Origin of the sequence: Pseudarthrobacter sp. NIBRBAC000502770, from assembly GCF_006517815.1 — a bacterium.
Lineage (GTDB): Bacteria > Actinomycetota > Actinomycetes > Actinomycetales > Micrococcaceae > Arthrobacter > Arthrobacter niigatensis.
In genome coordinates this window covers 4303443-4357636 of sequence record NZ_CP041198.1, presented here as the reverse complement: position 1 = coordinate 4357636, position 54194 = coordinate 4303443, and the positions used below count along the sequence as shown (strand labels likewise).

The window sequence follows — 54194 nt, the reverse complement described above, 5'->3', positions numbered from 1 at the left end:
CCGGCCAGCGCTCGGACCACTCGGGCTTGACCTTGAACTTGACGACAATAAAGATCACTGGGATTTTCCTTCCGCGGCGAGACTGCGTGCCCCTTCAATGTACCGGGAAGTAACGTAGCGCTGCGCCGCGCGGGTCACCAGTCCGCCGGCGGCGTAGAACCAGTTGGCGGGCCTGCTGAAGGCCTGGATCCGCAGCCACACCTCCGCCTGGCCGTCGATCCCCACTTCAAAGGATTCCTCCCCGCGGGCAGGGTGGCCGGGCAAAGTGCCATAGCCGAAACCGGCGGACTGCGGGATGCCGCCTGGCACCGGATCATGGACCCACACGACCTGGCAGGGTGCCGGCAGGCGGAAGGGCCCGACGCCGAATCCGCTCACCACGTGTGCCCCCGGCACGGCCCGGGGCGAGTCGGCCCGGACCCGGAGCCCCGCCCGCCGCTGCAGTTCCCAGGCGAGGATGCCGTCCGCCACGCGCCGGTAGGTATCCAGCCCGGTGCCCAGGCGGACCTCCTGCAGGACACGGTCGTATCCTTCGGGGGCACTCCCTTCTTCGGTGCTTCCCACTCCCGGGTATTCGAGCCGGGCAGTTGCCTTGTCAGTCACTGCTGCCTGCCTTCCCGAGGCGTGCCCACCCCAGTTGCTCCTGCTGCTTCCGGCTCAAGCCTGCCACCACCAGGTCGTACGAGTCCTCCACCATGTCCCGGACCATCCCGTCCGGCAGCGATCCGTCAAGGCGGACACCGTTCCAGTGGGTCTTGTTCATGTGCCACGCGCCGGTAATCGCCGGATGCACTGCCCGCAGCTGCACGGCAAGGGCCGGTTCGCACTTCAGGTTCACGTAGAAGTCGTCCTCGTCCATGGATGACAGGGCAAACAGCTTCGCCTCGTGGCGGGCGCCCCCGGCGATGCGGGACCGCACTTTGAAGACCGACGTTTCCGGTCCGAACGGAAAATCCTCGTAGGCGCCGGGAAACGAAAGGCAGATTGTCCGCAGCGCGTTGGGGTCCATGAAGGAAGCCTATAAAGCAGGCGGGTACGGTGCTAGTCTGCGAGGATGTCACGCGACCAGGGAGCCATTCCTGTTCTGGATCTGAGTTCCGCACGGCAGCCCTACGGATCCTTCAGCCCGGAATTCATCGAGCAGCTGCGGCATGCCACCCATGACGTGGGCTTCTTCCAAATCACCGGCTACGGCGGGCGACCCGGCCAGGCTGAAGAGTTGCTGGACCTTGTGCGGCAGTTCTTCAACCTTCCCCTTGCCGAGCGGATGAAGCTGGACAACCGCCTGTCCCCGCACTTCCGCGGCTACACCCGCATGGGCACCGAAGTGACCCAGGGCCGGGCGGACGCGCGGGAGCAGATCGACTACTCCCCCGAGCGCGAACCGGTGCCGGACTTCCCGGAGGACCAGCCCTACTGGCTGCTGCAGGGGCCAAACCTCTGGCCCGACGAAGCGTTCCCCCCACTCAAGCCCGCCGCCATGGAATGGGCTGACCTCATGTCAGAGGTAGGGATGGAACTGCTGCGGGCCATCGCGGTTTCGCTCCAGTTGCCGGAGGACTACTTTGATGAACCCTTCCGGGACACCCCGGCGTGGATGGGCAAGCTGGTGCACTACGTGGGTGGTGTCGTGGAAGAAGCCGGCGACCAGGGCGTCGGCTCCCACGCCGATTACGGGTTCGTGACGCTCCTGCTGCAGGACGGCGTAGGCGGCCTTGAGGTCCTGCCGCCCGGTACCAGCGAATGGCTGCCGGTGGAGCCCCTGCCGGGTGCGCTGGTGGTGAACCTGGGTGAGATGCTGGAAGTGGCCACCGAGGGTTACCTGGCGGCCACCATCCACCGTGTCCAGGCCCCACCGCCGGGCGTGGACCGCTACTCGGTGCCGTTCTTCTGGTCACCACGGCTGGACGCTGTCATCGAGCCCGTTCCCCTTGCGCCTGGACTGAAAGCGGCGGCCCGCGGCATCACGGACGATCCCGCCAACCCGCTGCTGGCATCCTTCGGCCTGAACATGCTGAAGGGGCGCATGCGCGCGCACCCGGACGTTACCGAGCGGCATTATCCGGAATTGCTGAAGCAGCCGGGGGAGCCCTAAAGCCCGTATTTCCAGGCAACCTGGGCGGGGCAGGCGTTCATCACCACATCGAGGCCGGCCGCCTTGGCGCGCTCCGCCGCCGCTTCGTCAATAACGCCCAGTTGCAGCCACACAGCCTTGGCACCCACAGCAATAGCCTGGTCAACCACGCTGCCCACCTTCTGTGAATTCACAAAGCAATCCACGACGTCGATGGGCCGCTTTTCCGCCGGAATGTCCGCCAGGGTGCGGTACCCCGGTTCGCCGTGGACCGGATCCCCTGGCAGGTTGACGGGGATGATGTCCATGCCCAGCCGGTCGCGGATCAACAGCGAAACATCATAGGCTGAGCGCCACTCATTGGTGGTCAGGCCCACAATGGCCCATCGGCCCTTGGTTCGCATAAGCCGTTCAATGACTGCAGGATCGTTCGTGTGGCCCATGGGTTCAGACTACGCTCCCTGCCCGAAGTCACAGCGCGTCGAATAAGAGAATGATTCACGGCACTAGTGGACGTCATGAACGAATATTACGCGGCGGACGCAAGGGTTTGCTCCTGCCGATTCACTGGAGTGTAGTGGTCTTTGACCATCCCGAGCGGCCGAGAGACCTGGATCGATGACGCCGCAGCAATCCTGGTCGCCGGACGGCCCCCAATGCCGCGGCGATAGCAAAGACCGCAGCCGCGGGTACCTGGAGCTGACCGCTCCGGAGGGCTGCCTCCACAGGGTGCTACCGCCAGGACCGATGGAGTGAAACGATGGGCGTGAGCACCACCGAAACGATGCACCTGAACGCGGGAGTGCACCCGGACAACGTTGCCTTCTGGGAACAGCAGGCGCTGCGCCTGGACTGGGATACCCCGTGGCACACGGCGCACCGCTGGAATCCGGCGGACCCTGAAGCCGGCCGCGGACCGGAAATCACCTGGTTTGAAGGCGGACGGCTCAACGTGGCAGCCAACTGCGTGGACCGCCACGTCGCGGCCGGCCGCGGAAACAAGGTGGCCCTCCACTTCGAAGGCGAGCCGGGCGACCGAAGATCCATCACGTACGCCGAACTCCAACGAGAGGTGGCCAAGGCCGCCAATGCCCTCCTGGCCCTGGGCATCACCAAGGGCGACCGCGTGGTCATCTACCTCCCGGTCATCCCCGAGACCGTCATCATCACGCTCGCCGTGGCCCGGATCGGCGCCATCCACTCCCTGGTGTTTGGTGGTTTTTCCGCCGAAGCACTGAAGTTCCGGGTGGAGGACACGGGTGCCAAGCTCCTGGTCACCACGGACGGCCAGTTCCGCCGCGGCGTGGCCGTTCCCGTGAAGGACAACGCGGACGCAGCCGTCGCCGGGGACAATGCCATCGAACACGTCCTGGTGGTCAACCGCACCACCCCTGCCGGCCAACTCACAACCGTGCCCATGACGGAAGGCCGCGACGTCTGGTGGCATGACGCCGTCGGGAGCTCCCCGGACGTCCACGAACCGGAGGCGTTCGACGCCGAGACGCCGCTGTTCATCATGTACACGTCCGGGACCACCGGGAAGCCCAAGGGCCTGGTGCACACCTCCGGCGGCTACCTGACGCAGGCGTCGTGGAGTTTCGAGCACCTGTTCAGCAACCCGGACCCCGCGCTCCGGGACCGCGACGTGCACTGGTGCACGGCCGATCTCGCCTGGGTTACGGCGCACACTTACGAGATCTACGGGCCGCTGTCCAACGGCGCCACGCAGGTCATCTTCGAGGGCACCCCGAACACGCCACACCCGGGCCGGCATTTCGAAATCATCGAACGCTACGGCGTGACGCAGTACTACACCGCGCCCACGCTGGTCAGGTCCCTTATGGGCTGGTTCCCGGACGGCGTGCCGGACACCTATGACCTGTCCTCCATCCGCCTGCTCGGCACCGTGGGCGAAGCGGTCAACCCGGAGGCCTGGCGCTGGCTGCGGCAGAACGTGGGCGCCGGCACCGCACCCGTGGTGGACACGTGGTGGCAGTCCGAAACCGGCGCCACCATCCTCTCCCCCGCGCCCACGGACACCAGTTTCAAGCCCGGCTGCGCCGCACGCCCGCTGCCGGGGGTAAGCACCAGGATCGTGGACGACGGCGGCAATAACGTGGCCCCGGGCGTCCAGGGAAACATCGTGGTTGACTCCCCCGGGCCCGCCATTGCCCGCACCGTCTGGGGAAACCCACGGCGCTACTTCGATTCCTACTGGAGCAAGTACGCGGACCGGGGCTGGTTCCTGGCCGGCGACGGCGCCAAGTACGATGCCGACGGTGACATTTGGATCCTGGGCCGCGTGGATGACACCCTGAACGTCTCCGGACACCTGCTCTCCACCATCGAGATCGAATCCGCCCTGGTATCGCACCCGGACGTCGTGGAGGCCGGCGTCTGCCCGGTAGCGGATCCGAAGACCGGCCACGCCGTGGTTGCCTTCGTCGTCCTGAAGGCCGGGGCCCCGGCCGACTGCCTCGACGAGCTCCGGAACCACGTCGCCAAGGAGATCGGCCCCATCGCCAAGCCGCGCGACGTCGTCGTGGTTCCCGATGTTCCCAAGACCCGCAGCGGCAAAATCATGCGCCGGCTGCTCACCCAACTGTTCGAAGGAACAACCCTGGGCGACACCACCTCACTCCAGAACGAACCGGCCATCGCCGGCATTCAGGACGTCCTGCGCCAGCGGGCCCTAACGAAGGAAGAATCATGACAGACATCAGCAGCGTCGCACGTCTCTCCGAGCCCCTCAAGTTCGCCTACTGGGTGCCCAACGTTTCCGGCGGCCTGGTGGTATCCACCATCGAGCAGCGCACCGGCTGGGACTTTGACTACAACAAGAAGCTGGCGCGCATCGCCGAGGAATCCGGCTTCGAATACGCCCTGACCCAGACCCGGTACGCCGCCTCCTACGGCGCGGACAAGCAGCACGAGGCCACCTCGTTCAGCCTTGCACTGCTGGCCGCCACGGAGCGACTGAAGGTCATCGCCGCAGTCCACCCGGGAATGTGGCACCCCGGCGTGCTGGCGAAGTACATCATCACAGCCGACCACATCTCCAACGGCCGCGCCGCCGTGAACATCGTCTCCGGCTGGCTGAAGAGCGAGTTCACCAACTTCGGCCTGGAGTGGCTGGAGCACGACGAGCGCTACGTCCGCACCGAGGAATTCATCAACGTCCTGCGCGGGTTGTGGACCGAAAAGGAGTACAGCCAGTCCGGCAAGTACTACAACATCACCGATTTCACCCTGAACCCCGCCCCTGTGGACGTCCCGGGCCGCGCCCACCCGGAGATCTTCTTCGGCGGAAACTCGACGGCGGCCCAGGCCACCGCGGGCCGCGTGGCGGACTGGTACTTCTCCAACGGCAAAGACCTCGAGGGTTTCAAGGACAACATCGCCGGAGTGGTGGCCGCTGCCGGCGAAACCGGCCGCGGCGCCGGAGGCCCGCTGGCCGCTCCCCGATTCGGCCTCAACGGGTTCGTCATCGCCCGCGACTCCGAAAAGGAAGCCCGGGACACCCTGCGCGAGATCGTGGAAAAAGCGCACAAACCCGCCGTCCAGGGCTTCCGCGACGCCGTGCAGGAAGCCGGCGCCTCCACCAAGGACGGCAAGGGCATGTGGGCTGACTCCACCTTCGAGGACCTGGTCCAGTACAACGACGGGTTCAAGACCCAGCTCATCGGCACCCCCGAGCAGATTGCCGGGCGCATCGTGGAGTACAAGAAGATCGGCGTGAACCTGTTCCTCACGGGCTACCTGCACTTCCAGGAGGAGGTGGCGGCGTTCGGACGCGACATCCTCCCGATCGTGCGCGAACTGGAGGCCGACCTGGCGCGGAAGAACGGCACCGAATTGGACCTGTCCGGAACCCCGGTTGCCGCCGAAGCGGTGGCTGTCTGATGGCTGAACGCGCCTTCGGTTTCCGCACCCGCGCCCTGCACGCCGGGGGCACCCCCGACGCCGAGCACGGCGCCCGCGCCGTACCCATCTACCAGACCACGTCCTTCGTCTTCAAGGACACCAACGACGCCGCCAACCTGTTCGCCCTCCAGAAGTACGGCAACATCTACTCCCGCATCGGCAACCCCACGGTCGCGGCGTTCGAGGAGCGCATCGCATCCCTCGAAGGCGGCATCGGCGCAGTGGCCACGTCCTCGGGCATGGCCGCTGAGTTCATCACGTTCGCCGCCCTCACCCAGGCCGGCGACCACATCGTGGCAGCCTCCCAGCTGTATGGCGGCACCGTGACCCAGCTCGATGTCACCCTTCGCCGGTTCGGCGTCGACACCACCTTCGTCACCGGGACCGACCCTGCAGACTACGCCGCGGCGGTCCGGGACAACACCAAGGCCATCTTCGTGGAGGTGGTGGCCAACCCGTCGTCGGAGGTCCAGGACCTGGCGGGGCTGGCCAAGGTGGCACGCGACGCCGGCATCCCCCTGGTGGTCGACGCCACCTTGAGCACGCCGTACCTGGTGCGGCCCATCGAGCACGGCGCCGACATCGTGATCCATTCCGCCACGAAGTTCCTGGGCGGCCACGGCACCACCCTGGGCGGCGTGGTGGTGGAAAGCGGCCGCTTCAACTGGGGCAACGGCAAGTTCCCCACCATGACCGAGCCCGTGGCTTCCTACGGCAACGTCTCCTGGTGGGGCAACTTCGGCGAGTACGGCTTCCTCACCAAGCTGCGCAGCGAGCAGCTGCGCGACATCGGCCCGGCGCTGTCGCCGCAGTCCGCGTTCCAGCTGCTCCAAGGCGTTGAGACACTGCCGCAGCGGCTCGACGAGCACCTGAAGAACGCCCGGGCCGTGGCCGAGTGGCTGGCAAACGATGACCGGGTGGCCTATGTCAACTACTCCGGCCTGCCCTCCCACCCGCACTTCGAGCGGGCCAAGAAGTACCTGCCGCTGGGCCCCGGATCAGTCTTCTCCTTCGGGGTGAAGGGTGGGCGCGCCGCGGGGCAGAAGTTCATCGAATCCCTGCAGCTGGCTTCCCACCTGGCCAACGTGGGTGACTCCCGCACCCTGGTGATCCACCCCGGCTCCACCACCCACCAGCAGCTCAGTGCGGCACAGCTGGAATCCGCGGGCGTGCCGGAGGACCTGGTCCGCATCTCGGTGGGCCTTGAGGACATCGAGGACATCCTGTGGGACCTGGACCAGGCACTCGCCGAAGCCTCCAACGCCGCGGCCCGGGACGCCATTGTGGTCGAAGAACCCGCAGACGCCTGCACGATCGGAGCAAACGCATGAGCACCGCCGAACGCACCTGGTCCGGCCCGTCAGCACCGGAGCGGCTGGCGTTGCTCCGGCAGGCGAAATCCATCGCCATTGTCGGGGCTTCCGACAAACCGTCGCGGGCCAGCTACTTCGTGGCCACGTACCTGCTCTCCTCCACCCGCTACAAGGTGTACTTCGTGAACCCGGTGGTGAAGGAGATCCTGGGCCAGCCCACGTTTGCATCCCTGGCGGACCTGCCGGAAAGCCCGGACATCGTTGACGTGTTCCGCAAGCACGACGACCTTCCCGGCGTCCTTGACGAGGCAGTGGCCGCCGGCGCCAAAACACTCTGGCTGCAGCTGGGCTCCTGGCATGAAGGCGTCGCGGCAGGCGCGGAAGCCGCAGGGCTCAACGTGGTGATGGACCGCTGCGTGAAGATCGAGCACGCGCGCTTCCACGGCGGCCTCCACCTGGCCGGTTTCGATACCGGCGTGATTTCCTCCAAACGCCAGGTCATCGCCTGACCGCCGCTGAAGAAAACAACAGCGGGTCCGTTTAACGGGCCCGCTGTTGCCGTCTTTCGGCTATTTCGCCGGAGACGTGGGCCGGGGGCCGTTTCCCTGCCCCGTGCCCTGGGAACCTGCCTGGCCCTGGACCACTCCGGCAGTGGGTTTCGCTGGCCCGCCGGCCGCACCCGCCGCTGCGGGCGCATTATCCGGCGCGGGTGTGCCCGCCTTCCCCTGGTTCGCGGCGGCCGGTCCTGCCGGCTCTTCCGCCGCAGTTCCTTGGTTCTCCGTGCCGCGGCCAGCTCCGTCGCCCTGCGTGGCCGGCCCTGCCCCCGCAGGCAGACACATCCTGCCGGCTGCTTCGTGATTGACGGGACCGGCGCAGAGCGGCGTGCCAGTGTGCGCATGCCCTGTGTGCCGGGAAGTTCCGGCCTGGTCCGGCAGGAGGCGGGAGGCGAGGTTGGCCGCGTCGGTGGCCCCGCCCGCTGCGGCCTCCGGGCCGGCGGCGGCAAGTTCCCCATCGGAAGCCACCCTGGGAGCACGGTAGCCGTAGCCGGCGGCCGACGGCTCGCTCACCGAACTGTTCCAAGGCGACAAATCCGCCAGCAGCTGCTCCACGGGGCTGTTCCCGGGAGGTGCTGAGCTGGCGGCTACCCCGCCAACTCCCAGCCCCATGCCGGCCACCAGCACCAGCCCCAGCGTGGTGGGGCGGTGCCTGCGACGGCGGCGGCGCGCCAGCTCATCGGCGGGCGGTCCATCGTCCTGGTCAGCTTCGCGTTCTCCAGGCTGCCTGCCTGCGGCATCGAGTGCGCCGGCAGGTACGGGGGCCTCCCCCCGGGCCGGCCCGCCAGCCGTGAGCAGTGCAGCGAGCTCCCCGGTGGGCTCGGGCGTGGGAAGGGACGCGAGGGCACCCAGCGAATGGAGGGCGCCGCGAAGGTCCGCGTCCTGTTCGAAGCCGACATCCAGCAGCATGTCATCGACGAGGGCGGCAAGGTTATCCGGGGCAGGCGTCATGGCGCGAGGTACTCCTTCACTGCGGCAAGTTCCCGGAGTTTCAGCAATGCGCGCCGCTGAAGCTGCTTGACCGAACCAGCGCTCTTTTCCATGGTCTCCGCCGTCTGTTCCACCGTGAGGCCACCCACCAGGCGCAGCGACAGGACGTCCCGCTGGTCCCGGGGCAGCCCGTCCAACATCCTGAGGACTTCCCGGGGTGCGATGCGCTGCAGTGCTTCCTTCTCCGCCGACATGTCCTCGCGCCGGTCCAGCTCGGGCTCGAAGGGCAGCTTGGCCGGAGTACGGCTCTGGCGGCGGTGGTCATCCACCATCCGGGCGTGGGCAACAGAGAAGATGAAGGTCCGCAGCCCGGACTCCCCTCCGCGCACGGTACCGAGCCGTGGCAACACGGACAGGAACACTTCCTGCATGGCGGCCTCCGGATCCTCGACTCCCCGGGCCGTGAGATAGCCCAGAACCTGTGATGCATACGCCTTATAGACCAGGCTGAAGGCAGCGGTCCCGGACTCTGGCCGGTCCGGAGCCTCGTCTGTCTGTGCATCGGTCACTGACGTGGTGCTTTCCGTCAAGAAGGGCGGTGGCAAGGCAAGCGTTCAGTACATCCGGAACGCTGCGCCTAGTCTACCCTCCAGTAACCGCGCAGCCAGAAGCGCCTCGGCCCGCGGCCAGCGACGGGCGCAGCCTGGCAGCCACCCTTGCGGAAAGACAAAAGAGCCGGTCTGGAACGTGATGGGGGACAGGTTCCAGACCGGCGCTTCATAGAGGTAATCGCTCCGGCCGCCCGGAGGGTTACGCCTTCTTCAAAAAAAGTTGGAAATCATTTTCAGCGGGTAGCTGTCCTGGTCCACCGGGGCACAATGGCGTGCCGGCGGGGTGCCCCTGCCGGCACGAAGGCGTGCGCCAGGGCGGGCGTGCGCTCCTCGCTGCATACAGGTACGACGGCGGCGGGCAGCTCCACCGGGATGGCGGCCGCAGCTGCAGCGGGTACAGGCGCGGAACGGGAGACGGCCCCCGCGGGACAGAGATCGGTGACCAGGCCGGTTCCGGCACATTCGCGAACCGCGGCTATCCCGGCCACCACGGCGGCTTTGTCCTCGAACGGGCCCGAGACGGCGATCACGGCCCCGTCCGGAGCCAGGAGCCGGAACCTGAAGAACGAATCAGCGTCGATGAATGCTTCAAATTTTCCGGCCATGACGATCCTTCCTTGGGCACCAGGTGGTACAGACGAGTCTGGCGGCGGCACCGGAAGCCTCACAAGACCGTGCGCGTTAAGCCTGTGTAAATTCGCTTTCCGGCTGCCAAAAACAAGCGGCAGGCCACCTGCGAAGGTGGCCTGCCGCCGTCGTAGTCCCCACCCGCTCCCCAGCCCCGCAAACGCGGCCAGGGAACCCCGCGGGCGTGGGCCCACAAAATCTAGTCCTTGATGAGGTCGTTCACCACGATGGTCTGGTCCCGGTCCGGGCCAACGCCGATGGCGGAGAACCGGGTTCCGGAAAGCTTTTCCAGGGCCAGCACGTAGTTGCGCGCGTTCTCCGGAAGGTCTGCCAGCGTCCGGGCTCCGGTGATGTCCTCGGTCCAGCCGTCGAAGTACTCGAAGATGGGCTTCGCGTGGTGGAACTCGGTCTGCGTCATGGGCATTTCGTCGTGCCGGACACCGTCCACGTCGTAGGCGACACATACCGGAATCTGCTCGATGCCGGTGAGCACGTCCAGCTTGGTGACGAAGTAGTCAGTGAAGCCGTTTACGCGGGAGGCGTGCCGCGCCAGGACCGCATCGTACCAGCCACAGCGGCGCGGGCGTCCGGTGTTGACGCCAAATTCGCCGCCGGTCTTCTGCAGGTACATGCCCATCTCATCGAAGAGTTCCGTGGGGAATGGGCCGGCACCAACGCGGGTGGTGTAGGCCTTGATGATGCCGATGGAGCGGGAGATCCGGGTAGGGCCGATGCCGGAGCCCACGGAGGCGCCGCCGGCGGTGGGGTTGGAGGAGGTCACGAACGGGTAGGTGCCGTGGTCCACGTCCAGGAAGGTTGCCTGGCCGCCCTCCATCAGGACTACCTTGCCCTCATCCAGCGCGGAGTTCAGGACCAGGGTGCTGTCGATGACCAGCGGGCGGAGCCGCTCGGCGAAGGACAGGAAGTACTCCACGATCTCGTCCACCACCACACCGCGGCGGTTGTAGACCTTGACCAGGAGTTCGTTCTTCTGCCGCAGCGAGCCTTCCACCTTCTGGCGGAGGATCGATTCGTCAAAGACATCCTGGACGCGGATGCCCAGCCGGGCAACCTTGTCCATGTAGGCAGGGCCGATGCCGCGGCCGGTGGTGCCAATGGCCCGGCTGCCCAGGAAGCGTTCGGTTACCTTGTCCAGCACCTGGTGGTACGGCGCCACCAGGTGGGCGTTGGCGGAGACCCGCAGCTTTGAGGTGTCGGCGCCACGCGCCTGGAGTCCGTCGATTTCCTGGAAGAGGGCCTCCAGGTTCACCACGCAGCCGTTGCCGATGATGGGAACGGCGTTGGGGCTGAGAATGCCGGCCGGCAGAAGCTTGAGTTCGTACTTTTCACCGCCTACGACGACGGTGTGCCCGGCGTTGTTGCCGCCGTTGGGCTTGACGACGTAGTCAACACGGCCGCCCAGCAGGTCGGTGGCCTTGCCTTTTCCTTCGTCGCCCCACTGGGCTCCTACGATCACAATTGCTGGCATGGGATCCTCCCCCATTCGTTCGGGCTGCCCGGGCCCGGCCACCAGGTGGCAGGCCGATGCAGCGCCGTTCATGAGAATGCCCCGAACAGACCGGCCTTCGCACAGCCGCAGCACGGCGCAGCGAAGCAAGAGTTCCGGGGCTCTTACCACCCAAGTTTAGCCGATAGGGCACTTCGTCCACTGTTGTGGCCCGCCGCGGCCGTTTCTGCCAAAAGGCCGCGGCGGGCGGTGCCGCCTATTCGTCCTCAGCCTCCCCGGCGGGGCGGGACGTCTGTTCGGCGAGTGTGTTCCAGAAGGAGGTGTCGGCGTCGGCAATGGACCCGTCCGCGATGGCTGCGGCCGTGGAGGTCAGCGTGGTGACAGTCTGCTTGATCAGGTAGCCGTTGCTGCGCTGCCCGAGAGCATAGCCGTCCAGGTAGTGGTCCGACATGCCGCGCATCTCGAAGAGCAGGGTGGCGATGCCGTACTCCACGGAGATGCCGTTTCGGCTGATGGTTTCGGCGCTGCCGCCCTGGTACTTGCCCAGGTGTCCCCAGCCGGTGGAGTCGACGTTGTTGAAGACCACGGCGCCAAGCTGCTTTGATTTTTCGACGACGGCGGGGTCGGCGTTGGGGGTGGTGGGGTACAGGATGGAGCCGGATACCAGCTTGCCGTCACGCTCGGCCCGGGTGCCCTGGTGGTGCAGGTCGATCATGTAGTCGATCCGGTACTTGCGCATGACGTTGTTGTGCAGCGCCTGGGTCTCCGGCTGGACCTTGGCCACATGGTCGCGGTTCAGGTCCACGCCCTCGGCGTTGTAGCGGGTGAGGTTGCGGTCCCCCTTGGCAAGGTAGTTTTCCAGGGAGAAGTTCACGTCCCCCATGGCCCCGTCCGCATTGAGCATGGGCACCACCAGAATGTTCACGCCTTTGAGGATGTCAGCGGATTTACCGGCCCCCAGGTGCTTGATGAACTCCATGGCGCCCTCGGTGGTGAGCTGCTCGTTGCCGTGCTGCTGGGTCAGGTACAGAATGGTGGGCTTGGCGGGGTCCGAAATGTACTTGACCAGGTGGATGTCGCGCCCCTTGACCGTTTGCCCGATGACCTCCAGCTCCATTGCCGGCTGGCGGGCGTCCTGGTCCTTCAGGAACGAGACCATCTGTTCGTACGTGGCGAGCTTGGAGGTGGTGATCTGGCCGTTGCCGTCGTAATTGGGGCCTTCGCCCACAGCGTGTGCCAGCGGGGCGGGACCCGCGACGACGGCCAGCGCCAGGGCTCCGGAGGCGGCGAGGGTCCTGAAATTTGCCAGGGATTTCTTCACAGTGCGTTACCTCTTTCGAGTGCATCGGGGCGCCACCGGCCAGCTCCGTTGCGGCGGTGGCATGTGACCTCAGCCAACCAAGCTTAACGAAACCTGTCAACAAGCTGGACAAAGTCTGTAAGTATGCTGCTGCCCGCCGGGCAAGGGCAGGGAAGCAGCCGGGCAGCGGGCCGCGACATAAAGCGGCACGGACTTGCCCCAAGGTGGGTCTCTCGATTTAGTGAGAGTGAACCATCCGGAGCGGCCGAGAGACCTGGCTCGATGACGCCGCAGCAACCACGGTCCAGCAGGATTCCTGCCGGACCGAAGGTGCTACTGCCAGGACCGATGGAAAGGAAGATTCCAGCATGCCCCTGAACACCGACCACATCCGCGTCACCCACGCCGGATCGTTGCCCCGCACCCCGGAACTCATCGCGGCCAATGCCGCCAAGGAAACCGACGGCGTCACCCCTGAATTCCTGGACCTCCTGGAAACCTCCGTGGTGGACGTGGTCCGGCGCCAGAAGGACCTCGGGATCGACATTCCCAACGACGGCGAATACGGGCACACGATGGCCAACTCCGTGGACTATGGCGCCTGGTGGAACTACTCCTTCGCACGGCTGGGCGGCCTGGAGCCAACCAATGTGGACCGCTGGGCCGATGCCCAGGTGCACCGCTCCTCCCCCGGCAACATTGTCCTGACCTCCTTCCCCGACAGGCGCGACCGGCAGGCGTTCAACGAGGCCTACAACGACCCGTCCTCGGGCATCCTGTCCCACCGCAAGAGCGTGACCCAGCCCAAGATCGCCGGACCCCTGACCTACACGGGCCAGGACCTGGTGGCATCGGACATCAAGAACCTGAAGACCGGCCTCGCCGCCGCCGGGTTGTCGGACGGCTTCGTGGCATCCCTCTCTCCCGGCTCGTGCGCCCGCGTGGCCAACGAGTACTACAAGTCCGATGAGGAACTTGTCTACGCCTGTGCCGATGCCATGCGGGAGGAATACAAGGCCATCGTCGACGCCGGCCTCACCGTGCAGCTCGACGATCCGTCCCTGGCCGAGAGCTGGGACCAGATCAATCCCGAGCCCAGCCTGGAGGACTACCTGAAGTTCATCCAGCTGCGCGTCGAGGCCACCAACTGGGCCCTCCGGGACCTGCCCCAGGAACAGATCCGGCTGCATGTCTGCTGGGGTTCCTGGCACGGCCCGCACACCACGGACATCCCTTTCGCCGACATCATCGGCTCGGTGCTGCAGGTCAACGCGGGCGCATACTCCTTCGAGGCAGCCAACGTCCGCCACGAACACGAATGGCGTGTATGGGAGGACACCAAGCTCCCCGAGGGCAAGGTCATCATCCCGGGCGTCGTGTCGCATGCCACCAACGTGGTGGAACACCCCGACCTGGTGGCTGACCGCATTGTCCGCTTTGCCGACGTCGTGGGCCGCGAAAATGTCATTGCCTCCACCGACTGCGGCCTGGGCGGCAGGGTGCACCCACAGATCGCCTTCGCCAAGCTGGAGGCCCTCGGCGAGGGTGCTCGCCGCGCCACCAACCGCCTCTGGTAGTCCGTCGTACCGCTGCGCCGGCTGTGCCTTCCATCACCGGAAGGGGCGGCCGGCGTTTCGTTTCCCCGGGCTTGGTAAACTGGCAGAGGCCGACCAGGAATCGGCCCACCCCAACTAACCGCCGTTGATGATCCGCGCCGCCGCGCGCCCATTTTCACCGGTGGAAGCAATATCAATCCCCGCAGGAGAACCAGCACTTCATGACAGCCCTGGCCCCAGAAACATTCCACGAACAGCTCATGAGCCGCCGCTACGAACCCAGCGTTGCCGCCGTCAATGGACTGTGTGATTCCCTGCAGGAGGCCAAGCCCGGAACCGTGGTGCCCTATGTGGACCCGATGCACGACGTTGAGGAATGCCGCATCATCAGCCTGTTCTCCAACATCGGCGAGGCGGACCCGTCCGGGTTCATCACTGCCGGGGACCAGGACGCCGCGACCCGAATGCTGGGGCTCCAGTGGAAGCTGGGGTTGCGCCCCGAGTTCGTGATGCCGTGGAACGTCCACCCCTGGCACGTCCCCGGCGAAGTCAACGGCAAGTTCACTCCGGACCAGATCCAGGCCGGCCTGAAGCCGCTGCTGAAGTTCCTCGCCCTGGTCCCCCGCGCCTCCGTGATCGTTGCGCACGGCACTGAAGCCAACCGCCTGGCTAACCTCCTGCTGAAGACGGAGGTGCCCCTGCTCTGGCGCCGCGGCCTGAAGACCTACAAGGTCCGGTCGCTGAGCGGCCGCGCCTTCGCCGGTTCCCCGGCGCGCCAGGAGGAATACCTCGAGGACATGCGCGCGGCCTACGCCGATGCCATGGCCCGCACAGGCATCGCCAAGCCATAAACGAACGAACGACCACGGGTGGTTTCCTTTCCAGGAAAGGTAACCACCCGTCGTCGCGCTTTAATCCAAGCTTGCTACTTCGCCTCGATGGCTGCCTTCGCTGTGGGGTCCGAGTCGTTGAGGAACTTTTCGATCCGCTCCGGCTCGTCGGCCTCGCCGATGGCGGAGGACGCCCGGCCCAGGGAGTAGAGGGCACGCAGGAATCCACGGTTCGGCTCGTGCTCCCACGGGATGGGGCCTACGCCGCGCCACCCGTTGCGGCGAAGCGCGTCCAGTCCGCGGTGGTAGCCCACCCGGGCGTAGGCGTAGGAGTCGATGGTGCGCCCCTCGGCCCACGCTTCCTCAGCCAGGATCGCCCACAAGAGTGAGGACGTGGGGTGCCTTTCCACCAGGTCCAGGGCCTCGTGCCCGGCCTCCAGCTGCCCGTTCACCTCGGTTTCGGCAGGCAGGAGCGTGGGCTCCGGCCCCATCAGGTTGCGGCGGAACTCGTCCGACATCTAGAAGGTCTTTCCGGCCGAACCGAGCTGCTTGGTGGCTTCCACCACGCGGGCTGCCAGGCCGGCTTCGGCGGAGGCGCCCCAGACGCGGGGGTCGTAGGTCTTCTTGTTGCCCACTTCGCCGTCGACCTTCAGGACGCCGTCGTAGTTCTTGAACATGTGGTCCGCTACCGGACGCGTGTAGGCGTACTGGGTGTCGGTGTCGATGTTCATCTTGATCACGCCGTAGGAAACGGCGTCGGCGATTTCCTGGTCGGAGGAGCCGGAGCCGCCGTGGAACACGAGGTCGAACGGATTGTCCTTGCCGATCTTGGCACCCACCTGGGCCTGGATGTCCTTGAGGATCTCCGGGCGCAGCTTGACGCCGCCGGGCTTGTAGACGCCGTGCACGTTGCCGAAGGTCAGGGCGGTGATGTAGCGGCCGTTTTCGCCGGCGCCCAGGGCGTCGATGGTGGCGAGGGCGTCCTCGACCGTGGTGTAGAGCTTGTCGTTGATGGCGTTCTCGACGCCGTCTTCCTCGCCGCCGACGGTGCCGATCTCCACCTCGAGGATCATCTTGGCTGCGGCGGTGCGGGCCAGCAGGTCGCGGGCGATCTTCAGGTTCTCCTGCAGGGTCTCGGCGGAACCGTCCCACATGTGCGAGTTGAAGAGCGGGTTCCGGCCGGCCTTGACCTCGGCCTCGGAAGCTTCCAGCAGCGGCAGGACAAAGCCGTCCAGCTTGTCTTTGGGGCAGTGGTCCGTGTGCAGGGCGATGTTCACACCGTAGTTCTTGGCCACTTCGCGGGCGAAGGCAGCGAAGCCCAGGGAACCGGCAACCATGTCCTTGGTGGAGGCGCCGGACCAGTAGGCGGCACCGCCGGTGGAAACCTGCACGATGCCGTCGGACTCTGCCTCGGCGAAGCCGCGGAGCGCTGCGTTCAGCGTCTGCGAGGACGTGACGTTGACGGCGGGGAAGGCAAATCCGCCCGCCTTCGCGCGGTCGATCATCTCGGCGTAGATCTCTGGGGTTGCAATGGGCATGCTGGCTCCTCTGCTGAGTTTCGTCTGTGGGTGGATGACCCTCAAGTAGACCGCTTACGGCTTGGCACCATCCTAGCCATTCCCCGGCGGCCCGGGTGTTTCGGGTCACGGGTTGGTAATACTCACACGCGCTGGTTGAAGACGTGCCGGCGGATCCAGGCGTGCATGGCGATGGCCGCGGCGGATGCGGCGTTGATCGAACGGGTGGAGCCGAACTGCTCGATGGAAAGGGTGGCGGCAGCGGCCTGATGGACTTCCGGGGTCAGGCCCGGGCCCTCCTGCCCGAACACCAGCACGCAGTCGCGCGGCAGCTCGTAGGTCTCCAGGGGCACAGAGTCCGGGAAAATGTCGATGCCGATGATCGCGAGCCCCTCCCCCTGCGCCCACTGGACAAAATCCTCCACCGTGGGGTGGTGGCGGACGTGCTGGTAGCGGTCGGTGACCATGGCTCCGCGCCGGTTCCACCGCCGTCGTCCGATGATGTGCACCTCTTTGGCGAGGAAGGCGTTGGCGGTGCGCACCACTGTTCCGATGTTGAGGTCGTGCTGCCAGTTTTCGATGGCCACGTGGAAGTTGTGCCGCCGCGAATCCAGCTCTGCCACGATCGCCTCATGCTTCCAGTAGCGGTATTTGTCCAGCACATTGCGCCGGTCACCGTCGGCCAGGAGGTCGGGGTCCCAATGGTCGCCTTCGGGCAGTTCCCCCTCCCAGGGCCCGACGCCGACCTCCGCCTTTGCGGGTTCGGCCTCCCCGGGCTGGTGGTCGGGTTCGTCTGTCATGCCGGGCATTTGGTTCACCCTTCAACACTAGACTGGACTCTTCGGGCAACCATCACAGGCGGAGGCAGGCATGGCAGAAGCAGACGAGGTAACAGGCAACCCTTCGGTGTACCGCAGCGGCCAGGAGATCGAGTGCTGGCTGACGGACATGGATGGCGTCCTGGTGCACGAAAACCAGCCCATTCCCGGCGCGGCCGAGCTGATCCAGCGCTGGGTGGATACGTCCAAGCGGTTCCTGGTGCTGACCAACAACTCCATCTTCACCCCGCGCGACCTTGCCGCCCGCCTGCGTTCCTCCGGCCTGGAAATTCCGGAGGAAAACATCTGGACTTCGGCGCTGGCCACGGCGCAGTTCCTCAAGGACCAGGTGCGGGGCTCAGAGTCCGGCAACCGCGCCTACACGATCGGTGAGGCGGGGCTCACGACGGCGCTGCATGAGGCCGGCTTCATCCTCACCGACCAGAACCCGGACTTCGTGGTGCTTGGCGAGACGCGCACGTACTCCTTCGAGGCCATCACCATGGCCATCCGCCTGATCCTCGCCGGTGCCCGGTTCATTGCCACCAACCCGGACGCAACCGGCCCTTCCAAGGACGGTCCCATGCCGGCGACGGGTGCCATCGCGGCCCTGATTACCAAGGCCACCGGCCGCGAACCGTACATTGTGGGCAAGCCGAACCCCATGATGTTCCGGTCTGCGATGAACCAGATCGACGCACACTCAGAGACCACCGCCATGATCGGTGACCGGATGGACACGGACATCATTGCCGGCATGGAGGCCGGCCTGCACACCGTCCTTGTCCTCAGCGGCATCACGCACAAGGACGACATCGCCGCGTACCCGTTCCGGCCCAACCAGGTGCTCAACTCCGTGGCGGACCTGAAGAACCAGATCTAGGACTAGAAGATGCTGACCCTGGATCCGCCCCGGGGCAGCGGGAAGTACTCGTCCAGGAGTCCCGTGACCAGGGGCCGGTAGACCTGCGGGTTCCAGCCCGGGCTGGCGTGGGCGGGTACCGCCCCGGTGGTCTGGAGGTTGCTTGAGACCATGTTGTCCTTGTACACCACGGCCCAGGTTTCGGACGCCGTCTCGTAGTCCACGGTGGCGTCCTTCGGGTTGCCCAGGTAGGCCATTTTGGCGGTGCCGAGCTGCCCGGCGAACTGCCTTCCTTCGAAGTGGTAGATGTAGGCGGACTCCGTCTGGACCAGCACGTTGGACGGGGCGATCGGTGAGAGCTGCTCCAGTGTCTGGTTAAGGATCTGCCGCCAGCTCCGTTCGTCCTTGTGGATGATCCGCTCCCCCAGTTCATACCCGCCGCGGAGGGTCGAGGGAAACCTGACGCCGCTCTCGTAGAGGAACACCACGCCGTCGAACCAGCTTTGGTCCAGGACGTCGTGGGCGCTGTTCGGGCTGGAGTCCAGGAGGATGAACTGCACCTGGATGCCTGCCACGGCAAGGAGCCGGGCGGCCACCTGGGTGGCCAGCATGCCGCCGAAGCTGTGGCCGTAGAAGAACAGTTTGGTGATCTTTTCCACCGCGACGTACTCAGCAATCGCGCGGACGACTTCGGTGACGTCGAGGCCCAGGTTGGAATATCCGACGGCGGCGAGCCGGGCACGCTTGTTCAGGGCCCCCCGGAGCGCGTTCAGGATCCATTGCGCCTCTTCCCAGCTGGTTTTGTACCCGGGGAACAGGAACCAGCAGGCGTCCGGGTAATAGGCGTCGGCGAAGTCATCGGCAACGGCCAGGATCCGGGTGGTCCGGCGCTGAGACTGCACCTCACGGGTCACCAGCATGTCGGCGGCCAGCAGTCCGGACGCGCCGGCCCCGGCAAGGAATGAACGCCGTGAGAAGCGTTTTAGGGCAGCGGCTTCGGCCAGCAGCCGGGCGTCGGAGACCCCACGCCGGCTCTGCGGATGGACCTCCCCCTCATACGGCACAGTCCTACCGTAAGCCCAGCCAAACGCGGCACCGCAATGAACGCGTGTAAACGTTCGGTGACGCCGGGGTCAGCTGGCGGCCTGGCCTTCGGTAGCCGGGAAGGGTGCCTGCGGTTCCTGCTGGCGGCGAAGGATTTCCAGCCCGATGTCGTTGTAGCGGCCCAGCAGGTCGGCGCCGTCGGGTGCCTCCGGGTTGTCCAGCAGGGCAAAGGCGGAGTCGCTGGCGAGCAGGAGTTCCTGGTCTGTGTATTCGGTCAGCGGACGGCCGTACAGCTCTTCGATCCACATCACCGGCAGTTGGGGGAATTCGCCTGCGAAGTCGCCGCCGGGAAAAAGCTCCCTGACGTCGTCGTCCATGAGTAGCGGGCGCCGGCTGGACGCTTCACCTGGCGCCCAGTCGTGGGCCGCCGGCGTGAGCTGAAGGGACACCCCGGCGGACGGGACGCCCAGCAGGAGCTTGGTGTCCATGGCGTTCAGGTCACAGCGCAGCCCGGCCAGGGCGGAGGATTCGACAAGTTCCGCCTGTGAGAGGTCGACGCAGATGCGGCAGCGGATGCCCATCCTCCGGACACGGCGGATGATGTGGACCAGTTCAGCACGGGATTCGTGGTGAAGGGCTCCCCGGACTTCAATCCGGACGATGTCCGCCGGGACATCGAGGTTAACGAGTGCGTCTAGCGCGCGGTCCATAGGTACTCCAAAAGAGGTTCTATGGCCGACGGCTCAACCTCCGCAAGCCTAACCCTCCCCGGGGCCACGGCACAACCTGCCGCTCAGGCCCGCGGACCCTGGCTGACTTTGCCGGGCTCCTGGTAGTGGGTACGCGCACCGGAGCCGCCCACCGAATCCACCAGCGACTTGGCGATGTCCCGAAGTTTGGTATTGCTGTTGCTGGACGCCTCGGTAAGGATTTCGACGGCGGCTTCCTGGCTGCACCGGTTCTGCGCCATGACGATGCCGATGGCGATGTCGATGATGGTCCGCGATTCCAGCGTGGCCCGGAGATTGGATGCACTGTCGGCGTGCAGCGAGAACCTGACAGCGAGCCGCAGGGCTTCGGAGATCTCCCGGGTGAAGTCCCGTGCCCTGTCCGCGGCGGGGCCGTCAAACTTGTGCGGGGCGTCGGAGTAGAGGTTCAGTGCGGCCTTGGCCTCCCCTGCAGGTTGAACGGCAGGGAAAGCACCGAGCGCAATCCGTGGGAGGCAACCGCAGACGCGTAGTCCGGACCCCAGCGGTCCTCCTGCAAAAGGTCGGGGACGTGGACTTCGCGCTCTTCCTTTGCCGCGGTCAGGCAGGGACCCTGGGCCAGGGAGTACTGGATTTCATCCACTTCCCGCGCAGTCTCGCTGCTCCAGCCAATGGTGGCTGCCTTGCGGTCGCGGAGCAGTGTGATGCCGCACAGGGCATCGTCGCCGTCGCCTGCCATCTGGTGCGCGGAGAAGCGAGCCAGTTCATTAAGGAAGTCCTCGAAATCAGCGCTTTCCAGGATGAGGTTCTGGACCTGGTCGGTTGCGCTCAAAGGCTGTTGTGGGGGGAGCAAGATGCATGGTCTCCAAGCAACTGAAAAGTGTTAACGCACATCATAAATCAGCGCCGATGCCCGCTCCAAGCGCATCGGCCAGTCCAAAGCCGGCAAGCTGCCCGGCTCCCAGTTCGGTCAGGACAACGGAGCGGGGATGCGATCCGCGCTTGAGCCACCCGGACGACAGTGCGTGCCCGGTGAAAAGATCCGGCAGCAAGCCGGCCGCATGGTCTAAGCGCTCGGTCCAGTCAAGGCAAGGCCGCACGAGCGGGCGTGGCGGCTTGGTCGGCAGGCGCAAGCCAATCGATTCCGCCCAGGCAAAACCCTGCGAGGTTAGTTCCCAGCCGGAGGAGACGAATCCCTCACTCTGCCACAGGACACACAGGTTGACACCCAATACCCCGGCCAGATGCTGGTAGCAGGTTCGGGCGTGCTGCAATTCATGCTGATGCCTGCGCCCGCGGTACGTCGATGGAAACTCCGGCCCCGACGAAGGACTGAGACGGACCAGTGCTTCCACTGCATCCGCAACACTTTGGTTCTTCAGCCGCACATACCGGTGCCGGCCCTGGCGCACTTCGTCCAGCAGGCCTACATCAACGAGGTGGTTCAAATGCGTGGTGGCTGTGCCTTTGCTGATCCCCGCGCAGCCCGCAAGTTCCGTCGCTGTCCAGGCGCGGGCATCCATGAGGGCGACCAGGATCCGGGCCCGCGACGGTTCCCCCATGGCCTTGGCCATCATGGCAAGGTCCTCCGCCCAATACGCTGTCATGTATCCATCCTGCCCGGGGAATCGTTTGTCCGTCCTCAAACCTTCCGGCAGGAACGATGGACCCATGTTCACAACCATCTCCCCCAGCGTCCACTACTTCGGCTCCCTGGTGGCCCTGCTGACAACCGGCAACCCGGATGGCACCACCAACATCACGCCCATATCCTCTGCCTGGTCGCTGGGGGACCACTACGTCCTGGGCCTCAGCTCCCATCATCAGGGCTACCGCAACCTGATCCGCACCAAGGAAGTGGTGCTCAATTTGCCGGAGGACTCCATGGCACCCGCAATTGAACGGATTTCCATGACCACCGGCAGCGAACCGGTCCCGGCAGTGAAGGCCGGCGACTACCGCACGGCGCACGACAAGTGGGCCTTGGCAGGATGGGACCCGATGCCTGGCGTGGAGGTCGCTCCCAACCGCATTGCGCAATGCCCGGTCCACATCGAGGCGGCCCTGGTCAACTCGTGGTGCTTGGAGGACGACCTCCACGCAGTCCAGGTGCGCGTCCAGCAGGTGCATGTCCGCGATGACCTGGCGCTCGATCCATCCCGGGTGGACGTGCGAACCTGGCAGCCCATGTTCTATACGTTCCGCCACTATTTTGGAAAAGGAAGCCATCTCGGCCAAAACGTGAGGGCGGAGCAGAAGCTCACTGCCCAAACCAGCGGCCCGTCCGGCCTCCGGGGCTAAGCCAGCCCCAGTTCGTCCTTGCCGAACGCGAACAGGTAGGGGACGCCGGTTTCGGCTTCGATCTTCTCCTTGGCGCCGGTGTCGCGGTCCACGATCACGGCCACCGCCACGACGTTGCCGCCCGCTTTCCGGACGCCTTCCACCGCGGTCAGTGCGGAACCGCCAGTGGTGGACGTGTCCTCCAGGACCAGCACTTTGCGGCCCTCAACGGAGGGGCCCTCCACCTGGCGGCCCATGCCGTAGGACTTCTGGGCCTTCCGGACCACGAACGCGTCCACGGTCCGGCCGGCGTCGACGGCCGCGTGCATGACCGCGGTGCCCACGGGGTCGGCGCCCATGGTGAGGCCTCCGGCGCACTCGAAGTCGATGCCGGCGTCGTCTGCCAGGGCCAGCATGACCTGCCCCACCAGCTTGGACGCTTCATGGTGCAGGGTGATGCGGCGCAGGTCGATGTAGTAATCGGCCTCGGCTCCGCTGGAGAGGATCACCTTGCCGCGGACCACGGCGAGTTCCTTGATCAGTTCGAGCAGTCGGGCGCGGGCAGCCGCGGTGTCTACCGCAGTGTCAGTGGGCGAAGTCATGGCCCCAAGTTTAGTGGGTGGCGGGACGGTGAGCGGGCGGGCGAAGCCAGGGGCGTGCTCCGGGCGGGGCCCGATGGCAACCATCCTCGGCAGGACGCGCTTCACCACAGGATTGTGGCGCAGGATGAACAAGAGGACGCGATGGACGGGAAACAGGGGCCGGGCATCCCTGCCGGCCAGCATGTCTCCGGACAGGGTCCCCGCGAAAAGTGGAACGAACACCACACGGTGCATGATCCGCTGCACGGTTTGGACCACCACCGTGGGCATGCGGCGCCGGCGCTGGATCGCAGCAAGGGTCCTGGTCCGAACGTGCCCCTGGCGCAGGTCCGGGGCCAGGCGTTCCGCGGCCGCAACGGCGTCCTGGATCGCCAGGTTGATGCCCACACCGCCCGCGGGCGACATCGCGTGCGCAGCATCGCCAATGCACAGGAACCCGTCCCTGTACCAGCGCCGCAGCCGGTTCAGCCTGACGTCCAGCCAATGCAGGTCCGACACGCTGCGGATCGAATCGACACGGTCGGCGAGGTCGGGACGGAGTGCTGCCACCCGTTGGCGGAACCGTTCCACGCCGCCTTCCCGGATCCTGGCGTCCGAGCCCTTGGGCGCAAGGTAGCCCATTTGGTAGTAGTCGGTGCGGTTGAGCGCAATCATGGCGTCCCGGTTTCCCAGCGAGGGCACCACGCCCGCAACGTCGCCCTGCTCCGCGGGGTGGCGGGGAATTTTGAACCACCAGGTATCGAAGGGCACCGGGTACTCCTTGGCCCTCATTCCGGCAGCCTGGCGCAACACCGAATGCCGGCCGTCGGCGGCCACCACAACGTCGGCAGGCAGCACGCGTTCAACGTCATCGGCGGCGTCTCCGGTGGAGCGATAGCGCACCCCGGTGACGCGCCCGCCGTCGAACTCCAGGCCGGTGGCTTCAGTCTCCATGAGCAGGGTGAACGTCGGTTCGGCGACGGCGGCCGAGGCGAGGAAATCCAGGAAGTCCCATTGGGGCATCATGGCCACATAGTTGTACGGGGGTTTCAAGGAGTCGAAAGCCGCCAGCGTGACCATCCCGGCACCGGGAACCGGGACGGCGACATTGTTCAGCCGGCTTTGCGGCAGTGCCCGGAATCCGGCGCCCAGGCCCAGTTCGTCGATCAGCCGGATGGTGGACGCGTGCACGGTGTCGCCGCGGAAGTCGCGCAGGAAATCCCGGTGCTTTTCCAGGACCGCCACGTGCACTCCTGCCCGTGCCAGCAGCAGGCCAAGCATCATTCCTGCCGGGCCACCGCCCACCACGGCACATCCCGTGCGCTCCATGCCATAAAGCTACGCCGCGCAGGGGCCGGCCGGAACAGTTGAGGGTTGTTGACAGCGCTGGCTAGGCTGGACATCATGCGCGAACTCCAGGCCAAGATCATTGAAGAAATGGGCGTTCAGCCCCGGATCGATCCCGCAGGGGAGGTGCGCAAACGCGTCACTTTCCTCAAGGAATACTTGAAGGCCACCCACACCAAGGGCTTTGTCCTGGGCATCTCCGGCGGCCTCGATTCCTCGCTCGCCGGAAGGCTTGCCCAGCTGGCGGTTGATGAGCTTGGAGCCGAGGGCGTGGAAGCCAACTTCGTTGCGGTCCGCCTCCCCTACGGCGTGCAGCACGACGAGGAGGACGCCCAGGCAGCCCTGGACTTCATCAAGGCCAAGACGGAATGGACGTTCAACATTTCGGCAGCGGTGGACGGCTTTGAGGACGAGTTCGAGAAGACCGTAGGCTCGGAAATCTCCGACTTCCACAAGGGAAACACCAAGGCACGCACCCGGATGATCGCCCAATATGCGCTGGCCGGGGAGTTCAACTACCTGGTGATTGGCACCGACCACGGCGCGGAGTCGGTCACGGGCTTCTTCACCAAGTACGGCGACGGCGGCGCGGACATCCTGCCCCTGTTCGGCCTGAACAAGCGGCAGAACCGGGCCCTCCTGGCTGAACTGGGTGCACCGGCACGCGTGTGGGAGAAGGTGCCCACCGCAGACCTGCTGGATGACCGGCCGGGCCGCACGGATGAGGACGAGCTGGGCATCAGCTACGACCAGATTGATGACTACCTCGAAGGCCGCCAGGTCCCGGACGCGGTGGCCGAATCCATCGAGCAGAAGTACCTCCGGACCCGCCACAAGCGGACCGTGCCGGTGACCATTTTTGACACATGGTGGAAGGGCGAAGGTCCCGTGGAGCCCCGCGCCGGGCTGTAGCCCCCGCCCCCTGCTGATTTTCCCCACCTTCGGAGAGTACGACGGCGGGCCGCGCCAAAAAGCGCAGCCCGCCGTCGTCGTGCACGGACAAAGCCGGGGAGACTCAGCGGGTGCGCCGTCCGCCGTCCGCTCCCCCGCCCAGCTGCTGCGTGATCCGGTGTGCCTCCGCCATCAGCAGTCCGCCCAGCTCCTCCTGCCGTTCAGGCTTGAACCGTGGTTCGATGCCCGTCAGCGACAACGCCCAGGCGGGGCGCCCTGACCTGTCGAAGACCGCAGCGCCCATCCCCCAGCTACCTTCCAGGACCAGCCCCGGGTTCACCGAGTAGCCGGCCAGCCTGGTCCGGGCCAGGTTCTTCCGGACAAGATCGACCGTATGGTTCGCCGCGAAGGCGCCGGCGTGCTCCGGCCACCGGCCCAGCAGCTCCTCCTGCTCATCCGTGGGCAGGAAGGCCAGGATGGCTGTCCCGGCCGACGCGACGCCCAACGGGAAACGAACTCCTTCGTGCAGGACAAAGGACCTGACGGGGAAGGTACCCTCCTCACGCAACAGGCACACCGTCTCATTGCCGCGGCGGATGGAGAAGAAGGCACTCTCCCCCGTGGCCTGGGCAAGCCTGCGCAGGCTGGGCCGGGCGATGTCCTCCATGGGGAACCGGGCCGATGCCACCGATCCCATGAGCAGGATTTCCGGGCCCAGGACCCAGTTGCCAGTGACGGAATCGTGGTCCAGCAGGCCTTCCGCGGCGAGCGACGCCAGGAGCCGGTGGACGGTTGGCCGGGTAAGGCCTGATTCCCGGACGAGGACCGCGAGCGGCATCCCCTCGGCGCTGCGGCCCACCAGCCGCAGCAGTCCCGCGATCCGTGCCACCACCTGCGCGCCCTGCACCGGCGTTGATGCCATCACGTCCCCTTGTCCACAATATGGATTGTTTTAGCCCTGCTGTCCATACTGTAGGGCATTTTCCAGTGATTCTTGACACGTTCTCCCCGACGGCCGTAGTCTCCAAACTCAGATCCCAACCGTCCACAAAGTGGACTACTGCGCTCAACGAGGAGACGACATGAAGAAACTCCAGGCTTCTGCCGCCACCGCCCTGGAGGGGGCACTGCAGGACGGCATCACCCTCGCCGTCGGCGGGTTTGGCTTGAGCGGCATCCCGGCCGACCTGATCGAGGCCGTCCGCGACTCCGGCGTCCGTGACCTCACGGTGGTCTCCAACAACATGGGCGTGGACGGCAAAGGACTCGGCATCCTTATCGAAGCGGGCCAGGTCCGCAAGGTGGTCGCCTCCTACGTGGGCGAGAACAAGCTGTTCGCCGAGCAGTACCTCGCAGGCAAGCTGGAGGTCGAGTTCACCCCGCAGGGCACCCTGGCCGAGCGCCTCCGCGCCGGCGGCGCCGGAATCCCGGCCTTCTACACCAAGACAGGTGTCGGCACCCTGGTGGCCGAGGGCAAGCCGCACGAGGTGTTCGACGGCGAAACGTACGTCCGCGAGCGCGCCATCGTTGCCGACGTCGCCCTGGTCCACGCCCACACCGCGGACACGGACGGCAACCTGACCTACCGCTTCACGGCCCGGAACTTCAATCCGGTAGTGGCCACGGCCGGGATCCTGACCGTCGCCGAGGCCGAGGTGATCGTGGCGCCCGGCGAACTGGACCCGAACCACATCGCCACGCCCGGCGTCTTTGTCCAGCGGCTGGTGCAGGCCACGGAACGGATCAAGGACATCGAGCAGCGCACGGTCCGGCAGCGAACCGGCCTCGTCTCCGCCTGACCGGGCCCACGCCCGACCGGGCCCACGCCTGCCCCTGATCCACAGCACTCAATGGAGAAATAACCCTCATGACCACCACGCAAACCGACCACCCGGACGTCCGCCGGAAGGGTTTGGCCCGGATGGCTGAAACGCTGGCCGGCTGGACGCAGAAGTGGTTCCCTGACGCGTACATCTTCGCCCTCGCCGGCGTCGTGCTGGTGGCCATCGCGGCGCTGGCCATCGGCGCCTCGCCCAAGGCCGTCGTTGATTCCTTCGGCAACGGGTTTTGGGACCTGACGGCGTTCACCCTCCAAATGGCCATGGTGGTATTGACCGGCTATGTGGTGGCCACGTCGCCGCCCGTGGCCAGGCTGATTGACCGGCTGGCGCAGGTGCCCAACTCCGCGCGCACCGCCGTCAGCTTCGTGGCTGTCCTGTCCATGTCCGTGTCATTCGTGAACTGGGGCCTGAGCCTGATCTTCGGCGGCCTCCTGGCGCGGGCGGTGGCCCGGCGGGCAGACCTGCACGTGGACTACCGGGCCCTCGGCGCCGCAGCCTTCATGGGTTTGGGCGCCGTCTGGGCCCTGGGCATGTCCTCCTCCGCCGCACAGCTGCAGGCCACCAAGGCCTCTATTCCCCCGGCGCTGCTCAAGGTCACCGGCGTCCTGGATTTCGGCACCACCATATTCACCTGGCAGTCCCTGCTGACCCTGCTCATCCTCATGGTCCTCACCACGGTGATCGCGCACTTTTCCGCACCGACGGGAAGCGCCGTGAAGACGGCGGCCGATCTCGGCGTGGACCTCGATGACCAGCCCGAACCGCCGGCCGAAAAGTCCCGGCCCGGCGAATGGCTGGAATACAGCAGGGTCCTGCCCATCCTGGCCGGCGTGCTCACCCTGGGCTGGCTGGTGTCCCAGCTGCTGACCCTGCCCATCCTCAGCGTGGTCAGCTCACTCAACGGCTACCTCCTGGTCTTCCTGATGCTGGGGCTGGTCCTGCACGGAACCCCGCGCAAATTCCTGCAGTCTGTCACCAAGGCGGTCCCGGCCACGGCGGGAATCCTGGTGCAGTTTCCGCTGTATGCCGCGATGGCCGCCATCCTGACCAAAGCCACCGGCGCCGGGGGCCTGTCGGTATCCGAGCACCTGGCCCACTTCTTCACCAGCATCGGCGGCAACGGGGCGTTCGCCGTCATCATCGCCATCTACACGGCCATCCTGGGCATGTTCGTCCCGTCCGGCGGTGGAAAGTGGCTGGTGGAGGCACCGTACGTCATGCAGTCCGCCACGGACGTGAACATGAATCTTGGCTGGACCGTGCAGATCTACAACATGGCCGAGGCCCTGCCCAACCTGGTCAACCCGTTCTTCATGCTCCCGCTGCTTGCCGTGCTGGGCCTGCGCGCCCGGGACCTGGTGGGCTTCACGTTCCAGCAATTCCTGTTCCACCTGCCGGTGGTGCTGCTGCTTGCGTGGCTGCTGGGCATGACGTTCGAGTTCGTGCCGCCGGTAATACCCAACTAATCCAACGAGAACAGCTAGAAGACCAAGGAGAAACCCCATGGGATGGACCAGGGATGAAATGGCTGCAATCGCGGCCGCGGAACTGAACGACGGCGACTATGTGAACCTGGGGATCGGCATTCCCACGCTGGTGGCCAACAACCTGCCCGAGGGGGTGCGGGTGGTCCTGCAGAGCGAGAACGGCCTGCTGGGCATGGGCCCGTTCCCCTACGAGGGCGAAGAGGACGCGGACCTGATCAATGCCGGCAAGCAGACTGTCACGGTGTTGCCGGGCGGCAGCATCTTCGACTCGGCCACCTCGTTCGGCATGATCCGCGGCGGGCACGTGAAGGTAGCCATCCTCGGCGCCATGCAGGTCTCCGGCAACGGGGACCTGGCCAACTGGACCATCCCCGGCAAGATGGTCAAGGGCATGGGCGGTGCCATGGACCTGGTGGCAGGAACCCCGCGGGTGGTGGTCCTCACCGAGCACAACGCCAAGGACGGCACCGCGAAGATCGTCCGCGAGTGCACGCTGCCGCTGACCGGGCTCAGCTGCGTGGACCGGATCGTGAGCGACCTCGCCGTGTTCGACCTGTACAAAACGGACGACGGCGGGCGGCAGCTGACGCTGACGCGCCTGGCACCGGGGGTCACCGAAGAGGAGATCCGTACGAAGACGGAAGCGGACTTCGAGGTCCGCCTTGATAACGAGGACGTGGCAGCATGAGCCTGAAGGAACAGTTTGGCAAGGACGTCCTGCTCACCGGCTGGGGACACAGCCGGTTTGGCAAGCTGGCGGAGGAGACCCTCGAGTCCCTGATCGTCCAGGTTGCCACCGAAGCGATCGGCAACGCCGGAATCGAACCCGGGCAGATCGACGAGATCTACATCGGCCAGTTCAATTCGGGCATGATGCCGCTGGCGTTCCCGTCGTCGCTGGCCCTGCAGGTCTCTCCGGCCCTGGCCAACGTACCCTCCACCCGGGTCGAAAACGCCTGCGCCTCCGGCTCTGCCGCCTTCCAGCAGGGCACCAAGTCGCTGCTGGCCGGCACTGCCCGGACCGTCCTGGTGATCGGCGCCGAGAAGATGACCCACGCCGGTGCGGACGTGGTGGGCGCGGCGCTGCTCGGCGCTGACTATGACATGGCCGGCAAGCCCTCCACCACCGGTTTCACCGGGCTCTTCGCCGAGGTCGCGAAGCACTACGAGAAGCGGTACGGGCCGGTCTCCGACGTCCTGGGCACCATCGCGGCCAAGAACCACCGCAACGGCGTGGACAACCCCTACGCCCAGCTCCGCAAGGACCTCGGCGAGGAGTTCTGCCGGACCGTCTCGGACAAGAACCCCATGGTGGCCGATCCCCTGCGCCGCACCGACTGTTCGCCCGTCTCCGACGGTGCGGCCGCCGTCGTGCTGTCCGTTTCCCCCACCGGGGGCGCCACCGCCCCGGTCCGGCTCGCGGGATTCGGCCAGGCCAATGACTTTTTCCCCGCCGAGCGCAGGGACCCCACCGCGTTCGCCGCAACCCGCACCTCCTGGCAGCGGGCGATGGCGATGGCCGGCGTGGGCCTGGCGGACCTCGATTTTGCCGAGGTGCACGACTGCTTCACCATCGCCGAACTGCTCATGTACGAGGCCATCGGCCTGGCAGAGCCCGGCCAGGGCGCCCGCGCTATCGAGGAAGGCTGGGTATTCAAGGACGGCAAGCTTCCCATCAACGTCTCCGGCGGCCTGAAGGCCAAGGGCCACCCCGTGGGGGCAACTGGAGTCTCCCAGCACGTCATTGCGGCCATGCAGCTCACCGGTACAGCCGGGGACATGCAGCTCGCGGAGCCGCGCCGGGCGGCCGTGCAGAACATGGGCGGAGTGGGCATTGCCAACTACGTCAGCGTCCTGGAATCGGTGTAAACGCGCAGGCTAATGGCGCTTTTTATCGCGCCTACCCTTGCACCCGGGGCCTGCGCCCCGTACGTTGGGGACTGTGGGGGACTAACTCCCGCGCACCCCGGGACGATTCCGGGGAGAGAATCAGAGTCACATGAAGGAATGCAGCCATGGCAACAGGCACAGTTAAATGGTTCAACGCCGAAAAGGGTTTTGGCTTCATTGCCCCCGATGACGGGTCCGCTGACGTATTCGCCCACTACTCGGCAATCGCCACCAGCGGCTACCGCTCACTGGACGAGAACCAGAAGGTCGAATTCGATGTGACCCAGGGCCCCAAGGGCCCGCAGGCAGAGAACATCCGCCCGCTCTAAGTCTTCGGCGGCCACCGGCACAGGCCGGGACCCCGTTCAGCGGCTCCCCCAACGTTAGTTGGGGGAGCCGCTTTCTTGTGCCGCCTCTCTTCGGCTTTCCACATTTGGGATAATTGACTCATGACTCGACAGGACCAGGACAGGGACCCGTGGGAGGAGTTCGACTCCCTCGGCCCAGCAGCGCCGGACCTCATCCCCGGGCAGCCCGGCGGGGAGCCGCACGGCTTTGGGTTCCGGACCGGGGTCCGCAGCGCCCGCGTGGCCGTAGGCTTCGCCATCTATGCGCTTGCCCTGGGAACCGTCCTGGCCCTGACGGGATGCATCGTCTTCATCAGCCGCCAGCAGTGGCTCCTGCTGGGCCTCATGGTGCTCTTTGAGGCCATCTTTGTTTTTGCGTTCACCCGGCTTGTGGCCCAGGCCAGGCACCGGGCCCCACGGGACCGCCGGACCGGCTGAACACCAGGCGCCGTTTTGACATTGTTGTTGACCTTGACGCAGCGTCAACCCTTAGGCTCGCAGCATGCAGGATTCTTCCACCACCGGCGGCAGTGACTGGTCCATCCAGGACGTAGCCAGGATCGCCGGCACCACCAGCCGCACGCTCCGTCACTATGACGACATCGGCCTGCTGAAGCCCAGCCGGGTAGGCCACAACGGCTACCGCTATTACGACGGCGCCACCCTCCTCCAGTTGCAGCGGATCCTGTTGCTGCGCGAACTGGGCCTGGGTTTGCCGGCCATCGCGGAAGTCTTCCACCGCGAGGCGGATCCGGTGGCAGCGCTGGGCCGGCATCTGGAATGGCTGGGCCAAGAGCAACAGCGGCTGGCCCGGCAGGCGGAGTCCGTGCGGCAAACAATCGAAACAGTAAAGGCAGGAGGCCAGCTGATGGCTCAGGACATGTTCAAGGGCTTCGACCACACGCAGTACAAGGATGAAGTTGAAGAACGGTGGGGCAAGGACGCCTACGCGGCATCCGATAAGTGGTGGCGCGGCATGGGGGCTGCCCAGAAACAGGAGTGGAAGTCCCACGCGGAGGAGCTTGGCCGGGACTGGAAGGCTGCTGCGGCTGCGGGCGTCCCTGCGGACGGCCCGGAAGCGCGCGAACTGGCAGGGCGGCATGTTGCGTGGCTGAAGTCCATCCCGGGAACACCTGCCGCTGGGAGCGGCGGCGATGTCCGGGGGTACGTCACCGGGCTGGCCGACATGTACGTGGAGGACCCCCGTTTCGCCGCCAATTACGGCGGGGCTGAGGGGGCCCGCTTCGTCCGGGAGGCCCTGCACAGCTTCGCCGCACAGTACCTCTAGGCGGCGCCTGCGGGCAGGGCGAATCAGCTGCCGGGTCTACCGGTGCTTGAATTCCGGCTGGCGCTTTTCGGTGAACGCCGCCATGCCTTCCTTCTGGTCCTCCGTGGCGAACAGGGAGTGGAAGAGGCGCCGTTCGAACACCACTCCCTGGGCCAGCCCGGTTTCGAAAGCGGCGTTCACGGCTTCCTTTGCCGCCATCGCCGCGGGCTTTGACTTTTCGGCGATGACGCCGGCCACCTTGAGTGCTTCGGACACCACCTCTGCCGCCGGAACCACCCGGGACACCAGCCCGCACCGGTCCGCTTCCTCCGCGTCGATGAACCGTCCGGTGAGGATCATGTCCATGGCCTTGGCCTTGCCCACAGCCCTGGTCAGGCGCTGCGAGCCGCCCATGCCAGGGAGTACGGCAAGGTTGATTTCCGGCTGCCCGAACTTTGCGTTGTCCCCGGCGATGATCAGGTCGCACATCATGGCCAGTTCGCAGCCGCCGCCCAGGGCGAAGCCGGACACCGCCGCGATGGTGGGGATCCGCAGCCGGGTGAGCTCCTCCCAGCCCCGGAACCAGTCCGCGACGTACATGTCCATGTAGCCTTGGTCCGCCATCTCTTTGATGTCGGCTCCCGCGGCGAAGGCCTTTCCGGAGCCCGTGATCACCACCGCGCCCACGCCGGGATCGGAATCCATCGCCGTCACGGCGGCCACCACCTCCTCCATGGTGGCCTTGTTCAGCGCATTCAGTGCCGCGGGCCTGTTCAGCGTCACCAGTCCGACCCTGCCCTGCTGCTCCACCAGGATGTTGGCGTACTCCGTCATTCCGGACTCCCGTCGTCGTATGCTGTTATGGCCGGACGCCGGCCCGGCACCTCCGTGCCACCGGCCCCTGCGGGCCCGTCCCCGGCCTGCGGCTCCGATGCGCCGCGGATGTCCGTGATGATGGCGGAGAAGTCCCGGCCCGCTCCGCCCTCCGCGGCAAACCTATCGTAAATACGCGCAGCGAGCGCTCCCATCTGTCCCGCCACCCCGGTGCTGTCCAGGGCGTTGACGGCAAGGTTGAGGTCCTTGGCCATGAGGGCGGAGGCAAAACCCGGCTGGTAGTCCCTGTTGGCCGGGCTGGAGGGCACCGGTCCGGGCACGGGGCAATTGGTGGTCAGCGCCCAGCACTGGCCTGACGCGGCGGAAGCGACGTGGAACAGGGCCTGGTGCGTCAGCCCCAGCTTCTCCCCCAGCACGAACGCTTCGCTGACCGCGATCATCGAGACGCCCAGGATCATGTTGTTGCAGATTTTGGCGGCTTGTCCGGCTCCGTGGGCGCCGCAGTGCACCACCCGCCTGCCCATCACCTCCAGGAGCGGCAGCACTTCCTCGAAGCCCGCCGCGTCGCCGCCGGCCATGAAGGTCAGAGTGCCTGCCTCGGCTCCCACCACGCCGCCGGAAACGGGGGCGTCAACGGAACGGTGGCCCGCTTCAATGGCCAGCCGGGCAGCTTCCCGTGCTTCGTCGACGTTGATGGTGGAGCAGTCAAGGAACATGGTTCCCGGTGGCGCGGCGGCCAGGAGTCCGGGCTCCCCCGGCTGCCCGGGATGTCCGGGGTTGCCCCGGTAAGCGTCCAGGACATGCCGGCCGCTGGGGAACATGGTCAGTACCACGTCGGCGCCGGCAAGTGCTTCGACGGCGGTGGCCGCCACTGGCACACCCTGCACCCGTGCCGCTTCCATGGCTGCGGGCACCACGTCGAACCCGGTCACCCGGTAACCGGCGCGGACCAGGTTCAAGGCCATGGGACCGCCCATGTGCCCAAGGCCAAGGAACGCCACGCTGCCGTTCTCAGGCATGGTCCGCCTCCGTCACTTCCAGGTCCGTTCCGGGTTGCAGGTCCAGTTCCCGGCCGTCCAGCGGCTGGAAGAACCTGTCCACCTGGCCCGGCAGCACCTCTGCCAGCGTGGCCGGCTTCCACTGCGGGTTCCTGTCCTTGTCCACCACCTGGGCACGGATACCTTCGCGGAAATCAGGGCCGGCAAGGAACCGCAGCCCGGCCCGGTACTCCTGGGCAAGGGCCTCGTCAAGGGTCAGCTTCGCGGCCCGGCGCAGTGATGCCAGGGTGACTTTGACCGACGTGGGTGACTTGGCTTCGATGGTGTCCGCCGCCGCCGTGGCGTCTTCCCGGCCGGGGCCGGTCCATGCCCGGAGCCGGGCAACGATGTCCCCGGCATCGTCGGTGGCGTAGCAGGCATCGATCCAGTCCCGCTGCCCGGCCAGGGCAGAAGGCGGGGACTGCCCAGCATAACGGGCGAGGACGGCTTCCGGGGTTTCAGATTCCAGTTCCGCCACCAGGCGGGGCAGCGACTGGGACGGGACGTAGTGGTCGGCAAGGCCCAGGAACAAGGCGTCCCCCGCTGCCAGGTGGGCCCCGGTCAGGGCCGCATGGGTTCCCGTCTCGCCCGGTGCGCGGGACAGCAGGAAGGTGCCGCCGACGTCCGGCGCGAACCCGATGGTGGTTTCAGGCATCCCCATCCTGGTCCGTTCGGTGACCACGCGGACGTTCCCGTGCGCCGAGATACCCACCCCACCGCCAAGGACCAACCCGTCCATAAGGGCGACGTACGGCTTGGGGTACCGGGCGATGAGCGAGTTCACCCGGTACTCGGTCTGCCAGAAGTCAGCAGTCCGGGTTCCGCCGTGAAGGATGTCCCGGTAGATGGCCACGATGTCACCGCCCGCGCACAGGCCACGCTCCCCGGCGCCCTGTACCAGGACGGCGGCTACGTCGTCGTCCTTGACCCACGCGGTGAGCTGCCGCAGGAGCAGGTCCACCATCCCCTCGGTGAGCGCATTGACCGCCCGGGGCCGGTTGAGGGTGACCACACCGAGCCGGCCGCGGTGGCCAAAAAGCACCTCCGCGCCGCCGTTTCCTGCAGTGCTGTCCGTTGTGGTGCCCGTGGCTGCGGTCATCGGCTGGTGCTCCTTCGCGTGGTGGCCGGCCTGTGATCCAGGCCATTCTGGTGCGAATATACCCGCCGCCTGCTGCCCGGGACCAACCGCGGCCGCACGGCGGGACCAGGCCCACGAGGGCTTTACCGGGCGCGCGGCCGCCAAGGTAAGTTAGGAACCGTGAAGATAGCTACCTGGAATGTGAACTCGCTCCGTGCCCGCGCCGACCGCGTTGAAGCCTGGCTCCAGCGCAGCGACTGCGACGTCCTGGCCATCCAGGAGACCAAATGCAAGGACGAGAACTTTCCGTGGGAACTCTTTGAACGGATGGGTTACGAGGTGGCCCACTTCGGGGTGAACCAGTGGAACGGCGTTGCCATCGCCTCCCGGGTGGGGCTTGAGGACGTGGAACGGACGTTCCTGGACCAGCCCTCGTTCGGCAAAGCCGGAAAGGACCCGGTGCAGGAAGCCCGCGCCATGGCTGCCACCTGCGGCGGCGTCCGGGTCTGGAGCCTCTACGTCCCCAACGGCCGCTCCCTGGACGACGAACACATGCCGTACAAGCTCAAGTGGCTCGAAAGCCTCAAGACGCACGCCCAGGCGCTGGTCACGGAGAACCCGCAGGCGCAGGTGGCCTTGATGGGCGATTGGAACATCGCGCCCTTCGACGATGACGTCTGGGACATCGACCTGTTCATCGCCAACCGGGCAACACACGTCAGCCCGCCGGAGCGGGAAGCGTTCCACGCCTTCGAGTCGGCCGGCTACACCGATGTGGTGCGCCCCTACACCCCCGGCCCCGGCGTCTACACCTACTGGGACTACACCCAGCTGCGGTTCCCCAAGAAGGAAGGCATGCGGATCGACTTCATCCTCGCTTCCCCCGCCCTGGCCGCCCGTGTCACCGGCGCCTTGATCGACCGCGAGGAACGCAAGGGCAAGGGTGCCTCTGACCACGCCCCCGTGCTGATGGAATTGGCCGACTGATGACCGCGCCCTGGACCCATGCAAGGAGACCGTCGTGACGGGGAACCTCTACCGGGGCCAGGCCGGCCTGCCTTTCTCCTCCACTCTGCGCGTCTACGAGCCCCTGGAGGCCTTCCCGGAAGAGCAGCGTCCGGCCATCGCGGCGGCGGGCGCACAGGCCGTGTCACGCGCCGCCGTCGAAAACGCTGAACTGCTCGCCTCGCTGGGACGGATTACCCGCTCCGGCGGGGACCCTTTCCCCACCGGACGCACCGACCTGGTGCGCGTCACCACGGCACCGGGCGGTGGAACGGCCGACGACGGTGCTGACGCCGGCAATGAGCCAGTCCTCCTGTATTGCCCCAGCCAACTGGTCCTCCGCGCCGGACTGGCCGCCAACGCCCTGATGGAGGGGATTCACGGCCCGCTGGCCGAACTGCTGATCCCTGAGGAACAGCGCGACCGGCACCAGGAGCGGATCGACCTGGTGAAGGCCCGGGACGGATCCGTCCGCGTCCACACCCGTGCATCCACCTGGGGCATCCCGTTCAGCTGGTTCTCGCTGTTCATGGAGTCCGACCGCAAGGACGTGGTGGAAGCAGCCGGCCGCATCCTCACGGTCCGCGTCTGGGCGCCCATCACCGATGCCCTGGAGCGGGCCCGCTATGCCGTGGCCAACCTTGCCCTCGCCGCCCCGGACCTGGACATGCTCGATGACCTGGCCCAGCTGACGGAATGGCTCGAGCTGTTCCACGTGAACTCCATGGTGGAACTGGACTACGGGGCCGTGGCGGACAAGGTGTACCCGGATGAATCCCCCATGGATATCAGGCTGGGCATCGAATGCCTGGCGGAGGGAGATATGACCGGTGCCGCGGCAGCCTACCGCCGGCTGGCCTCGCGTTGGATTCCCATCCGCCAGCTGGCCCGCGCTTCCTGAGGCGGTTTCAGCCCTTGGGAGGCGCTGTGGTGCGCCGGATGATGAGTTCATGGGGCGCCACTGCGGAGCGGACAGCCCCGACCTCGCCGTCCAGTTCATCCAGCAGCATCTTCGTCGCCAGTTCGGCTTGTTCGTCCGGGCGCTGCCCCACAGTGGTCAAGCCCATGGCGGCAGCGAAGTCGTGGTTGTCGATGCCCACCACGGACAGGTCGCCGGGCACACTGACACCTATGCGGTTGGCTTCGAAAATGACGCCCATGGCCATTTCGTCCGAGGCGCAAAAGATAGCCGTCGGCTTCTGTCCCGGACCCGACCACAGCCGGCGGAAGGCCTCCTGGCCACTGCGCACGGTGAAATCGCCCCATTCGTCCCATTCCGGCCGGGTGGGCAGACCGGCTGCGGCCATGACGTCCTTGAATGCCAGGATGCGGACCCGGGGAACGTCGAAGTTCAGGTCTGTCTCGTCGTCGCCGTGCAGCAAGGCGATGTCGCGGTGCCCCAGGTCGATCAGGTGCCGGACCGCGGTGGACGCGGCGGCGTAATCGTCGATGCCAATGTAGGGGCACTCCTCGACGTGCCCTCCCACCACTACCAGGGGAATGTCGATCTTCTGGAGGTGTTCGATCTCGTCATGGCTGAGGGCCATGCAGAGCACCAGCAGGGCATCGATCTGCTTGTACACCATGGTCTTGCTGAAGAGCCGCTCGCGGTTGCTTCCGTGGCCCCCAAGGTTGAAGAGCGAGAGGTTGTAGTGCCGGGCGTGCAGTTCGCGGTCCGCGCCCTCGATTGCTTTTGAAAAGAACCATCGGCTGACGAACGGGGCCAGGACGCCAATGGTTTTGGTGCGACCCGTGGCCAGTCCGGAAGCGGAGGACGAGGCCACGTAGCCCAGGTTTCCGGCCACTTCCAGGATCTTCTCCCTGGTGGCTGGGGAAACCCGGGGCAGTCCGCGGACCGCGCGGGAGACGGTCGCTGTGGAGACTCCGGCGGCCGCGGCCACGTCTTCGATGCTGACGCCGTTATGGCCGCCCCGCTGGGACCTTTCCGTTGTCCGTGCCACCGCGTCCCCCTTTTAACTCCTTTTCGGCGTAGGGCCGGCTGGCCCTGCGTTTACCCCCGGCCTTGTATTTTTCCATTCCGGGGACGGGCAGTGATAACCGGACCGGCGGCTGCGTGCAAAGTCACAGCCACCGGTAACCGGTGCCTTCTTCACTATCGTCGGGCTGGAAGTTTCCGGCGCAGCCGCACCATCCCGTACAGGGCCAGCAGGCTGGCCAGGAGGCCCAGCGCCCATCCAAGGGCGGGTTGGGCTGTAACTTCCATCCACACAGTGACTACCAGGAGGACCAGCGCCCAGAATGCGAGGAAGCCGATGATGATGTCGAAGTCCTCACCCGAGCGGACCAACCGGCTGCGGGTTCCCGCCCCCGGGGTCCGGGGGCGGGAACTGGCGCCCATCACTTAACAGCACCTGCCGTCAGGCCGGCCACGATCTTGCGCTGGAAGACCAGCACCAGGATCACCAGCGGGATGGTGACGATGGTGCCCGCGGCCATGATGGCCGTGTACGGGATCTGGTTGGGCTGTGCACCGGCGAAGTTGGCGATGGCCACCGTCACCGGCTGCGTTGCGTCGCTGGACAGCTGGCTGGCAATCAGGAACTCATTCCACGAGGAAATGAAGGCCAGGATTGCGGTGGTGAAGATTGCCGGAGCAGCGAGCGGCATGATGACCTTGCGGAACGCCTGCCCCTGGGTGCAGCCGTCCACGCGGGCTGATTCCTCGAGCTCCCACGGCATTTCCCGGAAGAACGAGGTCATGGTGTAGACCGTCAACGGGAGCACGAAGGAGATGTTCGGGATAATCAGCGCCTGGTACGTACCCATCCAGCCGATGTTGGTGAACAGCTGGAACAGCGGGGTGATCAGGGCAACGCCGGGGAACATGGAGGCACCCAGGATGAAGCCGAGGACCAGGAACTTGCCCTTGAAGTTCAGGCGGGCCAGGGCGTACGCGGCGAAGACACCAATCAGCAGGGACACCACCGTCACGACGCCGCCGATGAACACACTGTTCAGCAGCGCCTGCCCGAACCTGTTGCCAAAGGACGTATCGAAGGCAGTCTTGAAGTTGTCCAGGGTGACATGGGTGGGGAGGATCGAGGTGTCGTAGGTGAAGCCCACCTCACGGAACGCCGTGACCACCATCCAGTAGGCCGGGGCAAGGCACCAAAGCAGCACGATGACCGCACTGATGTAGGTCCTGCCCTGTGCCCACTTTTCCCGGTTCTGGGCTGCCTTGCGGCCCTTGTCCTGCCGGGCCCGCAACGCCGAGGCGTCTGCTGTTGCCGTGGTCATTTCTTCCCCTTTCCTGTGGCGCCGCTCTGCTCAACCACGTTTGCCCCAAGGAAGCGGACAAAGATGAAGGCGACCAGGAAGATGATGATGAACGTGATGGTGGACAGGGCAGCTGCCGCGTTGAAGCCTTGCCTGATCTGGTTGATCACCAGGATGGACAAGGTGGTGGTGTTGTTGGCACCGCCGGTGAGGATGTACGGCAGGTCGAACATGCGAAGCGCATCCAGGGTACGGAACAGGACTGCCACCATCAGCGCGGGCTTGACCAAGGGCAGGGTAATCAGGCGGAACCGCTGCCAGGCAGTGGCGCCGTCCACCTTGGCGGCTTCATATACTTCCGCCGGAATCATCTGCAGGCCCGCCAGGATCAGCAGAGCCATGAAGGGCGTGGTCTTCCAAACGTCCGCGATGACAACGGCCCACTTGGCCGGCCATTCGCTGCCCGTCCACAGGATGGTGGTGTTGAACAGCTTGTTGGCAATGCCCTCGAAGGCGAAGATGAAGAACCAGAGCTTGGCCGTCACGGCGGTGGGGATGGCCCACGGCACCAGGACAGCTGCACGGACCAGGCTGCGGCCGCGGAATTCACGGGCCATGATCATGGCCATCCAGAAACCCAGAACGGTTTCGAATGCCACCGTGACGACGGTGAAGAAGAATGTCGTAGCGGTGGCGGACCAGAACTGGCCGCCCAGGGTGCCGGGCGGGCAGGCAACAGTTCCGCCGTCCGGTGACGAGCATTGCTGCGCGAGCCAGTTCACGTAGTTCTGGATGCCTGCCGAGCCGCCTGCGGTGAACAGACCGGTGGCGGGATCAAGGCCGGCATCCTTCTGGAACGACATGACGATGGCGCTGATGATCGGGTAGACGATCACGATGCCCAGGGCGATGATGGTGGGGGCGAGCAGCCAGGAAGCCCAGCGTCCCTGGCTGGCGATCCTGTTGTCCTCGCCTACGCCCTTGGGCGCGTGATGGACGGGGGTCCCGCCCGACGCCGGTGACTTTACCGGCGTCGGGCCTAGTTCGGTTGCCATGGCAGAACTACGATCCCGCACCGGCGGATTCGATGGATTTCTGCATGTCAGAGAGTGCGGAGTCCACTGTCTTTTCTCCCTTGATAGCGGAGTAGGCGTTGTCTTGGATTGCCTTGGTAACAGCCGGGTAGAAAGGCGTCACAGGACGCGGTACGGCATTCTGGATGGACGTCTTCAGCACCGGCAGGTAGGGCAGCTTGGCAACGAGTTCCTGGTCGTCATACAGCGATCCGAGAACCGGAGCCAACGAGCCCTGGGTAGCGTAGAACTTCTCGGTCTCCGCCGAGGTCATGAACTTCATGAAGTCAAGGGCAGTTGCCTTGTTCTTGGAGTACACGCTGGTGGCAAGGTTGTGGCCGCCGAGTGAGGATGCCCCAGGTCCATCCTTGCCCGGGAGTGCAGCCAGCCCCGTCTTGTCCTTGACGGCCGACGAACCTTCAGTAGTGATCAGGTTGAAGGCGTAGGGCCAGTTGCGCAGGAACAGGAGCTTACCGCTCTGGAACGCCTGTCGGCTGTCCTCTTCCTTGTACGTTATGGCTTCCTTGGGAATGTTGCCGTCAGCGTATGCCTTGGCCAGGTTCCCCAGGCCGGCCTTGGCCTCGGCAGTGTTCAAGTTGGGCTTGCCGTCCTTGTCCAGGACGGAACCGCCGGCGGAGTTAATGGCCTCGGACGCATTGACCGTGAGGCCCTCATACTTGCTGAACTGGCCCGCGTAGCATCCGATGTTGTTCTGCTTGGCGATGGAGCACATGCCCATCATCTCGTCCCAGGTCTTGGGAGGGGTGGGTACCAGGTCTTTCCGGTAGTAAAGGATGCCGCCGTCCGAGGTTTGCGGGGCCGCATACAGGGTGCCCTTGTAGGTTGCGCTGTCCACAGTCGGCTTGAGCATGGCGCTCGTGTCGATCGCCATCTTGTCCTTCAGCGGCTGCAGCCAGCCCTTGGCTGCGAATTCAGCGGTCCAGACGACGTCCACATCCACGACGTCGTAATCCGACTGCTTTGCCTGGAAGTGCTGGACAAGGTCGTCATGCTGCTGGTCGGCCTGGTCGGTCTGTTCCTTGAAAGTGACTTTTTCGTTCGGGTGGGCCGCGTTCCACTTGTCCACCAGGGGGCGCACCACGTTGCTGTTGTCTTTGCCCTGGACGTAAGTGATGGGGCCGCGGCCGTCGAGGTTGGCGCTGGCGTCACCGCCTCCACCGCCGCCCCCGGTGGTGCCCCCTCCACCTCCACCGCCACAGGCGGACAACGTCAGGGCCAGAATGCCGGCAGTGGCAGCCGGAAGCAGGAATCTCGGGGTTTTCATTAGCTTGAAGCTCCTCGCTGAGTGACAAGTAAGTCGACAGAACGCTTATAGGTGAGGTTGTTGTGGTGACCATCACACTAGTAAGGTGACTGTCGGTAATGCAAGCGTTTACATCAAAAAGTTATCAGAGGGGAACCAAATGACCGATCCAGCCGTTCCGGTGCCGGGCCCAACCCCTTCTGCATGGTGGGCGGACGCCGTGGTTTACCAGATTTATCCCCGGTCGTTTGCGGATGGTAACGGTGATGGCATGGGCGATCTCCGCGGCGTCACGGGCCGTCTTTCCTACCTGGAGTCCCTTGGAGTGGATGCCATCTGGCTCTCTCCGTTCTACAAGTCGCCGCAGGCAGACGGCGGATACGACGTGGCCGACTACCGCCAGGTCGACCCGCTCTTCGGCTCCCTCGAAGATTTCGACGCCATGTTGCAGGAAGCTCACCGGCGCGGCCTGAAAGTCATCGTGGACCTGGTTCCGAACCACACCTCTGACGAGCATGCCTGGTTCCGGGAGGCGTTGGCGGCACCCCCGGGAAGCCCTGCGCGGGACCGGTACATGTTCAGGGACGGCAAGGACGAGGTCCCGGGATCCGGCGACGGTGGCCGGGCCCCCAACAACTGGAAATCCGTGTTCGGCGGGCCGGCCTGGAGCCGGGTGCAGGAGGCCGACGGCTCGCCGGGCCAGTGGTACCTCCATCTGTTCGATACCAAGCAACCGGACCTGAACTGGGACAACCCGGAGGTCCAGGAGGAGATGCGTTCGGTACTGCGCTTCTGGCTGGACCGCGGGGCCGACGGCTTCCGGGTGGACGTTGCCCACGGCCTGGTAAAGGAAGCAGGACTTCCGGACTGGGACGGTGTTGCCGCCATGGTGAAGGGAACCTCCACTCCCCGCCTGGAGAGCCATCTGCCCGGGGACGCTCCCCACGCCCACACCGACGCCGAAGAACCCCACCGGTCCGTGTCCCCCATGTATCCGCCATCTCCTTTCTTCGACCAGGACGGCGTCCACGCCATCTACCGGGACTGGCACCGAGTCCTGGCGGAGTACGGCGGGGACCGCATGATGGTGGCTGAAGCATGGGTGGAGCCGGCCGAGCGACTGGCACGCTATGTCCGGCCGGATGAAATGCAGCAGGCGTTCAACTTCGACTTCCTCCTGGCAGGCTGGGATGCCGAACGCATGGCTGACGCCATCGACGCCTCCCTGGCGGCGGCAGAATCCGTGGGGGCTCCGTCCACCTGGGTGCTCAGCAACCACGACACGGTGCGGCACACCACCCGGTTCGGCCTCAAGGATCCCACCACGTTCCCAAAGGGCATCGGGGCCGCCGACGAGCAGCCCGACCCGGCGCTGGGCCTGGCGCGGGCCCGCGCGGCCACGCTGGTTGCGCTGGCGCTGCCGGGCTCCGCCTACCTTTACCAGGGCGAGGAGCTGGGCCTGCCTGAGCACACCACCCTTCCCGATGAGGCGAGGCAGGACCCCACATTCTTCCGGACCCATGGTGCCGAAATCGGGCGCGACGGCTGCCGGGTCCCGCTGCCATGGACTGCGGACCAACCCGGGTACGGGTTCTCCGGTGAGTTGTCCGGCGAGGCACGCGAGCCATGGCTCCCCCAACCGGAAAGCTTCGGGCCCCTGGCCGCCGACCTTCAAGACGGCGAGGAAGGCTCAACCCTTGAGCTGTACCGGGCAGCCCTGTCCCTTCGTGCGGCACAACAGCTGGGCCGCGGCAGTGTGGAGTGGACGGATGAACACGCGCCGGACAGCGGCCTGCTGGCGTTCCGGAATGGAGGCGTCACGGTCCTGTCCAACATGGGATTCGCTTCCGCCCCCTTACCCGAGGGGTTGGCCGTGGTGCTGTCCAGCGGTCCCGAGCCGGCCGAAGAATGGACCGGCATGCGGGAGGTTCCCGTGGACACCACCGTGTACCTCATGGGCGGCAGGTAACCGCAGCGCGCCTGGACGCCCGCCGGCGGCATGTCAGCGGACGCGTTCAGCCCTGCTGAAGCGTGTCCGCGCCCCGGCGCCGATGTGGATGAGGACGGGAAACTCCTTGCCCACCACGGCCTCCAGGGCGTCCACGAGGCCGGTGACCTCGGCGGCCAGCAGGTGCGGGGCCACGCCCTGGCGCGGCAGGAGCCGGACCTTCAAGGCCGGCGTTCCCTGGACCTCGTAGGTGGTGACGGTTGCACCGGCGAGGTCGGGGCGCCCTTCAAGGGCATGCCGGAGGGCCTGTTCTGCCACCCCGCCACCGATGCGTACGTCGCCGGGAGTCTCGCCGGGATCGTAGTCAAGTGCCAGGAGGTTTGACTTGCCCTTTCCCTGCTGCGCGATCCACGCCACCATGAGCCCCATCAGTGCCAGCAGCGCCAGCGCCACCACAATCCACAACCAGCTTTCCGGGCGGCCCGGGAACCGGGTGGAATCGAACAACTGGTTGATGCTGCCCCAGGCACCGGAAGACCAAGAGTGCCACCAGGCGCCCAAGGAGGGAACGGTGGCCAGCAGCACCAGGAGGAGTCCGGCCCCCAGCAGGAGCAGGCCCAGCACGGTAAGCAAAATGCGGTTGAGCAGTGCCGGGGTGCCGTTCATGCCCCGATCACCCCCGATGGCGCCACGTTGACGCGAGGGATGGGTGCCGGTTCCAGCAACATCCGGTCCAGCTCATCCCGGACGGCCTCAAGTACCCTTTCCGGGTTTACCGGGACGCCGGAGGTAGGGCGGACATTCACCAGCACCTGCCGCTGGGAGACGACCACCATGACCTGGTCCGGGGTGACATTGGCGGCGAGGCGCGCGCGGCGGGCCAATGAGGATGCGATGACCTCGTCGTCCACCACCACGGCAGGGAGCCCTTCCCCGGATGCGCCGGCCAGCACGTGGCGCGCGCGTTTCCCTGGGAGGATCCCACTAAGCAGGAAGATCAATCCCAGCATCGCGAGCACGGCGCCGATTGCCGCCAACAGCAGCGGGGGTATCCCGGCGGGAAGGTCCACGATGCGCTGGGCAGCGACTTGCGGCTCCACCAGCCACGCCGGCTGCCCCACTGCGTGAACCCCGGATTCGAGGACGCCATAACCGGCCAGCACCAACACCAGGATGGCGGCCACAACCGACACCACGGCCCTGCCGGAATGTGTCTCGCGGTAGACCACCCTGCCCATGTCCGGGCCGTTGCCTCTCCGGGTCCCGCTGCCGGCCCGGCGGCTCTCCACGCTGCTGCTCACCGTACCCGCCCTTCTGTACTGATCCTTGCCCCGCTGATGCGGATGTCCACCCGGCTCACCTGTGAACCGCTGAGTTCCGACACCTTCGCCAGGATGCTTTCCTTGGCCTTCACGGTGCGGTCCCAGATGGAACCTCCAACGATGCCGATTCGCGCCCGGTCCGCTGCCACCGCCTGTAACGGCGGGATGCTGATGGGGGCGACGAGGGACAAAGCCAGCAGGCCGTCGTCGTCCGTCCAGTCCGCACGGATGTCCTGGGCGTCGACGCCCAGCGCCTGCGCAGCCGCCGCTTTGGCAAGGCTGGTCAAAGCCTGGGTACTAATCCGGTTATGGCCGCTGAGCGCCTGCGCACGCACAACGGGCGCGGGCGAACTCATGAGGACGAGCGCCGGCCGATGATGGCATCGAAAATGCCGCGCAGGTCCAGCTTTCCTTCGGCGGCGCGGCCCAGGAGGGCCCCAATGGCCATGAAGAGAAGGGAAACCAGGAAGCCCCAAAGACCGAACTGCAGCGACATGAACGCCACGAATGCGCCTATGGCCGTGCCTGCCACGGTGAGGTTCACAGCAACGCCTCCCGTTCGGAAGCGGCCGGGGCTGCGGTCTTGACCGGGGGTGGGACATAGACGTCGGTGATCTCGACGTTCACCTCGATCACCTGCAGACCCACCAGTTCTTCGACCGCCCGGTAAACGGCGGCACGGACGCTGTTGGCCAGCGCATGCAGGGGCGTTCCGTAGCTGGCCACCAGGGTGATATCGACGGCTACCTGCGTTTCGCCTACTTCCGCGTGGACACCCGCGGCGTGGTCGGAGCTTCCCACGGCGTCGCGGATGGCGCCCAGGGCACGGGACGGGCCCGACCCCAGTGAGTAGACGCCGGGAACCGCACGGGCAGCGATCCCCGCGACCTTTGCCACGGCGGTCTCGGAAATAACTGTCCGGCCCGGACCGGGAGCCGGGCTGGCGGCAGGACGGTTGGGCACCACGGGTTGTGGGTTCTGGTATTCCATCAGGCACTCCCCCTTCTGTTGGTTCCACCCTATCCCCAGGCTGCGACAGATGGGCTGGAAACCCGTCGGCGCCACCGCACAGGACCGGGTCCAGGAGTGGTTGAAGGAAAGCGGTCAAAGGAACCAGGCGGGGAGCCGTGGGACTCCCCGCCTGGTTCACGTACTGCTTGAAGCTGCCGCGGTGGGCAGGCCTACTTGTAAAGGCCTTCGCCGCCGACCCTGACGTTGGTGGGCAGGTAGCCGAACGGACCCAGCCCGTTCCGGCCGAACGTCCTGTCCACCTGGGACACGCCGTCGCGGAAGTTGATCTTTACCGTCGGCGAGAGGGAACCGCCACGGACTCCGTTGACGTTGTCTATGAAGGACTGCACCAGGCCGCCGGGCTGCACGTAGTGCGAGTATGCCTGGAACTGCCGCCCGTTCTGGTTCGGCGTGGGCGCCTCCGGGGACTCGGACGGAAGGTTCAGGTCCGTGGGCGAGCCGAGGGCCAGGCCGCTGTAGTTCATGGGCTGGTAGTCCGAACGGATGCCGTTGCCCACGAACCCGTACACGCCGTCGGGACCGCGCATCCCTGCCGCGTAGGTGAACTGGTGGCTGATGGTGAACAGGTAGTACTTGTTCTTGCCGTTCTCATTCTGGATGAAGATCTGCGGGCGCTCGGTCTGGTCGTTCACGCAGTTCCCGGAAAGGATGGGCGGGAGGAAGGACCACTTGGTCAAATCCTTGTTGTCCGCGACCGCCAGCCCAACGTTGGCCGTCTGGTAGAACGCGCCGCTGTTCTGGACGTCCGTGACGCTTTCTGCGTGCGGGTCCCCGGGGCGGTAGCCCAGGTCCTCGGCCTTGCACTGGTAGTCGCCGCGGTTTTCCGCGGTGTTGCCTTCGAACACCATGTAGGTCTTGCCGGGATGGGCCGGGTCCTGGAAGGTGTACGGGTCCCGGAACGCAAAGCCGGCGTTCTGCGCCTTGGTCTGGTACATCTTTCCGTCCGGTTCCAGCAGCTTGGTGTGCTCGAACCCGTCAAAGGTAACCCCGTTCTGGTCGGCGTGGATGTTTCCCAACGCCTTGGCGATGACGGCGTCGGGGGCGATGCCGCCGCCGCCGGCGTTCCGCTCCGCCACATCGTAGAAGGTGGTGGCGGTATAGAAGACGTTCACGTGGTTGCCCTGCATCAGGCGGGTGGAACCGGACCACTCGGTGTTTCCGATGGACGTGTTGTCCAGGAACAGGTGCCCGCCGTAGTTCCACTTGTCCTTGGCGGGATCAGCGTTGGTCTTGCGGAAGAAGTACCCGATCCGGGCGTTCCAGTGGCGCTGGTCAAAGCCGTATCCGGCGTGCCGGTCGGCGACCAGGGAGAAGATGACGTCCCACCCCTTGTAGCTGATCTGGTTCGCGTTTTCGTCTGTCAGGGACCAGGTGTCCCAGACCCAGACGTCGTCATTCATGGTGGGGAAGTCCTGCGGGATCTCCGGCATGGTGACGTCAGGGCTCATGGAGTTTGCGCCCGGGGAGACGGTGGAGTCGCTCTGCGCCATGATCTGCTTGGCGTCTGCGCGGGTCCACTTGGAGGTGAAGTCCGACGCCGGGTCAAAGGCCTGCTGCGTGTGCTGCGTCGGCAAGGGGAAGCCTGGCGTGGGGGCAGGCATCTGCTGGACGGCGGGCGGATCTGAGGGCTCATTGGCCTGGGCCGCGGGGACGGCCAGGAAGGCCGAGGCGGCCAGGGTCGCCGCCAGCGCTGCGGCCGCAGTGCGCCACCGCAGCAGCCGGGGTTGGGGGTGCTTGTGCATTTCTTGCTCTTCTCGCGGAGTTGTGACATTTCGTGGAAGGCGGGCGTGTGCCCATGATCCCGAAACAAACCGCGGCCCCGGCGACACCTCAGGCGTCATCGGGGACGCCGTTGTGCTGCGGGTGGAGGCAGGCCTGGGTAGGGCCTGGCCGGCCGATGGAAAGCATGCTGTCCTCCGGCCGCGCTCCACCGTAGACGGGGTGGAACGGACAGTTCAAACCCTGTTTCACACGCCAAAACGGGTTACCAGCGAGTAGAGTGCAAGCGCTTACATCAACCAATGCGCGCGCGTGCCATATCCGTTTGGCGCAGGTCAAATGTTTCAAAAGTCAGACAAATAATTTTCCCAGGCCGGACGGAATGTTGCCTGCGCCACACAGTGCGGGACCCGCCGCTGTCCCGTTTACGGGACCAACGCATATACCCGCACCAGCTCCGAAGCTTGTGCGCGTACCACGACCCTCAGCGTCGCGATCCGCGAACAAGGTAGAGGGGTATGCGACCAAGCTGGAGGGTTATGGGGCCCGGAAACCGGATGAGCCTTAAAGCAGAAAAGCACCAGTTCCGAAGAACTGATGCTTCCCAGTGGTGGCTCCGACCGGCGTCGATCCGGTGACCTTTCGATTTTCAGTCGAACGCTCTACCAACTGAGCTACAGAGCCTAGGTGACTAGTCACCATGACAGCCGGAATTTCTTCCAACAATCAGAGCGACCCTGACGGGACTTGAACCCGCGACCTCCGCCGTGACAGGGCGGCGCGCTAACCAACTGCGCTACAGGGCCTTGCGTTTCTTGCTTTGCAGTATCTCTACCGCTTTTTTCAAGGCTTCCAGCCTACCAGACTTTTTTAGCCTGCTTGACCAGTTCCTTGCGTACCCCCAACGGGATTCGAACCCGTGCCGCCGCCGTGAAAGGGCGGTGTCCTAGGCCGCTAGACGATGGGGGCCAGAACCCGTTCGGAACCAAATAAAAGGCGTCAAGCGGGGCTTTCCGTCTTTGTCCTCTGCGTTTCTCCGAACTGGACTCTAAAACTATAGGGGCTAACCCGGAATATTCCAAAATCGGCGGAAAACCCCGCCGATTGGGCCCTGGACGGGTCAAGATGGACGGATGGATGCCGTCGATGCGCTCAACGAGATCGCTTTTTGGCTGGAGCGCGGACGCGCGGCCACGTTCAAGGTCCAGGCCTTCCGGAAGGCAGCCGCCGCCATCAGCGCGCTCGGCCCGGAGGAAGTGGCCGCGCGGGCCCGGAACGGGCGGCTCAAATCCATGAAGGGGATCGGGGACCGGACCTTCACGGTGATCCGGCAGGCGGTGGACGGCCAGGTCCCCGAGTATCTGGCAGACCTTCGGGAAAAGGGCGCCGAGCCGCTTGCATCCGGCGGTGCAGAGATCGGCGGGGCCCTGCGCGGGGACCTTCACAGCCACAGTGAATGGTCCGACGGCGGCTCCCCCATCGAGCTGATGGTGGCGGCCGCGGAGGTACTGGGCCGGGAGTATGTGGCCCTGACAGACCACTCCCCCAACCTCACCATCGCCAACGGCCTCTCGCCCGAACGCCTGCGCGACCAGCTGGACGTGGTGGCGGGCATCAACGGCAAGGGCGGACCCACCCGGCTCCTGGCCGGCATCGAGGTGGACATCCTGGAATCCGGCGAGCTGGACCAGGAACCGGAACTGCTGGACAGGCTGGACATCGTGGTGGCCAGCGTCCATTCAAAACTCCGGGCAGACCGGAAGACCATGACGGCCAGGATGCTCGGGGCGTTACGGCCCCGCAGACCAACGTCCTGGGCCACTGCACCGGCCGGCTGGTGGAGGGCTCGCGCGGGACCAGGCCGCCGTCGGAATTCGATGCCAAGGAAGTGTTTGCCGCCTGCGCAGAGCACAGCGTCGCCGTGGAGATCAATTCCCGCCCCGAGCGGCAGGACCCGCCGGATGCCCTGATCCAGCTGGCCCTGGAAGCCGGGTGCCTGTTCTCGATTGACAGCGATGCCCACGCCCCCGGCCAGCTGGATTTCCTGCAGTACGGTGCCGAACGGGCGGCCCGCAACAACGTTCCGGCAGACCGGATCATTACCACGTGGCCGGTGGACAAGCTGCTCGCCTGGGCTTCGCGGAGCTAGGCCCTCCTCGGACCGTCAGCGAAGCTGAACCCCGCTACTCGGCGTCTGCCAGCTTCTCCCTGGCCCGGGGTCACCCACACGGCCGATTTCCGCCAGTCCGGTGCCTGCAGCAGCCGTACATTTGATTCATGCCTTCCACCAGTCCCGCCCGCCAGCCCCTGGTTTCCCCCGCTGCAGCGCCCACGCCAGTGAAGGCTCTCGGCGTGGCGGCCATGGTGGTTACCGTGGTGCTGTGGGCCTCCGCGTTCGTTGGCATCCGCGCCATCGGGCCGCACTTCTCCCCCGGATCCCTTACGCTCGGCAGGCTGGCGGTCGCCGCCGTCGTCCTCGCTTTCCTGGTGGTACCCCAACTGCTCAGGAGCCGGATGCTGCCCAGGGGGCGCGAATGGCTGCCCATCCTCGCCTATGGCGTGATGTGGTTCGGCGGCTACAACGTAGCCCTGAACGCCGCCGAACACATCCTTGACGCCGGCACCAGCGCCCTGCTGATCAACGTCAACCCGATCCTGGTGGCCATCCTGGCCGGCATCTTCCTCAAAGAGGGTTTTCCCCGCTGGCTGCTCATCGGCAGCACGGTGGCGTTCACGGGAGTTGCACTGATCGCCCTGGGTTCCGGACAGCCGCGCGGCGCCGGGGAAAGTTCGACGACGGACCTGGCGGGCGTGGCGCTTTGCCTCCTTGCGGCGGTGCTCGCCGCAGTCAGCGTCATCATCCAGAAGCCGGTGGTGCGGAAGTTCCCGGCGGCGCAGGCAACCTGGTTCGGCATCATCGTTGGCGCGGTGTGCTGCCTGCCTTTCGCCGGGCAACTGGCGTCCGAAGTCCGGGCCGCCCCTCCGGAGGCCACCTGGGCGCTGGTGTACCTTGGTGTGTTTCCCACTGCAATCGCCTTCACAACCTGGGCATACGCGCTCTCGCTGGTGGAAGCCGGGAAACTGGCTGCCACGACCTACCTGGTGCCCGGGACCACGGTGCTCATCTCCTGGCTGCTGCTCGGGGAGATCCCCACAGCCTGGGGACTGGTGGGCGGGCTGGTCTGCCTGGTGGGAGTGGGACTGACCCGGCGCAGGACGCGCCCCTCCCGCATCGGGACGGGCCGGGCGGCGGGCTAGAGTCGGGGTATGCCAGCCAGCCTTCCGCCGGGACTGCCCATCATTCCCGAAGGGCCGCATGAACCGTCAGGTTTCACCATGTCTCCTGACGAATTCGAAGCAGCCGTCCAGGATGCCCTGGACAGTATCCCGGACCGGCTGGCCCGCGCCATGGATAACGTGGCAGTCTTCATCGACGACGATTACGTGCCGGGCCCAGGGGAAGACCCGGACACCGTGCTGCTGGGGCTGTACGAAGGCGTCCCCCTGACCGAACGCGATTCATGGTGGGACGCCGGCTCGCTCCCGGACCGGATTACCATCTTCCGCGAACCCATCCTGGAAATCTGCGCCTCCCGGGACGAGGTGATCCACGAAGTGGCCGTCACCGTGGTCCATGAGATCGCCCACCATTTCGGGATTTCCGACGACCGGCTGCACGAGCTGGGCTGGGGCTAGCCTTGTAAGCATGGGACACGACCACAACCACGGCCACGGGATCACTGCCACCGGGCGGCACCGGAAACGGCTGGTGGCGGTCCTGGGGATCACGCTCGGCGTTGTGGTCATCCAGATCGTCGGCGCGGCCCTGTCCGGGTCGCTGTCCCTGCTGGCGGACGCAGGGCATATGCTCTCCGACGCGGCCGGTGTCACCATCGCCCTGCTTGCCGCCTGGATCGCCGGCCGCCCGGCGAGCGACCAGCGGACTTACGGCTACCAGCGGGCAGAGGTGCTCGCGGCGTTGGCGAATGCGCTGATCCTGATCGTGATCTCCGTGGTGATTTTCACGGAGGCCATTCGCCGGTTTGGCGCACCCCCCGAGGTGCAGACGGACATCATGCTGTTCGCCGCAATCCTCGGCGCCGTGGCAAACCTGGTATCGCTGCTGGTCCTGCGTGGTGGGCAGGAGGAGAGCCTGAACATCCGCGGCGCCTACTTGGAGGTGCTGGGCGACCTCCTGGGCTCGGTGGCCGTCATCATCGCCGCCATAGTGATCCTGGCCACCGGCTTCCAGGCAGCAGACACCATCGCATCCGTCCTTATCGCGCTGATGATCCTCCCCCGCGCCTGGAGCCTGCTGCGCGACGTGGTGGACGTCCTGCTGGAGGCCAGCCCGAAGGGAGTGGAAGTCCAGATGATCCGCGAGCACATCCTGTCGGTAGCCGGTGTGACCGACGTCCACGACATCCACATCTGGACCATCACCTCCGGCGTCCCCGTCTTCTCAGCGCACGTGGTGGTGGAGGATGGGGTGCTGAACGCCCGGGGCGCCGACCAGTTGCTGGACAAGCTCATCACCTGTCTGGGCTCCCACTTCGATACCGACCACTGCACCTTCCAACTGGAGCCTGCCAGCCACTCAGAACACGAGGAACACCAGCACGCCTGACCCCGACACACCGTGGTGAATTCCGTGGAGAATGACATCTTTGTGGTTTATGTTATTCATGTGACTGCTGTTGCCAATGTGCATATCGTCACGTAACCTCGGACTGCTGGCGAGCAGCTGAGGGGCACCGTCGTGCCGCATCCAGAACCTCACTCCCAGCCTTACCGTTGCGAGGTCTCTGCAGATGGCTATACCCGGATCCGGCCGCAGGACCGCTGCGCTGTGCGCCGCCGTCGTACTCTTTGCCTCTGTGGCCCCGCCCGCGCTGGCGGCGCCGGCACCATCCGCACCCACGGTCCGTCCCGCATCACCGGAGATCCCGTCCCCGGAGGACATCGCCGCCGCGAAGGCAAGTGAGTCCGCGACGGCAGACCAGGTCGCGGCGATCGAGCGGATTCTGGCGGATGCGTCCACTGCCCAGCAGGCGGCGTTCGCGGTGGCCATGCAGGCCAACAATTCCTACAGTGAAGCGCTCGTGGAACTGCAGCAGCGGACTGAAGCGGCTTCCGTTGCCGCCGCCAAAGCATCGTCCGCCCGCGACCAGCAGGACAGGACCCGGAAGCAGGTGGGGCAGCTCGCCGGCGACCTGTACCGCAACGGCGGCTTGAATCCCACCCTCGGAACCCTGGCCAGCGGCAGCGACAGCCTCCAGCAGGCCGCCACCCTTGAGGCCCTATCCGCCAGCCGCAGCCGCGCGTTCGAAGCCGCGGACAGCGCAGCCACCGCCTACCAGTCCCTGACCGCAGCCGCGGATGATGCCACCAAGGCTGCTGACGACGCCGCCAAGACCGCCGAGCAACGGAAGTCCCAGGCGGAGCAGGCCAACGCCGCGCAGGCAAAGGCAGTCGCCGATGCCAAGGCACAGCGGACCGTCCTGGTGGACCAGCTGGCCCAGCTCCGCAACACCACCGTGGCGCTCGAATCCGCGCGGGTGGATGCCCTTGACCGGCAGCGCGAAGAGGCACGCCTTGCTGCTTTGTCCGCTGCCGCCGACAAAGCAGTGGCCGATAAAGCAGCACAGGACAAGGCAGCCAACGACCAAGCCGGCCGCCAGGACGGTGCAGGACAGAACGGCGGCGGACAGGTGGCTGCCCCTGCGGCTCCCGCCGCGTCAGCCCCGGCAGCCCCCGCGCAGGCGGCACCGGCCCCCGTTGCAGCAGCACCTGCCCCCGCCGCCCCGGCACCCGCACCGGCCCCTGCCGCCCCGGTACCCGCTCCGGCCCCTGCTCCGGTTGCCCCGGCACCCGCACCGGCCCCCGCCGCACCGGCCCCTGCCCCGGCGCCTGCGCCTCCCGCCGGCTCGGGCACGTACGAGGCAGCGATCTCCGTCGCCTTGGGCAAGGTGGGCGCACCGTACTTCTATCAATGGGGTGGCACGGGGCCGTATGGTTTCGACTGCTCGGGCCTGGTGCAGAATGCCTTCGCCGCGGCCGGTACGTACCTTCCGCGCACCGCGTCCCAGCAGTACGCGGCAGCCCCCGTCCACGTTCCGATTTCGCAGGCCCGCCGGGGTGACCTGCTCGTCTGGGGTTCCGCCCCGAACTTCTACCACGTGGCCATCTACCTGGGGAACGGCCAAGTGGTCCAGGCGCTGAACCCGCAGGAGGGCATCACCGTTTCCACCATCAGTTCGATGGTGGGCATGGACCTGTATCCGTACGCGGCCCGCTACTGAGCCGCCACCTGGGGCTGCAGGTCCTGAAGGCGCCGGCCGCCGTCGTCAGCTCAGAATGTCCTTGGTGACGAACCTGCCATACGCGAGCGCCCCGAACACCGCCACGTAGCCGGCCTGGAGCAGGGCGTTGCTGCCGAACGAGTCCCACACCAGTGGCTGGCGCAGCATGTCGGCGAAACCCAGCCAGTAATGGCTGAAGAGCCACGGGTGCAGCCACTCCAGCTGGGGAAGCTGGTCCAGGACCTCGGACACCACAGACACCACCACGGTGGCGGCC

The 54194-nt window shown here is 66.1% G+C and carries 55 protein-coding genes, 3 tRNA genes, 4 pseudogenes and 1 riboswitch (2 of these 63 cut by a window edge); of the genes and pseudogenes, 25 read left to right on the top strand and 37 right to left on the bottom strand.

The window, feature by feature from the left end; all coding sequences use genetic code 11:
* The 3 genes in view from NIBR502770_RS20780 to NIBR502770_RS20770 are tightly spaced (each overlapping or abutting the next) and all read right to left on the bottom strand, a layout consistent with a single transcriptional unit that may run on beyond the window.
* Positions 1-58, bottom strand: partial view of a putative quinol monooxygenase gene (locus NIBR502770_RS20780; RefSeq protein ID WP_141158236.1) — the start only. The gene continues 263 nt to the left of window position 1, outside the view; only the first 58 of its 321 coding nucleotides appear in the window; its start codon is at positions 56-58; its stop codon lies beyond the left edge, outside the window.
* The gene (locus tag NIBR502770_RS20775) at positions 55-603 is read right to left on the bottom strand and encodes a DUF1990 family protein (RefSeq protein ID WP_141183213.1); all 549 of its coding nucleotides are present in this window, start codon (positions 601-603) and stop codon (positions 55-57) included. The genes NIBR502770_RS20780 and NIBR502770_RS20775 overlap by 4 nt, the downstream gene beginning before the upstream one ends.
* Positions 596-1009 carry an MmcQ/YjbR family DNA-binding protein gene (locus tag NIBR502770_RS20770; protein WP_141183212.1) on the bottom strand — a complete coding sequence of 138 codons (414 nt, stop codon included), beginning with the start codon at positions 1007-1009 and terminating at the stop codon, positions 596-598. The genes NIBR502770_RS20775 and NIBR502770_RS20770 overlap by 8 nt, the downstream gene beginning before the upstream one ends.
* Positions 1010-1054: 45 nt before the next feature.
* On the opposite strand from NIBR502770_RS20770, the gene NIBR502770_RS20765 reads away from it, so the two are divergent.
* Entirely contained in the window at positions 1055-2095 is a 1041-nt protein-coding gene (locus NIBR502770_RS20765) for an isopenicillin N synthase family oxygenase (RefSeq protein WP_141183211.1), read from the top strand.
* Here the strand turns inward: NIBR502770_RS20765 and NIBR502770_RS20760 are convergent.
* Entirely contained in the window at positions 2092-2517 is a 426-nt protein-coding gene (locus tag NIBR502770_RS20760; protein WP_141158297.1) for a CoA-binding protein, read from the bottom strand. The genes NIBR502770_RS20765 and NIBR502770_RS20760 overlap by 4 nt on opposite strands.
* A 308-nt stretch (positions 2518-2825) precedes the next feature.
* Here NIBR502770_RS20760 and acs point away from each other — a divergent pair.
* The 4 genes and pseudogenes from acs to NIBR502770_RS20740 form a co-directional block, all read left to right on the top strand.
* A pseudogene (gene acs, locus NIBR502770_RS20755) lies at positions 2826-4787 on the top strand (acetate--CoA ligase); the annotation flags it as partial.
* On the top strand, positions 4784-5977 hold the full coding sequence (sfnG, locus tag NIBR502770_RS20750) for a dimethylsulfone monooxygenase SfnG (RefSeq protein WP_141183209.1): 1194 nt from the start codon (positions 4784-4786) through the stop codon (positions 5975-5977). The pseudogene acs and the gene sfnG, both read left to right, overlap by 4 nt.
* Positions 5977-7329: an O-acetylhomoserine aminocarboxypropyltransferase/cysteine synthase family protein gene (locus NIBR502770_RS20745; protein ID WP_141158300.1), complete on the top strand. Its 1353-nt coding sequence runs from the start codon at positions 5977-5979 to the stop codon at positions 7327-7329. The genes sfnG and NIBR502770_RS20745 overlap by 1 nt, the downstream gene beginning before the upstream one ends.
* Positions 7326-7820 (top strand): CoA-binding protein, encoded by a 495-nt coding sequence (locus NIBR502770_RS20740; protein ID WP_141158301.1) that lies wholly within the window; start codon positions 7326-7328, stop codon positions 7818-7820. The genes NIBR502770_RS20745 and NIBR502770_RS20740 overlap by 4 nt, the downstream gene beginning before the upstream one ends.
* Before the next feature lie 60 nt (positions 7821-7880).
* Here the strand turns inward: NIBR502770_RS20740 and NIBR502770_RS20735 are convergent, their stop codons facing one another.
* From NIBR502770_RS20735 to NIBR502770_RS20715, 5 genes are all read right to left on the bottom strand, one after another.
* Positions 7881-8816 (bottom strand): hypothetical protein, encoded by a 936-nt coding sequence (locus NIBR502770_RS20735; protein ID WP_141183208.1) that lies wholly within the window; start codon positions 8814-8816, stop codon positions 7881-7883.
* On the bottom strand, positions 8813-9364 hold the full coding sequence (locus NIBR502770_RS20730; protein ID WP_141183207.1) for an RNA polymerase sigma factor: 552 nt from the start codon (positions 9362-9364) through the stop codon (positions 8813-8815). Before NIBR502770_RS20730 ends, NIBR502770_RS20735 begins: the two co-directional genes overlap by 4 nt.
* Positions 9365-9639: 275 nt before the next feature.
* Positions 9640-10011: a DUF1508 domain-containing protein gene (locus NIBR502770_RS20725; RefSeq protein ID WP_141183206.1), complete on the bottom strand. Its 372-nt coding sequence runs from the start codon at positions 10009-10011 to the stop codon at positions 9640-9642.
* A gap of 221 nt (positions 10012-10232) precedes the next feature.
* Complete coding sequence (locus NIBR502770_RS20720) at positions 10233-11522, bottom strand: adenylosuccinate synthase (protein WP_141158305.1); 1290 nt, start codon at positions 11520-11522, stop codon at positions 10233-10235.
* Positions 11523-11757: 235 nt separating this feature from the next.
* The gene (locus NIBR502770_RS20715) at positions 11758-12822 is read right to left on the bottom strand and encodes a M14 family zinc carboxypeptidase (RefSeq protein ID WP_141158306.1); all 1065 of its coding nucleotides are present in this window, start codon (positions 12820-12822) and stop codon (positions 11758-11760) included.
* A gap of 228 nt (positions 12823-13050) precedes the next feature.
* A riboswitch (SAM riboswitch) is annotated at positions 13051-13156 on the top strand.
* 13 nt (positions 13157-13169) lie between these two features.
* Between NIBR502770_RS20715 and NIBR502770_RS20710 the strand changes: the two genes are divergently transcribed.
* Together NIBR502770_RS20710 and NIBR502770_RS20705 are read left to right on the top strand one after the other, a co-directional pair.
* Positions 13170-14378 (top strand): cobalamin-independent methionine synthase II family protein, encoded by a 1209-nt coding sequence (locus tag NIBR502770_RS20710; protein ID WP_141183205.1) that lies wholly within the window; start codon positions 13170-13172, stop codon positions 14376-14378.
* Between the two features lie 200 nt (positions 14379-14578).
* Positions 14579-15208 carry a uracil-DNA glycosylase gene (locus NIBR502770_RS20705; RefSeq protein WP_141183204.1) on the top strand — a complete coding sequence of 210 codons (630 nt, stop codon included), beginning with the start codon at positions 14579-14581 and terminating at the stop codon, positions 15206-15208.
* A 74-nt stretch (positions 15209-15282) separates the two neighbouring features.
* Here NIBR502770_RS20705 and NIBR502770_RS20700 read toward each other — a convergent pair whose 3' ends face one another.
* From NIBR502770_RS20700 to NIBR502770_RS20690, 3 genes are all read right to left on the bottom strand, one after another.
* Positions 15283-15705 carry a DUF3151 domain-containing protein gene (locus tag NIBR502770_RS20700; RefSeq protein WP_141158309.1) on the bottom strand — a complete coding sequence of 141 codons (423 nt, stop codon included), beginning with the start codon at positions 15703-15705 and terminating at the stop codon, positions 15283-15285.
* A complete protein-coding gene (gene fbaA / locus NIBR502770_RS20695; protein ID WP_141158310.1) occupies positions 15706-16725 on the bottom strand; it encodes a class II fructose-bisphosphate aldolase in 1020 nt (339 codons plus the stop codon).
* A 122-nt stretch (positions 16726-16847) separates the two neighbouring features.
* Positions 16848-17504 (bottom strand): TrmH family RNA methyltransferase, encoded by a 657-nt coding sequence (locus NIBR502770_RS20690; RefSeq protein ID WP_246857343.1) that lies wholly within the window; start codon positions 17502-17504, stop codon positions 16848-16850.
* 70 nt (positions 17505-17574) lie between these two features.
* Between NIBR502770_RS20690 and NIBR502770_RS20685 the strand changes: the two genes are divergently transcribed.
* Positions 17575-18405, top strand: a complete 831-nt coding sequence (locus NIBR502770_RS20685) for an HAD-IIA family hydrolase (protein ID WP_141183202.1) — start codon at positions 17575-17577, stop codon at positions 18403-18405.
* A gap of 2 nt (positions 18406-18407) precedes the next feature.
* Here the strand turns inward: NIBR502770_RS20685 and NIBR502770_RS20680 are convergent, their stop codons facing one another.
* The 4 genes and pseudogenes from NIBR502770_RS20680 to NIBR502770_RS20665 form a co-directional block, all read right to left on the bottom strand.
* Entirely contained in the window at positions 18408-19448 is a 1041-nt protein-coding gene (locus tag NIBR502770_RS20680; protein ID WP_141183201.1) for an alpha/beta fold hydrolase, read from the bottom strand.
* Positions 19449-19517: 69 nt separating this feature from the next.
* Positions 19518-20138 carry a hypothetical protein gene (locus tag NIBR502770_RS20675; RefSeq protein ID WP_141183200.1) on the bottom strand — a complete coding sequence of 207 codons (621 nt, stop codon included), beginning with the start codon at positions 20136-20138 and terminating at the stop codon, positions 19518-19520.
* Between the two features lie 83 nt (positions 20139-20221).
* Positions 20222-20967: pseudogene (locus NIBR502770_RS20670) on the bottom strand (GAF and ANTAR domain-containing protein).
* A gap of 61 nt (positions 20968-21028) precedes the next feature.
* On the bottom strand, positions 21029-21820 hold the full coding sequence (locus tag NIBR502770_RS20665; RefSeq protein ID WP_141183199.1) for a helix-turn-helix transcriptional regulator: 792 nt from the start codon (positions 21818-21820) through the stop codon (positions 21029-21031).
* On the opposite strand from NIBR502770_RS20665, the gene NIBR502770_RS20660 reads away from it, so the two are divergent.
* Positions 21807-22436 carry a flavin reductase family protein gene (locus tag NIBR502770_RS20660; protein WP_168223203.1) on the top strand — a complete coding sequence of 210 codons (630 nt, stop codon included), beginning with the start codon at positions 21807-21809 and terminating at the stop codon, positions 22434-22436. The two genes, NIBR502770_RS20665 and NIBR502770_RS20660, sit on opposite strands and share 14 nt — an antisense overlap.
* Here NIBR502770_RS20660 and pyrE read toward each other — a convergent pair.
* Both pyrE and NIBR502770_RS20655 read right to left on the bottom strand, forming a co-directional pair.
* On the bottom strand, positions 22433-23017 hold the full coding sequence (pyrE, locus tag NIBR502770_RS21290; RefSeq protein ID WP_168223241.1) for an orotate phosphoribosyltransferase: 585 nt from the start codon (positions 23015-23017) through the stop codon (positions 22433-22435). The genes NIBR502770_RS20660 and pyrE overlap by 4 nt on opposite strands.
* Before the next feature lie 48 nt (positions 23018-23065).
* Positions 23066-24325: pseudogene (locus NIBR502770_RS20655) on the bottom strand (FAD-dependent oxidoreductase); the annotation flags it as partial.
* 75 nt (positions 24326-24400) lie between these two features.
* On the opposite strand from NIBR502770_RS20655, the gene nadE reads away from it, so the two are divergent.
* Positions 24401-25255 (top strand): ammonia-dependent NAD(+) synthetase, encoded by an 855-nt coding sequence (gene nadE, locus NIBR502770_RS20650; protein ID WP_141183197.1) that lies wholly within the window; start codon positions 24401-24403, stop codon positions 25253-25255.
* A gap of 103 nt (positions 25256-25358) precedes the next feature.
* Here nadE and NIBR502770_RS20645 read toward each other — a convergent pair whose 3' ends face one another.
* Positions 25359-26156 carry an IclR family transcriptional regulator gene (locus NIBR502770_RS20645; RefSeq protein WP_141183196.1) on the bottom strand — a complete coding sequence of 266 codons (798 nt, stop codon included), beginning with the start codon at positions 26154-26156 and terminating at the stop codon, positions 25359-25361.
* A gap of 160 nt (positions 26157-26316) precedes the next feature.
* On the opposite strand from NIBR502770_RS20645, the gene NIBR502770_RS20640 reads away from it, so the two are divergent.
* From NIBR502770_RS20640 to NIBR502770_RS20610, 7 genes are all read left to right on the top strand, one after another.
* Positions 26317-27033 carry a CoA transferase subunit A gene (locus NIBR502770_RS20640; RefSeq protein WP_141183195.1) on the top strand — a complete coding sequence of 239 codons (717 nt, stop codon included), beginning with the start codon at positions 26317-26319 and terminating at the stop codon, positions 27031-27033.
* A gap of 68 nt (positions 27034-27101) precedes the next feature.
* On the top strand, positions 27102-28541 hold the full coding sequence (locus NIBR502770_RS20635; RefSeq protein ID WP_141183194.1) for a short-chain fatty acid transporter: 1440 nt from the start codon (positions 27102-27104) through the stop codon (positions 28539-28541).
* Between the two features lie 37 nt (positions 28542-28578).
* On the top strand, positions 28579-29250 hold the full coding sequence (locus tag NIBR502770_RS20630) for a CoA transferase subunit B (protein ID WP_141158321.1): 672 nt from the start codon (positions 28579-28581) through the stop codon (positions 29248-29250).
* The gene (locus tag NIBR502770_RS20625; protein ID WP_141183193.1) at positions 29247-30431 is read left to right on the top strand and encodes an acetyl-CoA acetyltransferase; all 1185 of its coding nucleotides are present in this window, start codon (positions 29247-29249) and stop codon (positions 30429-30431) included. The genes NIBR502770_RS20630 and NIBR502770_RS20625 overlap by 4 nt, the downstream gene beginning before the upstream one ends.
* Positions 30432-30577: 146 nt before the next feature.
* Entirely contained in the window at positions 30578-30781 is a 204-nt protein-coding gene (locus tag NIBR502770_RS20620) for a cold-shock protein (protein WP_009357211.1), read from the top strand.
* Between the two features lie 120 nt (positions 30782-30901).
* Complete coding sequence (locus NIBR502770_RS20615; protein WP_141183192.1) at positions 30902-31237, top strand: hypothetical protein; 336 nt, start codon at positions 30902-30904, stop codon at positions 31235-31237.
* A 64-nt stretch (positions 31238-31301) separates the two neighbouring features.
* Positions 31302-32087, top strand: coding sequence for a TipAS antibiotic-recognition domain-containing protein (locus NIBR502770_RS20610; RefSeq protein WP_141183191.1), 786 nt, complete (start codon positions 31302-31304; stop codon positions 32085-32087).
* Positions 32088-32123: 36 nt separating this feature from the next.
* On the opposite strand, the gene NIBR502770_RS20605 is transcribed toward NIBR502770_RS20610, so the two are convergent.
* Genes NIBR502770_RS20605 through NIBR502770_RS20595 form a run of 3 tightly spaced genes read right to left on the bottom strand, consistent with a single transcriptional unit; the run spans position 32124 to position 35036 of the window.
* Complete coding sequence (locus tag NIBR502770_RS20605; protein WP_141158325.1) at positions 32124-32900, bottom strand: enoyl-CoA hydratase; 777 nt, start codon at positions 32898-32900, stop codon at positions 32124-32126.
* A complete protein-coding gene (gene mmsB / locus NIBR502770_RS20600) occupies positions 32897-33919 on the bottom strand; it encodes a 3-hydroxyisobutyrate dehydrogenase (protein ID WP_141183190.1) in 1023 nt (340 codons plus the stop codon). Before mmsB ends, NIBR502770_RS20605 begins: the two co-directional genes overlap by 4 nt.
* Positions 33912-35036: an enoyl-CoA hydratase/isomerase family protein gene (locus NIBR502770_RS20595; protein WP_141183189.1), complete on the bottom strand. Its 1125-nt coding sequence runs from the start codon at positions 35034-35036 to the stop codon at positions 33912-33914. The genes mmsB and NIBR502770_RS20595 overlap by 8 nt, the downstream gene beginning before the upstream one ends.
* Positions 35037-35195: 159 nt before the next feature.
* Between NIBR502770_RS20595 and NIBR502770_RS20590 the strand changes: the two genes are divergently transcribed.
* Together NIBR502770_RS20590 and NIBR502770_RS20585 are read left to right on the top strand one after the other, a co-directional pair.
* Positions 35196-36002, top strand: a complete 807-nt coding sequence (locus tag NIBR502770_RS20590; protein WP_141183188.1) for an exodeoxyribonuclease III — start codon at positions 35196-35198, stop codon at positions 36000-36002.
* 34 nt (positions 36003-36036) lie between these two features.
* On the top strand, positions 36037-36921 hold the full coding sequence (locus NIBR502770_RS20585) for a hypothetical protein (RefSeq protein WP_141158329.1): 885 nt from the start codon (positions 36037-36039) through the stop codon (positions 36919-36921).
* 7 nt (positions 36922-36928) lie between these two features.
* Here the strand turns inward: NIBR502770_RS20585 and NIBR502770_RS20580 are convergent, their stop codons facing one another.
* The 5 genes from NIBR502770_RS20580 to NIBR502770_RS20560 form a co-directional block, all read right to left on the bottom strand.
* Positions 36929-37981 (bottom strand): LacI family DNA-binding transcriptional regulator, encoded by a 1053-nt coding sequence (locus NIBR502770_RS20580; protein ID WP_141158330.1) that lies wholly within the window; start codon positions 37979-37981, stop codon positions 36929-36931.
* A 152-nt stretch (positions 37982-38133) separates the two neighbouring features.
* Complete coding sequence (locus NIBR502770_RS20575) at positions 38134-38379, bottom strand: hypothetical protein (protein ID WP_210411307.1); 246 nt, start codon at positions 38377-38379, stop codon at positions 38134-38136.
* Positions 38379-39278 carry a carbohydrate ABC transporter permease gene (locus NIBR502770_RS20570; protein ID WP_109045843.1) on the bottom strand — a complete coding sequence of 300 codons (900 nt, stop codon included), beginning with the start codon at positions 39276-39278 and terminating at the stop codon, positions 38379-38381. Before NIBR502770_RS20570 ends, NIBR502770_RS20575 begins: the two co-directional genes overlap by 1 nt.
* The gene (locus NIBR502770_RS20565) at positions 39275-40312 is read right to left on the bottom strand and encodes a carbohydrate ABC transporter permease (RefSeq protein ID WP_141183187.1); all 1038 of its coding nucleotides are present in this window, start codon (positions 40310-40312) and stop codon (positions 39275-39277) included. The genes NIBR502770_RS20570 and NIBR502770_RS20565 overlap by 4 nt, the downstream gene beginning before the upstream one ends.
* A gap of 7 nt (positions 40313-40319) precedes the next feature.
* On the bottom strand, positions 40320-41615 hold the full coding sequence (locus tag NIBR502770_RS20560; protein ID WP_141183186.1) for an ABC transporter substrate-binding protein: 1296 nt from the start codon (positions 41613-41615) through the stop codon (positions 40320-40322).
* A 139-nt stretch (positions 41616-41754) separates the two neighbouring features.
* Between NIBR502770_RS20560 and NIBR502770_RS20555 the strand changes: the two genes are divergently transcribed.
* The gene (locus NIBR502770_RS20555; RefSeq protein WP_141183185.1) at positions 41755-43563 is read left to right on the top strand and encodes a glycoside hydrolase family 13 protein; all 1809 of its coding nucleotides are present in this window, start codon (positions 41755-41757) and stop codon (positions 43561-43563) included.
* 33 nt (positions 43564-43596) lie between these two features.
* Here NIBR502770_RS20555 and NIBR502770_RS20550 read toward each other — a convergent pair whose 3' ends face one another.
* The 9 genes from NIBR502770_RS20550 to NIBR502770_RS20510 all read right to left on the bottom strand — a co-directional run bounded on the left by NIBR502770_RS20550 (position 43597) and on the right by NIBR502770_RS20510 (position 48584).
* Positions 43597-44208: a hypothetical protein gene (locus NIBR502770_RS20550; RefSeq protein ID WP_141183184.1), complete on the bottom strand. Its 612-nt coding sequence runs from the start codon at positions 44206-44208 to the stop codon at positions 43597-43599.
* Positions 44205-44843: a hypothetical protein gene (locus tag NIBR502770_RS20545; RefSeq protein ID WP_141183183.1), complete on the bottom strand. Its 639-nt coding sequence runs from the start codon at positions 44841-44843 to the stop codon at positions 44205-44207. Before NIBR502770_RS20545 ends, NIBR502770_RS20550 begins: the two co-directional genes overlap by 4 nt.
* Positions 44840-45220 (bottom strand): hypothetical protein, encoded by a 381-nt coding sequence (locus NIBR502770_RS20540; RefSeq protein WP_141183182.1) that lies wholly within the window; start codon positions 45218-45220, stop codon positions 44840-44842. The genes NIBR502770_RS20545 and NIBR502770_RS20540 overlap by 4 nt, the downstream gene beginning before the upstream one ends.
* Positions 45217-45408, bottom strand: coding sequence for a hypothetical protein (locus NIBR502770_RS20535; protein ID WP_141158337.1), 192 nt, complete (start codon positions 45406-45408; stop codon positions 45217-45219). The genes NIBR502770_RS20540 and NIBR502770_RS20535 overlap by 4 nt, the downstream gene beginning before the upstream one ends.
* Positions 45405-45854, bottom strand: coding sequence for an Asp23/Gls24 family envelope stress response protein (locus tag NIBR502770_RS20530; RefSeq protein WP_141158338.1), 450 nt, complete (start codon positions 45852-45854; stop codon positions 45405-45407). The genes NIBR502770_RS20535 and NIBR502770_RS20530 overlap by 4 nt, the downstream gene beginning before the upstream one ends.
* 191 nt (positions 45855-46045) lie before the next feature.
* On the bottom strand, positions 46046-47638 hold the full coding sequence (locus tag NIBR502770_RS20525) for a glycoside hydrolase family 68 protein (protein ID WP_141183181.1): 1593 nt from the start codon (positions 47636-47638) through the stop codon (positions 46046-46048).
* A 585-nt stretch (positions 47639-48223) separates the two neighbouring features.
* Positions 48224-48299 (bottom strand) — tRNA-Phe (locus NIBR502770_RS20520).
* Between the two features lie 48 nt (positions 48300-48347).
* A tRNA-Asp gene (locus NIBR502770_RS20515) sits at positions 48348-48421 on the bottom strand.
* Between the two features lie 90 nt (positions 48422-48511).
* Positions 48512-48584 (bottom strand) — tRNA-Glu (locus NIBR502770_RS20510).
* Positions 48585-48748: 164 nt separating this feature from the next.
* On the opposite strand from NIBR502770_RS20510, the pseudogene NIBR502770_RS20505 reads away from it, so the two are divergent.
* The 5 genes and pseudogenes from NIBR502770_RS20505 to NIBR502770_RS20485 all read left to right on the top strand — a co-directional run bounded on the left by NIBR502770_RS20505 (position 48749) and on the right by NIBR502770_RS20485 (position 53917).
* Positions 48749-49764 (top strand): annotated as a pseudogene (locus tag NIBR502770_RS20505) (PHP domain-containing protein).
* A gap of 128 nt (positions 49765-49892) precedes the next feature.
* The gene (locus NIBR502770_RS20500; protein ID WP_168223202.1) at positions 49893-50873 is read left to right on the top strand and encodes a DMT family transporter; all 981 of its coding nucleotides are present in this window, start codon (positions 49893-49895) and stop codon (positions 50871-50873) included.
* A 9-nt stretch (positions 50874-50882) separates the two neighbouring features.
* The gene (locus tag NIBR502770_RS20495) at positions 50883-51311 is read left to right on the top strand and encodes a metallopeptidase family protein (RefSeq protein WP_141158341.1); all 429 of its coding nucleotides are present in this window, start codon (positions 50883-50885) and stop codon (positions 51309-51311) included.
* Positions 51312-51321: 10 nt separating this feature from the next.
* A complete protein-coding gene (locus NIBR502770_RS20490) occupies positions 51322-52242 on the top strand; it encodes a cation diffusion facilitator family transporter (protein ID WP_141183180.1) in 921 nt (306 codons plus the stop codon).
* A gap of 184 nt (positions 52243-52426) precedes the next feature.
* A complete protein-coding gene (locus NIBR502770_RS20485) occupies positions 52427-53917 on the top strand; it encodes a C40 family peptidase (protein ID WP_141183179.1) in 1491 nt (496 codons plus the stop codon).
* A 45-nt stretch (positions 53918-53962) separates the two neighbouring features.
* On the opposite strand, the gene NIBR502770_RS20480 is transcribed toward NIBR502770_RS20485, so the two are convergent.
* Positions 53963-54194: the final stretch of an ABC transporter permease gene (locus NIBR502770_RS20480; RefSeq protein WP_141158344.1), read on the bottom strand. It continues 653 nt past the right edge of the window; 232 of the gene's 885 nt are visible here — the last part of the coding sequence; its start codon lies off the right edge, out of view; its stop codon occupies positions 53963-53965.

What these genes read in the sequence shown, in the direction of transcription:
- NIBR502770_RS20500 (WP_168223202.1), top strand. Translation starts at nt 49,893, where the DNA reads ATGCCTTCCACCAGTCCCGCCCGCCAGCCCCTGGTTTCCCCCGCTGCA.
- NIBR502770_RS20735 (WP_141183208.1), bottom strand. Translation starts at nt 8,816, where the DNA reads ATGACGCCTGCCCCGGATAACCTTGCCGCCCTCGTCGATGACATGCTG.
- NIBR502770_RS20495 (WP_141158341.1), top strand. Translation starts at nt 50,883, where the DNA reads ATGCCAGCCAGCCTTCCGCCGGGACTGCCCATCATTCCCGAAGGGCCG.
- NIBR502770_RS20740 (WP_141158301.1), top strand. Translation starts at nt 7,326, where the DNA reads ATGAGCACCGCCGAACGCACCTGGTCCGGCCCGTCAGCACCGGAGCGG.
- NIBR502770_RS20630 (WP_141158321.1), top strand. Translation starts at nt 28,579, where the DNA reads ATGGGATGGACCAGGGATGAAATGGCTGCAATCGCGGCCGCGGAACTG.
- fbaA (WP_141158310.1), bottom strand. Translation starts at nt 16,725, where the DNA reads ATGCCCATTGCAACCCCAGAGATCTACGCCGAGATGATCGACCGCGCG.
- sfnG (WP_141183209.1), top strand. Translation starts at nt 4,784, where the DNA reads ATGACAGACATCAGCAGCGTCGCACGTCTCTCCGAGCCCCTCAAGTTC.
- NIBR502770_RS20765 (WP_141183211.1), top strand. Translation starts at nt 1,055, where the DNA reads ATGTCACGCGACCAGGGAGCCATTCCTGTTCTGGATCTGAGTTCCGCA.
- NIBR502770_RS20605 (WP_141158325.1), bottom strand. Translation starts at nt 32,900, where the DNA reads ATGACGGAGTACGCCAACATCCTGGTGGAGCAGCAGGGCAGGGTCGGA.
- NIBR502770_RS20610 (WP_141183191.1), top strand. Translation starts at nt 31,302, where the DNA reads ATGCAGGATTCTTCCACCACCGGCGGCAGTGACTGGTCCATCCAGGAC.
- NIBR502770_RS20595 (WP_141183189.1), bottom strand. Translation starts at nt 35,036, where the DNA reads ATGACCGCAGCCACGGGCACCACAACGGACAGCACTGCAGGAAACGGC.
- NIBR502770_RS20705 (WP_141183204.1), top strand. Translation starts at nt 14,579, where the DNA reads ATGACAGCCCTGGCCCCAGAAACATTCCACGAACAGCTCATGAGCCGC.
- NIBR502770_RS20640 (WP_141183195.1), top strand. Translation starts at nt 26,317, where the DNA reads ATGAAGAAACTCCAGGCTTCTGCCGCCACCGCCCTGGAGGGGGCACTG.
- mmsB (WP_141183190.1), bottom strand. Translation starts at nt 33,919, where the DNA reads ATGCCTGAGAACGGCAGCGTGGCGTTCCTTGGCCTTGGGCACATGGGC.
- NIBR502770_RS20710 (WP_141183205.1), top strand. Translation starts at nt 13,170, where the DNA reads ATGCCCCTGAACACCGACCACATCCGCGTCACCCACGCCGGATCGTTG.
- NIBR502770_RS20745 (WP_141158300.1), top strand. Translation starts at nt 5,977, where the DNA reads ATGGCTGAACGCGCCTTCGGTTTCCGCACCCGCGCCCTGCACGCCGGG.
- NIBR502770_RS20660 (WP_168223203.1), top strand. Translation starts at nt 21,807, where the DNA reads ATGTTCACAACCATCTCCCCCAGCGTCCACTACTTCGGCTCCCTGGTG.
- NIBR502770_RS20540 (WP_141183182.1), bottom strand. Translation starts at nt 45,220, where the DNA reads ATGAGTTCGCCCGCGCCCGTTGTGCGTGCGCAGGCGCTCAGCGGCCAT.
- NIBR502770_RS20620 (WP_009357211.1), top strand. Translation starts at nt 30,578, where the DNA reads ATGGCAACAGGCACAGTTAAATGGTTCAACGCCGAAAAGGGTTTTGGC.
- NIBR502770_RS20645 (WP_141183196.1), bottom strand. Translation starts at nt 26,156, where the DNA reads ATGGCATCAACGCCGGTGCAGGGCGCGCAGGTGGTGGCACGGATCGCG.
- NIBR502770_RS20530 (WP_141158338.1), bottom strand. Translation starts at nt 45,854, where the DNA reads ATGGAATACCAGAACCCACAACCCGTGGTGCCCAACCGTCCTGCCGCC.
- NIBR502770_RS20555 (WP_141183185.1), top strand. Translation starts at nt 41,755, where the DNA reads ATGACCGATCCAGCCGTTCCGGTGCCGGGCCCAACCCCTTCTGCATGG.
- NIBR502770_RS20675 (WP_141183200.1), bottom strand. Translation starts at nt 20,138, where the DNA reads ATGGACCGCGCGCTAGACGCACTCGTTAACCTCGATGTCCCGGCGGAC.
- NIBR502770_RS20550 (WP_141183184.1), bottom strand. Translation starts at nt 44,208, where the DNA reads ATGAACGGCACCCCGGCACTGCTCAACCGCATTTTGCTTACCGTGCTG.
- NIBR502770_RS20485 (WP_141183179.1), top strand. Translation starts at nt 52,427, where the DNA reads ATGGCTATACCCGGATCCGGCCGCAGGACCGCTGCGCTGTGCGCCGCC.
- NIBR502770_RS20770 (WP_141183212.1), bottom strand. Translation starts at nt 1,009, where the DNA reads ATGGACCCCAACGCGCTGCGGACAATCTGCCTTTCGTTTCCCGGCGCC.
- pyrE (WP_168223241.1), bottom strand. Translation starts at nt 23,017, where the DNA reads ATGACTTCGCCCACTGACACTGCGGTAGACACCGCGGCTGCCCGCGCC.
- NIBR502770_RS20760 (WP_141158297.1), bottom strand. Translation starts at nt 2,517, where the DNA reads ATGGGCCACACGAACGATCCTGCAGTCATTGAACGGCTTATGCGAACC.
- nadE (WP_141183197.1), top strand. Translation starts at nt 24,401, where the DNA reads ATGCGCGAACTCCAGGCCAAGATCATTGAAGAAATGGGCGTTCAGCCC.
- NIBR502770_RS20685 (WP_141183202.1), top strand. Translation starts at nt 17,575, where the DNA reads ATGGCAGAAGCAGACGAGGTAACAGGCAACCCTTCGGTGTACCGCAGC.
- NIBR502770_RS20720 (WP_141158305.1), bottom strand. Translation starts at nt 11,522, where the DNA reads ATGCCAGCAATTGTGATCGTAGGAGCCCAGTGGGGCGACGAAGGAAAA.
- NIBR502770_RS20635 (WP_141183194.1), top strand. Translation starts at nt 27,102, where the DNA reads ATGACCACCACGCAAACCGACCACCCGGACGTCCGCCGGAAGGGTTTG.
- NIBR502770_RS20575 (WP_210411307.1), bottom strand. Translation starts at nt 38,379, where the DNA reads ATGGGCGCCAGTTCCCGCCCCCGGACCCCGGGGGCGGGAACCCGCAGC.
- NIBR502770_RS20725 (WP_141183206.1), bottom strand. Translation starts at nt 10,011, where the DNA reads ATGGCCGGAAAATTTGAAGCATTCATCGACGCTGATTCGTTCTTCAGG.
- NIBR502770_RS20625 (WP_141183193.1), top strand. Translation starts at nt 29,247, where the DNA reads ATGAGCCTGAAGGAACAGTTTGGCAAGGACGTCCTGCTCACCGGCTGG.
- NIBR502770_RS20700 (WP_141158309.1), bottom strand. Translation starts at nt 15,705, where the DNA reads ATGTCGGACGAGTTCCGCCGCAACCTGATGGGGCCGGAGCCCACGCTC.
- NIBR502770_RS20525 (WP_141183181.1), bottom strand. Translation starts at nt 47,638, where the DNA reads ATGCACAAGCACCCCCAACCCCGGCTGCTGCGGTGGCGCACTGCGGCC.
- NIBR502770_RS20665 (WP_141183199.1), bottom strand. Translation starts at nt 21,820, where the DNA reads ATGGTTGTGAACATGGGTCCATCGTTCCTGCCGGAAGGTTTGAGGACG.
- NIBR502770_RS20560 (WP_141183186.1), bottom strand. Translation starts at nt 41,615, where the DNA reads ATGAAAACCCCGAGATTCCTGCTTCCGGCTGCCACTGCCGGCATTCTG.
- NIBR502770_RS20570 (WP_109045843.1), bottom strand. Translation starts at nt 39,278, where the DNA reads ATGACCACGGCAACAGCAGACGCCTCGGCGTTGCGGGCCCGGCAGGAC.
- NIBR502770_RS20565 (WP_141183187.1), bottom strand. Translation starts at nt 40,312, where the DNA reads ATGGCAACCGAACTAGGCCCGACGCCGGTAAAGTCACCGGCGTCGGGC.
- NIBR502770_RS20690 (WP_246857343.1), bottom strand. Translation starts at nt 17,504, where the DNA reads ATGACAGACGAACCCGACCACCAGCCCGGGGAGGCCGAACCCGCAAAG.
- NIBR502770_RS20490 (WP_141183180.1), top strand. Translation starts at nt 51,322, where the DNA reads ATGGGACACGACCACAACCACGGCCACGGGATCACTGCCACCGGGCGG.
- NIBR502770_RS20615 (WP_141183192.1), top strand. Translation starts at nt 30,902, where the DNA reads ATGACTCGACAGGACCAGGACAGGGACCCGTGGGAGGAGTTCGACTCC.